Raw genomic sequence first — 56,941 nt, forward strand, 5'->3', positions numbered from 1 at the left:
TCGCAGGCGATCGAGAAGTTGCGGTGGTCGAAACCGATGGCCGAGACGCAGCTGCGGCTGTAGCCCTGTGCAGTGATTTCACCGGCCGAGGTGCAACCGACCAGGCGCACGCCGCCGAAATACTGTTCCAGCGCATCGCCCAGCGCCTCGAGGTCGTATTCGGCCGAACAGAAGAACAGCACGAAGCCCAGGTGCGGATGCATGAGCTGACGCGCCAGATCCTGCGCCACGGTTTCGGCCGAGCGCGACTCGGACATGGCAGTACGGACCACCTCGTTCTGCTGTTCTGCCACTTCCGCGCTCCCGCACAGCTCTGAATGTCCACATTCTTGGGCAGGGTTTGCAAGGCGCAAATGCTACTTGAGTACCGGTACAGGCCTGCGTAGGTAGCAGCGCGACGCTTTGCCTCGTCAGCTATGCCGCTAATAGCGGCGGGCAGAAATGCGAAAGGCCGGCCCTTGCGGGTCGGCCTTTGGCTGGAGGTCGGGGCGTGGCACGTCGCTTCGCGGCCGGCCACTGCAGGCAACGGAGGGAGCGGCCTACGGCTCGTTGTCCCTCCGCGCCCCGCCGCCGTGGCGGATCAGAAGCTCAGCGCAGCACCGACGGCGAAGGTGCGGGTGTCTTCGTCGAGGGTCGAATCGTCACGACCGGCGATCTCGAACTGGTTCAGTTCGGCGACCAGCTTCAGGTTGTCGTTGACGTCGTGGAACAGCGCGATGCCACGGGTTTCGTAGTCGGCTGCCGAACCCAGACCGTTGCCGTCATCCTTGGTCTTGCCGTAGGACAGCGCCACGCGGTTCTTGCCGAAACGATAGGAGCCCTGCAGCAGGTAGCCGTCGCTGTCGATTTCGCGCAGCAGCGCTTCGCCAGCGTTGTTGGTGAAGAACGGGTTGATGCCTTCGGCCTGGAAGCCCGAGGCGGTCAGGGACAGATTGCCCATCTTGGCCTGCACGCCGTAGCCTATGCCCTTGGAGTCGACTTCTTCGATGCTGCTGTCGGTGTTGTCCGAACTCTGCTGCATGCCGTTGATCCAGGTGTAGAACTGGGTGCCGCCGACATCGAACTGGTAGGTGACTTCGGTTTCGAAGCGCGGCGCTTCCTGGTACGCCTTGTCCAGCGTCGAGCTGGTGTCTTCGGTGGTATCGACCGGGTCCATGATACCGACCGCGATGCGCAGGCCATCCATTACCGGCGAGCGGTAGGTGATCTGCGAGGTCGGGAACGGGTACGGGTAGCCGGTGCCGATGTTGCCGAAGGACACGCCGCCACCGTCGACCAGCCCGAGGGTGTCGCTGACCTGGCCGTAGCCGGTGAGCATTTCGTCGAGCAGGATGTTGGAGCGGGCGAACAGGCCGAAGTCCTTACCGAACAGCACTTCACCCCACTGCTCGTTCGACGCGGTGCCGTAGAACTGACGAACGTCGATGTCGGTCGCAGTGCCGTTGGTTTCGCTGTCGTTGATGGTCACCCAGAAGGAGGAACGACCGCCCAGCTTGATGTCGTCGACCTGCTTGCTGAAATTGAAACCGATGTAGTTAGGCAGGAAGCCCATCTTCACCCGCGACTGCTTGCGATCGAACTGCTCGCCATCGCGGTCCACATCACTGTTGACGTAGAAGGTGTTGAAGTAGCCGTCGGTCGAAAAGGTCATGTCGTTCTTTTCGTACAGCACGATCTCGGCCAGGGCAGTCTGGCTGATCGACATGGCGACGGCACTGGCCAGGGCCAGCGGCAGCAGTGTTCTAGTGGTTTTTTTGTTGTTGTGCATGGCGCTCTCCGCTTATGGACGACGTAGGGGTCGTGTCGGAGGCGATTATCGAAACGGTCTGGGCGTCCCCATACGCTGCGATGGCGGCGAATGGCTAGTACTTTGGATGGGGAGCCCGGAGCGCGCGAAAAGCACCGCGCCGGTTCGTTCCGCTGACGCGGGCCGGTATTACACCCAAGGGCCTAGTACTCCGCTGCAGAGGCCGCAGGCAGCGGCTTGCCGCCGCTCACCCGAAGATGACGGCGACGCTGCCGAGAGGTGGATTTGGCGCGTCAGCCAGGGTTCAGAACAGCGAAGCGGCGTTGCTGACGACCTGCCAGCGAGCCTGGCTGGTACGTAGAAGCTGCAGCTGCCTGGCGAGTTCGGCCCGGTCGACTCGGGCCATCGCCTCGATCACCTGCTGCGGGTGGTCCGGGTCCAGCCCCGCCAGACAGGCCTGCCAGGTTTGCTCGGCGCGGCGGCGCAGGAGTATCGACGACACCGCCCCGCCCTCAACGGGCGATCTCGTGCGAGCCAGGCCAGGCAGCTCCGCCGCAAACTGCGCCAGGAACGCCTCGATGTGCCCGAGAATTTCCGCTGCCGAAGCTTTTGGCGACTGCACCACGAACAACATGCCGGCCTGCGTGCCGAACTGCCGGAAGCCGCAGAGTACCGCGTACCCCAGCTGAAGCTCGCTGCGCAGGCGGCGAAAGAACGGCGCTTCCATCGTCTGCGCCAGCGTCCGCCAGGCTGCCTCGGTGGCCACGTCACGGGTTGGAAGCGGACAGAACAGCACAACGGCAGCTTCTTCGCCCGGCTGGCCGAACGACCACCAGTGGCGGGCGCGCAGTACTGGCACAGGCGCGTTTGGCCGCTCGGCCGAGCGACCGGGCGCCGCGGCGAGCGCCGTGGCCAGCGCCGCCTGTTGCCCGCTGCCCAGCCCGAACGCCAGGGCCTGCCAGCGCGCCTCGTTCCAGGCGGCGTCGAGGCTGCCGGGGTCACATGCGCCCGGCTGGGTCGCCAGATCGGCGATTCCGAGCAGGCGCGGCAGCCGATTCCACAGCTGACGTACCAGCAGTTCCTGACCATTCAGCTCACAGGCTCGCGCCGCTCTTGCCTGTGCCTCCGACAGCGATGCCGGTCCCAGCGATTCGAGCCGCGGCAGTAGGTCGGCGGCGATCAGGGGTAGCGCCGGAGCGAAGCCGACCAGGCCCAGGCTCCAGGCCGTGCCGAGGTCCTCGAACAGTATTTCGACACCCGCCTGGCGCGCGGCCCAGCGGCACTCGCGCAAGGCAGCCTCCACCGCCAGTGCCAGACCGATCGACGGCGCCGTGGCGAACTGCCACGAAAGGTAGAGCGCGCCTTGTCCGTAGGCATCGCTGCCATCGCGTCCAAGCCAGCGCAGTGCCGTCGGTAGCGGCGGCTGGGCGGTGTTCGGTGCCGGGTCGCGCAGCCAGGGGTTGGCCTTCGGCAGTTGCCAGTCCACCACAGGCAGAGTCGTCGCGGCTGGCAGCGGTTCGTCCGCCAGGCGCAGCACGAAGCCCTCTCCACCGGCTGCCGGGCACGGCCGCTCGTCACAGGTCAGCAGTGTCGGCCCGGTGCCGACCATGCGCGCCAATAGCTCACCGAGCGCGGGCTGCAGCTGTTCCGGCGACCGCATGCGCGAACCCGCTTCGATCCAGTAACGCAGGCGCAGCAGTGGCTCCATTCCAACCAGGCTGCGCTGGCGCACGCGCTGGTACTCGTCCCAGGCCGCCGCGGCTGCCCCGTGGCGCGCAAAGAACGCCAACCAGCTCGAGACCAGGGCAACCACGCCCGGCCGCTGGGCGTGACCTTGTTCGGTCAGACGCAGATCGAGCACCACCACCGATTGGCCTCTGTGCAGGTACGGCACGCGCATGGCCAGCCCTTCGCACCACCGGCGTGCGCGCAATGCGGCGATCAGGCTGCCGTCCGCCTCGCTGGTCAACGCGCAGGCCAGGTAATCCAATGCGCCATCGAGGCTGCTTCTGACCTCGTCGAGCGCGTAGGCCAGCAGCAGCCTGGAGGGCTCATGCGCGACCTGCAGGCGGCGGCTCCAGTCGGACCGAAAGGCGAGCCTCGGCAGGCGTGGCGCCGTGCTCTCGGCGGAGGCGGAAGGCACGTGGCACTGCGGTGCCTGCAGCAACTGCTCGAGGTCGCGGCGCGGCAAGGCGGTCGCCACCAGCAACTCGAGCGCGCCGCTGTTGTAGAACCGGCGATGGTAGTCGGTGAGCGCTGCCTGGAAATCAGCCGACTCCACCGGCAGGGTTTCGCGGTTGCCGGCATGGAAGCCGCCAAACGGATGCGGATCGGCGAGTGCCGTACCGAGCGCTGCATCGCAGAGTGTCTCGGTGTCGCGCCCGCGGGCCAGGAACTCGGCCTGTAGGACCTCCCGTTCCCGTGCTTGTGCCGCGCGATCGAGCAGTGGCCGCGCCAGCATGTCGAGCAGGCGTCTGAGTGCCTGCTCGAAATCATCCTGGCGAACCTGGAAAAAGAAGTCGGTGTGGCGGTCGCGCGTCGAAGCGTTGAGCTGGCCGCCGCAGCCCTGGACAAAGGCCATCAGACTGTCGTCGACGGCATAGGCCTCGCTGCCGAGAAACAGCAGGTGCTCGAGAAAATGTGCCAGGCCCGGATAACGCGTCGGCGCATCGTGCGCACCACCGGCCACCCGTACCAGGGCCGCCGCCTGACTGCCGGGCGGCAGCGCGAGCAGGCCGACCTTGAGCCCGCTGGCGGTGACGAATGATTCGGGGGCGGCGCTGGGATCGAAAGCGTTCATGCAACAGGCTCGAGTGGTCGGTCGGCGAGCATCGCCCGGCAGCCGGCGCGGGGCAACCCTGCTTCGGAACGAGGCCAGCTCAGGTGTCGAGCTGGCCCGCCAGGAATTGCATCAGCCGCCGCTGCATCAGCGACGCGGTGCTGCCAAGACAGGCGATCGAGGTCCCGCGCAGCGCATCGCGGCCGTGCTCGGCTGCTTCGCCGGCCAGCGCCACCGGGCAATTGACCGCGAGCGCGACCTTGCCGAACTGCCGTACCTGCGGCTCGCCAGGCGGCAAGTTGGAGAACAGCACCAGCGCCTGCGGCTGTACCTTGTCGCAGACCAGCGCCAGCTCGTCCATCGGCTGGCCGAATGGCAACACGCTGACGGCCAGGCTGTCGTTACCGAGCAAGAGCCCGGCAATCAGCAGTTCCAGCTCGCGACACTGGCCTGCCACCGCGGCCACCAGCACCCGCTCGCGCCCCGGAAGCCGCCCCAGTTGCAAGCGCTGCAGGACGCGAGCGCGAAGAAAGGCATCCAGGAACAGCCATTCGCTGGTACGGCCGAACTCGTCCTGACGCAGCATCAACTCCTGCCATACCGGCAGAAGTACGTCCTGATAGACGATGGCCAACGGGTAGGTCGAAAAGATCTGGCCGTAGAGCTGGTCGAGGCGAGCCTCGTCGAACTCGGCGACGGCGTTGCGCAGCTGCAGCTGCCATTCGGCCCAGTCGCCGCTGCAGACCTCGGCAGGTGTGGGGGCTTCGGAAGCCGGCCCCGCATTGCTGCGCGCGAGCAGGCTGCCGACCTTGCTCACCGCCACACCGCGCTCGGTCCACGCCAGGATGCTGCGCACCGCTTCGACATCCGCCATGGAATAGAGGCGGTGCCCGCTTTCGGTGCGGGTCGGCTGGATCAGCCCGTAGCGCCGCTCCCAGGCCCGCAGGGTGACGGGGTTGACGCCGGTCAGCCGGGCCACCTCACGGATGGGGAACAGCTCGGCTGGTGCCGAAGGGTTGGCTGCTGCGGTGGTCCCGCCGGTGGTCTCGGTCATGGGCGGCTCGTGCGCTGAAAAGTGCCGGCATTGTAGCGCAGCCATTCCGGCAAGTCGGAACTACGCGCATCCACCGCCGGCATGGCCCGCCCGCTCAGTCGTTCAAGGGCACGCGCAGCCCCTCGTCGGCGCCGAGCGGTGTGGGCCGGCCGATGATCTCGTCATGGCTGACCGGTTGCCGCCAATAGACCTCCTGCACGCCACAGCCACGCAGCGCCCGCTTCAGGCTTGCCTGATCGCGCCAGAGCGTCTGGCCTCGGTCGTCGGCGAATGCCGAACGAGTCCCGCGATGCTCGATGACCCAGGCGTTGTAGCCGCAGCATTGCAGGCTCCGCAGCTCGACCTCTAGTACCCGCCCCTGACGCATCGCGCGGCGCAGATCATTGCGTGTCATCGTCGAAATAGCCACTTCGATACCTGTACAGAAATCATGGATTTGTACACGCCTAGAGCCCTAGCGGTGCCGTCTCGGGAGCTCTGCGCGCCGGGAAAACTGTACAACAAACCGAGAGATACTCAAATAACTTGTACATTCATATTTTGTCGTATAGGTTTTCAAGCGTACCGACCACACCTGGACCGCATCATGGACACGCTCTCTTCTCAATACCGCGACATCCTCCAAGGGCTGGGCGAAGACCCCGAGCGTGAGGGCCTGCGCGACACGCCGCTGCGTGCCGCGAAAGCCATGCGCTACCTGTGCAACGGCTATACGAAAAGCCTGGAGGAAGTCGTCAACGGAGCGCTGTTCGCCTCCGACAACGACGAGATGGTGATCGTCAAGGACATCGAGCTCTATTCGCTCTGCGAACATCACCTGCTGCCCTTCATCGGCCGCGCGCACGTCGCCTACATTCCGACCGGGCGGGTGCTGGGCCTATCAAAGGTCGCGCGCATCGTCGACATGTACGCGCGCCGCCTGCAGATCCAGGAAAATCTCACGCGGCAGATCGCCGAGGCGATTCAGGAAGTCACCAGTGCGGCCGGCGTGGCGGTGGTCATCGAGGCGCGACACATGTGCATGATGATGCGCGGGGTCGAGAAGCAGAACTCGGTGATGAACACTTCGGTGATGCTGGGCGCCTTCCGCAGCTCCTGCAACACCCGCATGGAGTTCATGCAGCTGATCGGGCGGGACCGGGCATGAGCCGTCTGGAAAACGGCCTCGCGCGGATCCGCGTGAAGGACCTGCGGCTGCGGACGTATATCGGCATCAACGAGGACGAGATTCGCAACCGCCAGGACGTCATCGTCAACCTGACGCTGCACTACCCGGCCGCGACCGCGGTGCGCGAGAACGACATCGACCAGGCGTTGAACTACCGGACCATCACCAAGGCGGTCATTCGGCATGTGGAGGACAATCGCTTCGCCTTGCTCGAGCGCCTGACCCAGGAGCTGCTCGACCTGGTGATGGACCACCCGGCGGTTCGCTATGCCGAGGTCGAGGTCGACAAACCGCACGCCTTGCGTTTTGCCGACTCGGTGTCGGTGACGCTCGCCGCACAGCGCTGAGCCCGCCATGCGCGCCCTGATCCTGTTCGCCGCCCTGCTCTGCCTGCTCTGCCTGCTCAGCGGCACGGTGCAGGCCAGCTGGCGCCAGGATCTGCCGCAGGCTCGCCTGCAGGGGCAAGGCGAACTGCGCTTCTTCGGACTACGCATCTATAGCGCCAGACTGTGGAGCGCCGCACCGCTAGGTCAGGCGCCGGCGCCCTTCGCCCTCGAGCTGACCTACCATCGGCGCATCAGCCGCGACTCACTGGTGCAGACCAGTCTCGAGGAAATCACCCGCCTGGCGGGCACCGACCTCGCACAGGATCGCCTGGCACGCTGGGCGCGTGAGATGCGCCAGGCATTCGTCGATGTGCTGCCGGGCCAGCGCATCACCGGTGTCTTTCTGCCTGGCGTGGGTTGCCGCTTCTACGTTGGCGACCAGCTGCAGCACGAGATCCGCGACCCCGAGTTCGCCGAAGCCTTCTTCGCCATCTGGCTCGACCCGCGCACACGCGACCCGGAGCTGCGCCAACAATTGTTGGGCCTTCAATGAAACGCATGCCGCTGGCCTGCTACGCCAGCCTCGGCTTGCCCCTGGCCATGGCGATGCTGCCGATCTACGTATTGGTGCCCAACTTCTATGCAGCCGAGCTCGGCCTGGGCCTGGGCATCACCGGCCTGGTGCTGTTCCTGGCCCGGTTGGTCGATACGTTTCAGGACCCCTGGCTGGGTCGGCTGATCGACCGCAGCAGCGAGCGTGGCTGGCCGCGCATCCTCGCACTCGCCGCACCGCTGCTGGCGTTGGCGATGCTCGGGCTGCTCGCGCCGCCGACCTGGAGAGATACAGACCTCGCGCTCTGGCTCGCAGCGATGCTGGTGCTGACCTACAGCCTGCACAGCCTGGTGAACATCACCTATCTGGCGTGGGGCGCGAGGATTACCGATCACCCCGTGAGCCGTACCCGCGTGGCCGCCTGGCGCGAGGGCGCCGGGCTGGTCGGCGTGGTGTTCGCCAGCCTGCTGCCCACGCTGCTCGCGCAGCGGCTGGGCATGCCGACGGCCCTGCTGGTCTTCGCAGTGGCCTTTGCCGCACTCCTATTGCCCGCGACGGCGTTGACGCTGCGCGGCGCGCCCGTCGCACACCGGGAGCCGCGGCGGGAACAGGACGACTGGCGCCAGCCCTTGCGCAACCGGCCGTTCCGCCAGCTGGCGGCGGTTTTCCTGACCAACGCGGTGGCCGTCGCGATACCTGCGACGCTGGCGCTGTTCTTCATTGCCGACTTCCTCCAGCTGCAGGCCCAGGCCGGCTGGTTTCTGGCGCTCTACTTCGTCTCCGGGGCGCTCGGCCTGCCACTCTGGACGGCGCTGGCCAACCATTTCGGCAAGGTCCGCTGCTGGCGACTGGGCATGTTCACCGCCTGCGCCGCGTTCATCTGGGCGATCTTTCTCGAGCCGGGTGCGGCAATCGCCTATGCGCTGATCTGCCTGCTCAGCGGCCTCGCCCTCGGGGCGGATCTGGCATTGCCGCCCGCGCTGCTTGCCGACCTCATCCCGCCCGAGGAACGCGGCGCGACGGCCGCCTACTTCGGCATCTGGAGCCTGCTCGCCAAGCTCGCGCTCGCCTTCGCCGGGCTCGGCCTGCCGCTACTGGCCCTGCTGGGCTACACCCCGGGCGAGCCCGCCGACTGGCGGCTCGCCTTTGTCTACGCCGGCGTGCCCTGTGCATTGAAGTTGCTGGCGGCCACGGCGCTTTCGCGCCTCGCTCGTGGAGGAAGCTTCGCATGAAGAAACTGATGATTCTGCTCTGCGCCTTGTTGGCCAGCTGCACCAATGTCGAGGTCGGCGATTACCGCAACGAGGAACCGCGCCTGGACCTGCGCGAGTATTTCGCCGGGCGCGTCGATGCCTGGGGCATGTTCCAGAAGCGCTCCGGCGAAGTGGTCAAGCGCTTCCATGTGCGCATCGACGGCTCGCTCGAGGGTGACCGGCTGATTCTCGACGAGCACTTCAGCTACAGCGACGGCACTACCCAGCGGCGCGTCTGGACGCTGCGCCCCGACGGCCCGAATCGCTGGCGCGGCACTGCGGGGGACGTGGTCGGCGAAGCCGTTGGCGAAGTCGCCGGTAACGCACTGCGCTGGCGTTACGTGCTCGAACTGCCGGTCGATGGCTCGGTGTACCGGGTGAACTTCGACGACTGGATGTACCTGATCGATGCCAAAACCATGGCCAACCGATCGTTCATGACCAAGTTCGGCGTCGAGCTTGGCCAGGTCACACTGTTCTTCCGCAAGGCCGAGTGAGCGCGCTCCGTTACAAATCGGTGTCCGGCACGCCGGGCTGGACCGCTACAGCCCGGCGACAATCGACTAGAATGCCGCGACAAGAATGCCAACCGGACTTGCCTGACATGATCAACGCCAAGCTGCTGCAACTGGTAGTGGAAGCCTCCAACGACGGCATCGTGGTTGCCGAGCAGGAAGGCGAAGACAACATCCTGATCTATGCCAACCCGGCCTTCGAGCGCCTGACCGGGTACACGGTGGACGAGATCCTTTACCAGGACTGCCGCTTCCTGCAGGGGGACGACCGCAATCAGCCGGGGCTCAACGCCATCCGCGAAGCGGTACGCAACCACCGCCCGTGCCGGGAGGTGATCCGCAACTACCGGCGCGATGGCACCCCGTTCTGGAACGAGCTCTCGATCACCCCGGTGTTCAACGAGGCCGACCAGCTCACCTACTTCATCGGTATCCAGAAAAACGTCAGTGCCGAAGTCGAGGCGCTGCAGCGCGTGCGCGAGCTGGAGGCCGAAAACGCCCGGCTGCGCGCCGAGCTGCAAGCGCTGAGGAACTGACGCCTCGGTACCCCCGTTTCAGCGCGACAGGGCCTATTTTCCGCTGGCTATACCGCCGCCGGTATGCTGCTATTAATAGGCTACTATCGCGTACGACAATCGAGGCATGAGCGATGCTGCAATCGCTGGTAGTCAATGCCCTGCTCCTGCTGGCCATTTGCTGGTTATTCACCTTCAGCCTGCGACACTTGGCGCATCGCCAGCCTCGGTTGCTTCAGCTGGTCATGGGGCTGTGCTTCGGGGCCGCGTGCATCATCGGCATGCTTGTGCCCTTCACCCTGCAATCGGGCCTGATCTTCGATGCACGCAGCGTCGTGCTCGGCATCGCTGCGCTGTTCGGCGGGCCGCTGACGGCTGCGATCGCCGGCGTGCTGGCGGCCAGCTACCGGGTCTGGCTCGGTGGTGTGGGTACCTATGTCGGTCTACTGAGCATCTTCATCCCGATACTCCTGGGCCTGGTGCTGCGTCTGGCTCACGAACGCGGACATCTGCCGCTGCGTTTTCTGCCCTTGCTGGCAGCCGGGTTCATCATTCATCTGCCGGTGGTTGCCGTGCAGGCGTTGCTGCCCTCGGGGCTCGGCCTGATCGCGGTGAAGACCGTTGCGCTACCCATTCTGCTGACCCTGCCGCTGGCTACCGCGGTGCTCGGGCTGCTGCTCAACGACCTTGCCGAGCGCGCCCGCACCGAGCAGGCGCTGCAACGCAGCGAAGCGCGGCTGAGGGCGATCACGCGGGCGATGCCCGACCTGCTGATGGTGCTCGACGAGGACGGGCGCTATCTGGAAGTCCTGACGGCCGACAGCCTGTTGCTCTATCAGGAGCCCCACCGGCTCGTCGGGCGCCTGCTGCACGAAGTCTTCGATCCCGAGGATGCCGATCGCTTTCTTGCCTTCATTCGCCTGACCCTCGAGCGCAACACCCCGCAGCGCATCCGTTACTCGCTGCAGACGCTCGACGGCCTGCGCACCTTCGAGGGCCGCGCACAGCGTCTGGAAACCACCGAGGACGAACGGCGTGCGGTGGTCTGGTGCAGCCGCGACATCACCGAACGCGACCTTGCCGAACAGGAGCGGCGCATCGCCGCCATCGCCTTCGAATCGCAGCAAGGCATGTTCATCACCGACCCGCAGGCCTACATCATCCGCGTCAATCGGGCCTTCACATTCATCACGGGCTATAGCGCCGAGGAACTGATCGGCCAGCCGGCGAAGATGCTTTCCTCCGGTAGCCATGACGAAGCCTTCTATGCCGCGCTCTGGCACCAGATCAAGACCACTGGCTCCTGGGAAGGCGAAATCTGGAACCGCCGCCGCAACGGCGAGGTGTTTCCCGAGTGGCAAACCATTACCGCGGTGCGCGACGACAACGGCAAGGTCACGCACTACATCGCCACGGTCATGGACATCACCCAGCGCAAGCTGGCCGAGGAGCGCATCCATCAACTGGCGTTCTATGACCCGCTCACCAACCTGCCGAACCGCAGGCTATTCCTCGACCGGCTGCAGCATGCCCTGGATGCCAGCGAACGCAGCCGGCATTGCGGTGCGGTGATGTTCATCGACCTGGACAACTTCAAGATGATCAACGACGCCTGTGGCCACAAGGCCGGCGATCAGTTCCTGCGCCTGGTCGCCGAGCGGTTGCAGAAGGCCGTGCGCCAGAGCGATACCGTCGCCCGCTTGGGTGGCGACGAGTTCGTGGTGATCCTCGAGGATCTCGGCCAGGAGCCGGAGGAAGCCATCGGCCAGGCCAGCCGCATCGGGGAAAAGCTGCTGGAAAGCCTGGCCGCGCCCTACTGCATCGGCGAACGCGAGCTGAGCAGCAGCGCCAGCATCGGCGTCGCGCTGTTCCGGGGCGACGAACCGGGCGTGGATGAGCTCATCAGCCGCGCCGACCACTGCATGTACAACGCCAAGATGAATGGCAAGAACGCCCTGAGCCTGGCCTGCCTGGACGACCCGGTCGCGAGCCGCTCGGGCTAGCCGGAACCGCGCCGCATGTGCGGGGCGCCAGGCCGAGGCGCCCCGTGCGGGTTCAGAGCGCTTGCGGCGCGCGCCGGCACAGCGTGGCGAGCGCCTGCACCCAGGCCTCATGGGTGTTCAGGCAGGGCACCAGAACCAGTTCCTGGCCGCCGGCTTCGATGAACTGTTCGCGGGCGCGATCGCCGATCTCCTCGAGCGTCTCGATGCAGTCGGCGACAAACGCCGGGCACATCACCAGCAGCTTCTTGACGCCCTGCGCGGCCAGCTCGTCGATGCGCGCCTCGGTATAGGGCTCGATCCACTTCGCACGACCGAGCCGCGACTGGAACGAGACCGACCAGCGATCGGCAGCCAGGCCCGCACCGGCGGCGAAGGCCTCGGCGGTACGCAGGCACTGCGCGCGATAACAGTGTGCGAGCACCTCGCCCTCGGCACGCTGGCAGCAGTCGGCGCCCTTGAGGCAATGGCTGCCGGAGGGGTCGCTCTTGTGCAAGTGGCGCTCGGGCAGCCCGTGAAAGCTCAGCAGCAGGTGATCGAAGCCGCCGTCCAGGTACTCGCGTGCGCTGGCAACCAGGGCATCGAGGTATTCGGGCTGATCGTAGAACGGTTGCAGGATCGACAGCTGCAGCTTCAGGCCATGCTGGCGAATGACTCGCCGCGCTTCCTCGATGGCGGTTGTCGTGGTGCTGTCGGCGTACTGCGGGTAAAGCGGTGCGAAGGTGACCTGGCTGATGCTCTGGCCGGCCAGGCGGACCAGCGTCTTTTCGATCGAGGGCTCACCGTAGCGCATGGCCAGTTCGACCGGCCCCTGTGGCCAGTACGGGCGGATCGCCTCCTGCAGGCGCCGGCTCAATACCACCAGCGGAGAACCCTCCGGCCACCAGATCGAGGCGTAGGCGTGTGCCGACTGCTCCGGGCGCTTGACCAGGATCAGCGAAACCAGCAGGCGCCGTAGCGGCCACGGCAGGTCCACCACGTAAGGGTCCATGAGGAACTGGTTGAGATAACGGCGCACATCCGCCACCTGCGTCGACGCGGGCGAACCCAGGTTGACCAACAACAACGCCTGCTCTGTCATACGAATTTCCTGACTGCCAATCGAGTGCGCCGCCTCCGCGCGGCGCGCCATTTTCACACATGCCGCAGTTTCTGCCCGCCTGGGCGGGCCAGAAGATCGGTCAACGCCGAATCAAGCTCGCGGAAACGGAAGCGATAACCCTCCGCCTCCAATCGCCTGGGCTGCGCGTGCTGCCCACCGAGCAGGAGATCGGCCATCTCGCCCAGCGCCAGCTTCAACGCGAAGCCCGGCACCGGCAGCAGCGCCGGCCGGTGCAGCGTGCGGCCGAGCGCGCGGGCGAACTCGGCGTTGCGCACCGGCTGCGGCGCGCACGCATTGTACGGGCCACTGGCCTGCGGCTGGCAGAGAAGAAAATCAATCAGGCCGATCTGGTCCTGCAGGTGGATCCATGGCATCCACTGCCGACCATTGCCGGTCGGCCCGCCGAGGCCCAGGCGGAACAGCGGCAGCAGGCGCTTGAGAAAACCGCCGTCTTCGGCCAGTACCAGCCCGGTTCGCACGCGTACGACGCGGATGCCAAGCTGCTCGGCCTCGCAGGCCGCCTCCTCCCAGGCGCCGCACAGCTGGCTGGCGAAGTCGCCCGTCACCGGCCTGCTGTCCTCGTCGAGCAGGTGTTCGCCACCATTGCCATACCAGCCGACGGCCGAGCCGGAGATGAGCACCGCCGGGCGCTCGTCGCGTTCGGCCAGCCAGTCCACCAGACGCTCGGTGAGGTGAATGCGACTGTCCCAGAGCAGGCGTCGACGGGCCTTGGTCCATGGGCGGTCGGCAATAGGTGCACCGGCGAGGTTGATCACCGCATCCAGCGGCTCGTGAGTGATTTCATCGAGCTTGCCGATGCCGCGAACCTGCCGGCCGCAGAGACCTGTCACCTGGCCCGGTCTGCGACTCCAGACGGTGAGCTGATGCCCCTGTTCGAGCCAGTGGCGGCACAGCGCCCGGCCGATCAGCCCGGTACCACCGGTCAGCAGAATATGCATGGTCCCGCCTCCTCTGTTGGTGCCTGCTCGCTCTGTACTCAGCAAGCATAGGCCTGTACAACTATTTGGGTCTGTATAGCCGGTACTGCCCCGTGAATCGCTTCAATCCCGCCAAGCTACGCCTATCGAAATGGACCGCCCGCCAGGCCGTGCGGCGCGAAAAGCACTTTCTCATGACCGATCTCGAGCACGATGAAGCCGGAACACTACAGCGCGTAGAGCTGCAGGCCGTTTACAGCCAGCGCAGTGAGTGGATCGACTGGCGCGAGCTGCGCGACGAGCAGCGCTGGAGAATCGGCTGGCACTGACCTCTCACACAATCTTGTACATCCCTGTTGACTTGTACAACTGCAGGCTTATGATGGCCCCATGTTGTACAAGAAGCAACAGCTGTACAAGTAAAGTTGGAGGTCGCCATGTCTCACCCCGCCATCAAGATCGGTATCAGCGCCTGCCTGGTCGGCCAGCCGGTACGCTTCAACGGCGGCCACAAAGAGTCGCGGCTGTGCAGCGAAACGCTTGCACAACATTTCCAGCTCGTCCCGGTCTGCCCGGAAATGGCCATCGGACTGGGTGTACCGCGCGAAGCGATCCGCCTGGTCGGCGACCCGCAGGCACCGCGCGCGGTCGGCAGCCGTCGTCCCGAACTGGACGTGACCGACGCCCTGGCCCGCTACGCGCGGCAGGTCGCGTCGGAGCTCACCGACATCAGTGGCTTCATCCTCATGCAGAAGTCGCCCTCCTGCGGCATGGAGCGCGTCAAGGTCTATGGTGCCAATGGCTACAGCCTGCCCGGCGGCGGTAGCGGCATCTTTGCCTCGCACCTCATGCAGGCACGCCCCGATCTGCCAGTGGAAGAAGATGGCCGCCTGAACGACCCGGTTCTGCGCGAAAACTTCCTCACCCGCGTCTGCGCCTATGCCGAATGGCAGGCGCTGCTGGCCGAAGGCATCAGTGCCCGTGCCATCGTCGACTTTCACGCCCGCTACAAGTACCAGCTGATGGCCAACAACCCGCTGCAATACAAGGTGTTGGGGCGGCTGGTTTCCGAAGCCGGTCGGCAGCCGATCGAGGCCTTCGCCGCGGACTACTTCAGCCGCCTGATGCAGGCGCTGAAGAAGACCGCCACGCGCGGTACGCACAGCAACGTGCTGCAGCACCTGAGCGGCTACCTCAAGCACGTCCTCAACGCCGAGGACCGGCGGGAAATGCGCCGGCTGATCGACCAGTACCGCGACGGGATCGTCCCGCTGGTGGTGCCGTTGACCCTGCTCAAGCACCACTTCCGCCGCCACCCGCACCGCTACATCGCCCGGCAGGCCTATCTGCAGCCACATCCGGAAACCCTCAGCCTGCGTAACGGAATCTGACCATGAACGACCTCCATCCAGAGCCGCAGGCGTCACAGCCAGGCTGGTTGCCGATTCGTGAGGTGGCGCGGCTGACCGGCGTCAACCCGGTGACCCTGCGTGCCTGGGAACGGCGCTACGGGCTCATCGTGCCCCTGCGTACCGGCAAGGGGCATCGGCTCTACAACGACGAGCACGTGGCACGTATCCGCGAGATTCTTGCCTGGCTCAACCGCGGTGTGGCCGTCGGCCAGATCAAGCACCTGCTGGACGCGCGCCAGCCGGTCGAGCATGCGCAACACAATCCCTGGAGCGAGCTGCGTGAGCAGATGCTCGCCGCCCTCGAGCGCCTGAACGAGCGCCAGCTCGACGACACCTTCAACCGCGCGCTGACCATCTACCCGCCGCGCACGCTTTGCCAGCACCTGCTGCTGCCCCTGCTCGACGAGCTGACGCAACGCTGGCAGGGCCAATTCGGCGCCGCACTCGAGCGCGTGATGTTCGAGAGCTGGTTGCGCAACAAGATCGCCATGCGCCTGTATCACAGCAATCGCCAGCAGTCCGGGCCGGCCATGTTGATCGCCAGCCTGGCCGAGCGCCCGGTCGACCCCGGTCTCTGGTTGACCGCCTGGCTGGTGTCGGCAGTGGCGCCGGTCGAACTGATCGAGCGTGCGGTGCCCTTCGCCGAGCTGGCCCTCGCACTCGAACGGCTGAACCCCACCGCCCTGCTCCTGCATACCGACCAGAGCCTGGACAAGGCCTGTCTGCAGCGCCAGTTGCCGCGGCTGGCCCGCGAGGGCGCCGCGCCGCTGGTGCTCGTCGGCCCGGCCAGCCTCATTCACCGCGCTGCGCTGGAAGAGGCGCCCGTGCGGCTGGCCGAGGGGCCGCTGCAGGTACTGGCGCAGCTGGCCGAGGCCGACCTGCTGGACCCGTCAGAGGAGGATCGGGCATGACCCAACTGATCTGGTTGCGCAGCGATCTGCGTGCGCACGACAACACCGCCCTGGCCGCCGCGATGGAGGCCGGCCCGACGTTGGCGCTGTACGTCATCACGCCCGCGCAGTGGCAGGCCCATGACGACGCGCCCTGCAAGGTGGATTTCTGGCTGCGCAACCTCGCCGAGCTTTCCGCCGAGCTCGGCCGGCTCAACGTGCCGCTGCTGATTCGCCAGGCGGCCGACTGGCAAGCCCTGCCGGCGGTGTTGACCGGCTTCTGCCGTGAACACCACATCGACTGCGTGCGGGTCAACGACGAGTACGGGGTCAACGAGCGGCGCCGCGACGAGGCCGTGGCCCAGGCGCTGCAGGGTATCGGCGTGACCTGGCGTCATCACCTCGACCAGCTCCTGTTCACGCCCGGGACGCTGCTGACCCAGTCCGGTGGCTACTTCAAGGTCTTCAGCCAGTTCCGCAAGGCGGCGCTGGCGCGCCTGGCCCCGGCGTTGCCGCCCTGCGTACCGTTGCCGGCTGCGCAGGCGCCGCTCGGCGTCGCGGCCGATCCGGTGCCGACGAGCGTGAGCGGTTTCGACACGCCGAGTGAGGCGTTGCGCGCGCTCTGGCCGGCCGGCGAGCACCACGCGCGCAAGCGCCTGGACGACTTCGCCGACGAACGTCTGCGCTACTACGACTGGCTACGCGATCTGCCGGCCCGGGACGGTACCAGCCAGTTGTCGGCCTATTTGGCAGCCGGCGTGATCTCGGTTCGCCAGTGCCTGCATGCGGTGCTGAGCCGCAATCACGGCGAGCTCGACAGCGGCAACCCGGGCGCCGTGGTGTGGATCAACGAGCTGCTCTGGCGCGAGTTCTACAAGCACATCCTGGTGGGCTTTCCGCGCGTCAGCATGGGCCGTGCGTTTCGCCGCGACACCGAGGCGCTGCCCTGGCGCCATGCCCCGGACGAGCTGGCGGCCTGGCAGCAGGGCCGTACCGGCTACCCGATCGTCGATGCCGCGATGCGCCAGCTGCTGGCTACCGGCTGGATGCACAACCGCCTGCGCATGGTCGCCGCGATGTTTCTCAGCAAGAACCTGCTGATCGACTGGCGCGAAGGCGAGCGCTGGTTCATGCGCCACCTCATCGACGGCGACCTGGCGGCCAACAATGGCGGCTGGCAGTGGAGCGCCTCGACCGGCACCGATTCGGTGCCCTACTTCCGCCTGTTCAATCCGCACAGCCAGTCGCGCCGCTTCGACCCCGAAGGCCGCTTCCTGCGCCAGTGGCTGCCGGAGCTCGACGCCTTGAGCGACCGCCAGATCCACGACCCGAGCAGCGCCGGCGCGCTGTTCCTGCCCGCTGGCTACCCGCCGCCGATCGTCGATCTGGGCATGAGCCGGGCCCGGGCGCTGGACGCCTTTCGCAACCTGGAGGTGACCACATGAGCGCCTTTCTCGAACGCTTCGCCGAGGGTTTCTCCGGCCTCGATGCCAGCAATCTTCACCGCCTCGGCGAGCTGTACAGCGACAGCGTGCACTTCAGTGACCCGCTGCACGAGGTCTGGGGGCTGGATGAACTCGAGCGCTACTTCACGCAGCTGTACGCCAACGTCCAGGCGCTGGAATTCGAGTTCTTTGCCTTCGATCAGGTGCGCGACGGTCAGGGCTACCTGCGCTGGCTGATGACCTACGAACACCCGCGGCTCAAGGGCGGCAAGCCGATCAGCCTGGAAGGTTGCAGCCTGCTGCGCTGGAACCTCGACGGCAAGGTCGAGCGGCACCGCGACTACTTCGATGCCGGCGCCCTGCTCTACCAGCACGTCCCGCTGATGGGCGGTGCCATTCGCTGGCTGCGCCGGAGGCTGGCGTGAGCGCGCCCAGGCGCATCTGGCTGACCGGCGCCAGCAGTGGCATCGGCCAGGCACTGGCTGCGCGCCTGCTGGCCGCCGGGCACCGCGTCGCGCTGAGTGCGCGGCGCGCGGAGCCGCTGCAGGCACTGGCCGAGCGCTATCCGTTGCAGGCGCTGGTGTTGCCCGGCGACCTGACCGACGCCGCTGCGGTGGCGGGCATGGCCGAGGTCATCGGCGTGCAATGGGGCGCGCTCGACCAGGCCATCCTCAATGCCGGGACTTGCGAGTACATCGAGGCGGGCCGCTTCGATGCCGCCCTGGTCGAACGGGTGGTGCGCAGCAACCTGATCGCCCCGGCCTACTGCATCGAGGCGGCATTGCCTCTGCTGCTGCGCGGCGACCGGCCTCATCTGGTGGGTGTCGGCAGCTCGGTGACCTGGCTGCCGTTGCCGCGCGCCGAGGCCTACGGCGCCTCCAAGGCAGGCTTGCGCTACCTCCTGCAGGCGCTGCGGCTGGATCTGGCGGCGCAGGGCGTCGCCGTCACGCTGGTCAGCCCCGGCTTTGTCGACACCCCGCTGACCCGTCGCAACGACTTTCCCATGCCCATGCGCTGGCCGGTCGAACGCGCCGCGCAACACATTCTCGAGCGGCTCGAACAGCGGCCGTTGGAGATCGCGTTTCCGGCGCCCTTCATCGCCGGTTTGCGCCTGCTTTCCTGGCTGCCCGCCAGGCTGCAGTTCGCCATTGGCCGCCGGCTGGCGCGGCCTGACTCTCACGGATAGACAGACCATGAAAATCGCCATCATCGGCAGCGGTATTTCCGGCCTGGCCTGCGCCTACCTGCTCGCCCGTCGGCACGACGTGACCGTGTTCGAGGCCGAGAGCTGGATCGGCGGGCATACCCACACCGTTCCGGTCGAGTTCGACGGCCGCCACTACCGGATCGATACCGGTTTCATCGTGTTCAACGACTGGACCTACCCGAACTTCATCCGCCTGCTCGACCAGCTCGGCGTGGCCTACAAGCCGACCGAGATGAGCTTTTCGGTATGCGACCCGGCGAGCGGCACGGAATACAACGGGCACAACCTCAACACGCTGTTCGCACAGCGGCGCAACCTGTTCTCGCCGGCCTTCTGGGGCATGCTGCAGGACCTGCTGCGCTTCAACCGCGAAGCCCAGGACAACCTGGCCAATGGCCGGATCGGCCCGCACGTGACGCTGGGCGAGTACCTGGCCATCGGGCGCTACGGGCAGCGCTTCATCGACCACTACATCGTGCCGATGGGCGCGGCGATCTGGTCCATGTCGCTCAAGGACATGCTGGGCTTTCCGCTGGAGTTCTTCGTCCGTTTCTTCCGCAACCACGGCCTGCTGTCGGTGAACCACCGGCCGCAATGGTATGTGGTCGAGGGCGGCTCCAGCGCCTATGTCGAACCGCTGACCCGCGGCTTCGCCGAGCGCATCCGCCGCAGTTGCCCGGTCTACGAGGTACGCCGCGACGCCGAAGGTGTCACGCTGCACAGCGCCCTTGGCGTGGAGCGCTTCGACAAGGTGGTGTTCGCCTGCCACAGCGATCAGGCACTGCGCCTGCTGGAGCGCCCGAGCGAAGCGGAACAGACGGTGCTCGGCGCCATCGGCTACGCCGATAACGATGTCGTCCTGCATACCGACACCCGTCTGTTGCCCAGCCGCCGGCTCGCCTGGGCCAGTTGGAACTACCGCCTGGGCGGCCCGCCGCAGCAGCCGGCGGCGGTGACTTACAACATGAACATCCTGCAGGGCATCGAGGCGCCGGAGACCTTCTGCGTCAGCCTCAACCAGACCCAGGCGATCGACCCGCGACGCATCCTCGCCCGTTTCACTTATGCCCACCCGCAATACAGCCTGGCCGCGATTGCCGCGCAGGAGCGTGTGGAGGAACTGCAAGGCCAGCAACACAGCTACTTCTGCGGTGCCTACTGGGCCAACGGCTTCCATGAAGATGGCGTGGTCAGCGCGCTGCGCGTCGCCGAAGCCTTCGGAGAGCAGCTGTGAGCACTGCGCTGGCGCACAGCGCGCTCTATTCCGGCTGGGTCCGGCATCGGCGCTTCGCTCCCCGGGCCCATGCGTTTCGCTATCGCATCGGCCTGCTCTACCTGGACCTGGCCGAACAACAGGCGCTGACCGAGCTGTCGCCCCTGGCCGGGCGGCTGGCGGCGTTCTGCTTCCGCGAGGCCGACTACCTGCCCGAGTTCACCCGCAACGGCACCGGCCTGGCCGATGCGGTGCGCCAGCGCGTGGCCGAGGCGCTCGGCAAGCGGATCGACGGGCCCATACGTGTGCTGACACAGCCGCGCAGCTTGGGGCTTTCGTTCAACCCGGTGAGCTTCTTCTATTGCTTCGATGCCGACGAGCAACTGCGCGCCGTGCTCTGCGAAGTGAGCAACACCCCCTGGCGCGAGCGGTATCACTACGTTCTGCCGGCCAATCAGGTCGGCAAGCTGCGCTGCAGCGTGGCCAAGACCTTCCACGTCTCGCCATTCCTGCCGCGCGAGCTGGAATACCGCATGCGTTTCACCATTCCCGGCCCGCAGCTGGCCGTGCACATGGAGGATTGGCAGGGCGAGACCCGCTTGTTCGACGCCACGCTCACCCTCGAACGCCAGGTGCTCGACCGCACCGCCCTGCACCGCCACCTGCTGGCCTTCCCCTGGATGACTGGCAAGACCCTGCTCGGCATCTACTGGCAGGCCCTGCGCCTGCTCGTCAAACGTGTCCCGCTGTTCGACCACACCGCCGCCATTGGCCACTACGGCGTCGCCACCTCGCAACCCAGGGAGCCCCGCGATGAAAAGCTCTAGCCTGTCTGTCAAAGCCAAACCGATGGCCGCCAGCGGCCTGGCCAGCAGCCTGCTGCGGCGTATCGTCATCGGCCACCTGAAGCGCCTGCGCCACGGCGGGCTGACCCTGGTCGACGGCGGCCAGCGACTGCACTTCGGCGAGCGCGGGCACGCCCTGCAGGCCGAGATCCGCGTGCAGGACGCCAACCTCTGGGGGCTGGTCGCCAGCAACGGCTCGATCGGCGCTGGCGAAGCCTATGTGCTGGGTTACTGGACCAGCCACGACGTGACGGCCGTGGTGCGCCTGTTCGTCGCCAACCTCGAGGTGCTGGACGGCATCGAGCGTGGCCTGGCGTTGTTCGGCCAGCCGGTGGTGCGCGCGCTGCACTGGTTCAACCGCAACACCCGCAGCGGCTCACGGCGCAACATCGCTGCGCACTACGACCTGGGCAACGACCTGTTCGAGCGCATGCTCGACCGCACCATGATGTATTCGGCGGCGATGTTCGAAAGCGTCGAAGACAGCCTCGAGCAGGCTCAGCTGAACAAGCTCGAGCGCATCTGCCGCAAGCTGGAGCTCGGGCCCGAGGACCATCTGCTGGAGATCGGCACCGGCTGGGGCAGCATGGCGCTCTACGCCGCGGTGCATTACGGCTGCCGGGTCACCACCACCACGCTGTCGCGCGAGCAGTACGCCTACACCCAGCGGCGCATCGAGGAGCAGGGCCTGCAGGATCGCATCACCCTCCTGCTCGAGGACTATCGCGACCTCGAAGGCCAGTTCGACAAGCTGGTGTCCATCGAGATGATCGAGGCAGTCGGGCACCGCTTCCTGCCGCAGTACTTCCGCCAGTGCGCGTGCCTGCTCAAACCCGATGGGCTGATGCTGCTGCAGGCGATCACCATCCGCGACCAGCGCTACGAACGCGCTCGGCGCAGCGTCGATTTCATCCAGCGTTACATCTTCCCCGGCGGCGCCCTGCCCTCCGTGCAGAAGATGGTCGACCTCGCCACGCGCGAAACCGACATGAACCTGGTGCACATGGAGGATTTCGGCGAGCACTATGCGCGCACCCTGCGCCTGTGGCACGACAACCTTCGCCAGGCGCGACAGGAGCTTGAGCAGCTGGGCTACGACGAGCAGTTCTATCGGCTCTGGGAGTTCTACCTGTGCTACTGCGAGGGCGGCTTCCTCGAGCGGGCCATCGGCACCGCCCAGCTGCTGCTGGCCAAGCCCGCGGCGCACCCGGACGTGCTGGGATTGCGCGCCGGCGGCGCGCACCCGGCCCAGCGTGGCCGCATCAAGCACCCGGAGCCGGCATGAAAGCGAACGACCTGCATGCCCATTTCCGCCAGGCCGACCGCATCATGCTCGGCGTACTCTGGCTGCTGTTCGCCTATGCCCTGGGGCTGGCAGCGTTCAATGGTGGCTGGGCCCAGGCGCTGCTCATTGGTGGGCTCACCGCGGTCAGCGTCAGCGCCCTGCAGGCATTGATTCCCGGCGGGCGCCTGCTGCGCTGCACCGTCGCGGCCGCGTTCATGGTGATGTCGGCGCTGCACATCAACCTGGCGCACGGCCTGCTTGAAATGCACTTCGGCATCTTCGTGCTGCTGGCCTTTCTCGTTTATTACCGGGACTGGCTGCCCATCGTCGTCGCGGCGACCACCATCGCCGTGCATCATCTGGCGTTCTTCGCCCTGCAGCAGCAGGGCACGCCGGTTTATCTGGTACCAGCCGGCAGCTGGGGCGTGATCGCTCTGCACGCGGTGTATGTCGTGGTCGAGAGCGCCATTCTCGTCTACCTGGCACTGCGCGCCGCACGTGATGCCGCCGAGGGCGATGCCCTGATGGCGACTGTCGCCGGCATCACACGCGATGCGCAGCGCTTCGATCTGAGCGTGCGTCACCGCGGGCGCGGCCTGATCGCCGAACGCTTCAATGGTCTGCTCGTCCAGCTTGGGCAGTTGCTGCATTCGGCGCTTGCCGACGCGGGCCAGGTAGGCGCCTCTGCCGGACAGTTGCGCGAGGCCACCGCCACCCTGCGCAGCGGCGCGACCGGCCAGCTGGCCGAGGCCGCGCAGATGACCGAGGCCATGCAGCAGATGAGCCTGGCCATCGATGACGTTGCCGAGCATGCCGATCACGCCGCCAAGGCGGCCGCGGATGCCACCCGCCGCGCCACTGAAAGCCGTGCGTCGGTAGGCACGGCGCTGAGCGAGATCGGCCGGCTCGCCGAGCACATCGAAGGGACCGATCAGCGGGTGCAAAGCCTGGTCGCCGAAGTTGCGGAGATCGGTCGCGTGCTCGACGTCATCAGTGCCATCGCTGCGCAAACCAACCTGCTGGCGCTCAACGCCGCTATCGAAGCGGCGCGCGCCGGCGACCAAGGGCGAGGCTTCGCGGTGGTGGCCGACGAGGTGCGCAGCCTCGCACGTCGGACTGCCGAGTCGACCGACGAAATCCAGGGCGTCATCGGCCGCCTGCAACTGCAGAGCCAGCAGGCCAGCCAGGCGATGCAGGAAAGCCGGCAGAGCGTGCAACGCTGCGTCGACGGCAGCCAGACCACGCGCGCGTTGCTGGAGGCCATCGGTGGCGAGATCGAGGCCATCTCGCGGATGAACGAGCTGATCGCTGCGGCCACGCATGAGCAGAGCGCAGTTTGTGCGGACGTCGCCAGCCACCTGCGCAACGTCCAGCATGTCGCCGAGCGCAACGCCGACGATGCCGGTCGGCTGGATGAACAGGCCGGCCAGCTGCACATCCTTTCCAGCCGCCTGGGGGCGATCGGCTCGCGGTTCCAACTGAGCTGATCGCGCCCCCGAATGGGGAGTCGCACGGCCGTGGCGCACTCTCGTGGTTCATGCGCACAGGCCGTGTCGGCCCGGCCGGGGCTGTAGCGACAGCGCTCAGGTGACCCGGCAACGGCTCTGTGCCGCGCCTTTCCAGCCTTCGCCAGCGCTTTTCGGAATCTGGCACGCAACCTGCTAATCCCTAGGCACAGGCCGCTCCCGATGCGAGTGGCAGTCCCGGGTGGTCAGCGTCGACCACCGCGCCCCTAGGCGACGGGACAGTGCGATCCGGGCAACGGGGCTCGGGCGAATCGACACAAGAAACCTACGAATACCAGGCAAAGGCGCCTGGGGCCGGCAACGGCTCCAGGCGCCTTTTTGCTTTGCGGCCCGGCAAGGCCAGGCGGAGGAAAAGGCTGTGAATTCGATCGTCACCCCGATCAAGCGAGAAACCCTGATCATCGTCGGCAACGGCATGGTCGGCCACCACTGCGTCGAGCAACTGGTCGAGCGCGGCGCGCTGGGACGCTACCAGGTGCATGTCTACGGCGAGGAGCGCCAGCGCGCCTACGACCGCGTGCACCTGTCCGAATACTTCGGCGGCCGCGATGCCGAGTCGCTGGCCATGTGCGAGGCCGACTACTACACCAGCCACGGCGTGCAGGCGCACCTCGGCGTGCAGGTGCTGGAGATCGATCGCGAGCGCCGCGAAGTGCTTACCAGCGTCGGCCGCCAGCCTTACGACAAGCTGATTCTCGCCACCGGCTCCTACCCCTTCGTACCGCCTATTACCGGCGCCGAAGGCAATGCCCGGCTGGTCTACCGCACGCTCGAAGACCTCGATGCAATTCGTGCCGCCGCAGCCAGCGCCCGCCGCGGCGTGGTGGTCGGCGGCGGCCTGCTCGGCCTGGAAGCGGCCAATGCGCTCAAGTCCCTCGGCCTGGAAGCGCACGTGGTCGAGTTCGCCCCGCGGCTGATGCCGGTGCAGCTCGACGATGCCGGCGGCGCCGCGCTCAAGGCACGCATCGAGGCGCTGGGCGTGGGCGTGCACCTGTCGCGCGCCACCCAGGACATCATCGTCGGCGAGGAATACGCCTACCGCATGAACTTCCAGGACGGCGACTTCCTCGAGACCGACCTGATCATCTTTTCCGCCGGCATCCGCCCGCAGGACGCGCTTGGTCGCGCCTGCGGGCTGGAAGTCGGGGCCCGCGGCGGCGTGGTGGTGGACAACGACTGCCGCACCTCGGACCGGGCCATCTTCGCCATCGGTGAATGCGCCGCCTGGAACGGCAGCGTGTTCGGCCTGGTCGCGCCCGGCTACACCATGGCCCGCACCGTCGCCGCACAGCTGGCCGGCGAGGCGCATACGCCCTTCACCGGCGCCGACATGTCGACCAAGCTGAAGCTGCTCGGTGTCGACGTCGGCTCCATCGGCGATGCCCACGGCGCCACGCCCGGCAGCAAGAGCTACCGCTTCATCGACGAGGCCAGCGCCAGCTACCGCCGGCTGGTGGTCTCACCGGACGGCAAGACGGTGATCGGCGCCGTGCTGGTCGGCGACAACAGCTACTACGACACCCTGCTGCAATACGCGCAGAACGGCATCAAGCTGCCGGCCGAACCGTCGAGCCTGATCCTTCCGGCAGGCGAAGGCGCACCGGCGCTCGGTGCCGACGCCCTGCCGGACAGCGCCACCATCTGTTCGTGCCACAACGTCAGCAAGGGCGCGGTGTGCTGCCAGGTCGACGCCGGGGTCACCGACCTCGGCGAGCTGAAGGCCGCGACCAAGGCCGGTACCGGCTGCGGCGGCTGCTCGGCGCTGCTCAAGCAGGTGTTCGAGCATGAGCTGGCGGCGCGGGGCGTCGAGGTCGACAAGAGCCTGTGCGAGCACTTCGCCTACACCCGCCAGGAGCTGTACGGGATCGTCCGCGTCGAGGGCATCCGGCGTTTCGAGGAACTGCTGGCCAAGCACGGCCGCGGGCATGTCGGCTGCGACATCTGCAAGCCGGCGGTGGGCTCGATCCTCGCCTCCTGCTGGAACCAGCCGATCACCGATCCGGCGCTGATCCCGCTGCAGGACACCAACGACACCTTCATGGCGAACATGCAGAAGAACGGCACCTACTCGGTGGTGCCGCGCATTCCGGGCGGCGAGATCACGCCCGAGGGGCTGATCGCCATCGGCCAGGTCGCGAAGAAATACGACCTCTACACCAAGATCACCGGCGGCCAGCGGATCGACCTGTTCGGCGCCCAGCTGCACCAGCTGCCGGACATCTGGGGCGAGCTGATCGCCGCCGGTTTCGAGACCGGCCACGCCTACGGCAAGAGCCTGCGCACGGTGAAATCCTGCGTCGGCAGCACCTGGTGCCGCTATGGCGTGCAGGACAGCGTCGGCATGGCCCTGCACCTGGAGAACCGCTACAAGGGCCTGCGCTCGCCGCACAAGATCAAGTTCGCCGTCTCCGGCTGCACCCGCGAATGCGCCGAGGCGCAGAGCAAGGACGTCGGCGTGATCGCCACCGACAAGGGCTGGAACCTCTACGTGGCCGGCAATGGCGGCATGCGCCCGCGGCATGCCGAGCTGTTCGCCACCGACCTCGATGACGCCACCCTGATCAAGTACATCGACCGCTTCCTGATGTTCTACGTGCGCACCGCCGACAAGCTGCAGCGCACCTCGGTCTGGCGCGAGTCGCTCGAGGGCGGGCTGGACTACCTCAAGGCCGTGATCATCGACGACAGCCTGGGCCTCGCCGCCGAGCTGGAAAGCCAGATGCAGCACGTCGTCGACACCTACGAATGCGAGTGGGCCAACGCCATCAGCGACCCGGAAAAGCTCAAGCGCTTCCGCACCTTCGTCAACGACGCGCGCCCAGACCCGGACATCCACTTCGTCAAGGAGCGTGGCCAGCGTCGCCCGGCCCGCGCCGCCGAACTTCACCTGATTCCCGTCGCCGAGGAGGTTTGACATGACCCCGACCAATGCAGCCCGTTCCCAGACCGCACGTTCCGCCGCTCCTGCGCAGTGGCAAAACCTGTGCGCCCGCCAGGACCTGGTGGCCAACTCCGGCGTGGTCGCCTGGGTCGACGGCCAGCAGGTGGCGCTGTTCCACCTGCCCGACGGCGAGGCCGGCGAGCAGCTCTTCGCCATCGCCAACAAGGACCCCAAGTCCGGCGCCAACGTCATCGGCCGCGGCCTGCTCGGGCAGATCCGCGGTGAGCTGGTGATCGCCTCGCCGCTCTACAAGCAGCACTTCCGCCTGGCCGATGGCCGCTGCCTGGAATACCCCGAGCAGCAGCTCAAGGTCTGGCCGGTGCGGCTGGCCGGCGACACCGTGCAGATCGCCGTGAACTGACCGCCGCACCCGAACAAGAGACCGCCAGCCAAGCCATCACCGCCCACACAGAGAGAGCGCCATGTCCTACATCATCCCCTCCGAGTTCGCCACCAAGATGGTGGACGCCGGTGAATCGAAAGTCTTCATGTCCACCCGCGACACCCTGATCCGCGGCTTCATGGCCGGCGCCATCCTGGCCCTCGCCGCGGTGTTCGCCGTGACCATCACCGTGCAGACCGGCCAGCCGCTGGTCGGCGCGATGCTCTTCCCGGTGGGCTTCGTCATGCTCTATCTGATGGGCTTCGACCTGCTTACCGGCGTGTTCATGCTGACCCCGCTGGCCCTGCTCGACCGCCGCCCGGGCGTCACGGTGCAGGGCATCCTGCGCAACTGGGGACTGGTGTTCGTCGGCAACTTCGCCGGCGCGCTTACCGTGGCCTTCATGATGGCGTTCGTCTTCACCATGGGCTTTTCCACCGAGCCGGGGCCGATCGGCGAGAAAATCTCGCACATCGGCGAGGCGCGCACCCTGGGCTATGCCGAGTACGGGCTGGCCGGCTGGCTGACCATTTTCCTGCGTGGGATGCTGTGCAACTGGATGGTCTCGATGGGCGTGGTCGGCGCGATGATTTCCACCAACGTCAGCGGCAAGGTCATCGCCATGTGGATGCCGATCATGCTGTTCTTCTACATGGGCTTCGAGCACTCGGTGGTGAACATGTTCCTGTTCCCCTCGGCGATGATCATGGGCGGCGACTTTTCGGTCATGGACTACATGATCTGGAACGAGATCCCCACGGCGCTCGGTAACCTCGTCGGCGGCCTGGCCTTCACCGGGCTGACCCTCTACGCCACCCACGTGCGCACCGCCGCCAAGCGCTCGTTCGGTTGAGCATCCAACAGACGGCCCGGCAGGCGTCGCGCTGCCGGGCCGTCTGGCGAACGCCATGAACCCACGACTCTCCATCAGCCTCGGCCAGCATTCGGACCGGGGTCGCAAGCCAACCAACCAGGATTTCCACGGTGCCCTGATACCGGACGAGCCGCAGCGTTCGACCAAGGGCATTGCGCTCGCCATCGCCGATGGCATCAGCAGCAGCGCGGTGAGCCACGTCGCCGCGGAAACCAGCGTCGCCAGTTTTCTCGCCGACTACTACTGCACGTCCGACGCCTGGTCGGTGAAGAAGTCAGCCGGCCGGGTGCTGGTCGCCATCAATTCCTGGCTGCACGCGCAAACCCGGCAAAGCATCCATCGTTACGAGCGCGACCGTGGCTACGTGTGCACCTTCAGCGCGGTGGTGCTCAAGTCCACCACCGCGCATCTGTTCCACGTCGGCGATGCGCGGATCTACCGCCTGCGCGGCGGCACGCTGGAACAACTGACCCGCGATCATCGCGTGCAGCTCAGCGCACAGACCTGCTACCTCGGCCGCGCCCTGGGCATCGAGGCACATCTGGAAATCGACTACCAGGCCGTGCCGCTGGCCGAAGGCGACCTGTTCCTGCTGACCACCGATGGCGTTCACGAGCACTTGAGCGACGCGGCGATGGTGGGCTTCATCACCGCGCACGCCGAGGACCTGCAGCGCGCCGCAGCGGTGCTCGTGGAGCAGGCGCTGGCCGCCGGCAGCGACGACAACCTCACCGCTCAACTGGTGCGCATCGAGCGCCTGCCCGCGTACGGTGCCGAAGAACTGCCGTTGCAGCTTGCCGATCTCGTTCTGCCGCCGATGCTGGAAGCCGGCATGTCGCTCGACGGCTACCGCATCGTCCGCGCGCTGCATACCAGCAGTCGCAGCCATGTCTTCCTTGCGCAGGACGAAGCCTCTGGCGAACAGGTCGCGCTGAAGATCCCGTCGCTCGAAAAGCGCCAGGACAGCGCCTATCTGGAGCGCTTCATGGCCGAGGAATGGATCGCCAGGCGCATCGATAACCCGCATGTGGCGCGCGGCCGCCTGCCTGCGCACCCGCGTCGGCACCTGTTCACCGTGACCGACTTCATCGAAGGCTGCACGCTCTGGCAATGGATGATCGATCATCCGCAGCCGGATCTGGAGGCGGTGCGCAGCATCGTCGAGCAGATCGCCCGCGGTCTGCAGGCCTTCCACCGCCTGGACATGCTGCACCAGGACGTGCGCCCGCAAAACCTGATGATCGACCGTAACGGCACGGTAAAGATCATCGACTTTGGCTCGACGCACGTCGCCGGGCTCGAGGAGATCAATGGCACTCATGCTGAGCAGGTGCCTGGCACCGCCGCCTATACCGCTCCGGAATACCTGCTCGGCGAGCCGGGGTCGCCGCGTTCGGATCAGTTTTCGCTGGCGGTGATCGCCTACCAGCTGCTCAGCGGGCGGTTGCCCTATGGCAGCGAGGTCGCCAGAGCCCGCAGTCGCGCGGCCCAGCTCAAGCTCCGCTATCGCTCGGTGCGCGATGCGCACAGCGAGCTGCCGGCCTGGCTGGATGAGGTGCTGGCCAAGGCCTTGCACCCGGAGCCCGCGCGCCGTTTCGAGGCGCTGTCGGAATTTGTCACCCAGCTACGCGAACCGGGCCCGGCACTACTGGCGCGCAGCCGCCCGCCGTTGCTCGAGCGCAATCCGCTGCGATTCTGGCAGGGCCTCTCGTTGATCCTGGCAACCGCCCTGGGCTGGGTGCTGGTACGCTGAACCTCGCCTCGGGCATCACGAAATTCAATCAAGGAAGTTGCTATCAACCTGGCGAGCTATTCATTGGAATTGAGCTGAAGCCTGATAGAGAATGTCCCATGATTTTGCAGTCGTCAGACTGACGAATCGGTCGTCTCATCGCGGCCCTGGTCGTGGCGGGACCTAACAAGAAGCAAGGAAAACACCATGAAGAAAACCGTGATTTCGCTGTTGGCCCTTGGCGGCGCGCTTGCCCTGCAACCGGCGCTGGCCCAGGACGGAGAGAGCCTGTACAAGAGCAAGGCATGCGTGGCCTGCCACGCGATCGACAGCAAGCTGGTCGGCCCTGCTTACAAAGAGGTCGCTGCCAAGTACGCTGGCCAGGACGGCGCCGTCGAGATGCTCGCCGGCAAGATCAAGAACGGCAGCCAGGGTGTCTGGGGTCCTGTTCCCATGCCGCCGAACGCTGTAACCGAAGAAGAAGCCAAGATCCTCGCCGAGTGGGTACTGAGCCACAAGTGAGGTCTTGCAGGGGGGCAGGCTCCGCTGCCCTCCTTTCCCAACCGCGTCACACTCCTCTCTTCCATGACCGCAGGCTTGTCGCCGGTCAACACCGCTTCGCCCAATCCGTGTACAGATAGCAGCACCCCCTAAGCGCCGTCCGGAGGCTCCCATGCTTGGCCGTGCCAGGTGGAACGACAGCTTGATGCAGCGATACGGGCAGACGCGCCAGGCGACCTGCTGGTATCCCGGCCCCGGCGATCTGCGCGACCGCCTCTCCCCACTGGATCTGTTCCGCGCGCTGCGTGACAGTCGTCGTGCTCAGCGCCCGCTGGCGCTGTCGATCGAGGTCGATGACCTCGCCGGCGTCGTGCAGCAAACCCGGCAGATCGCCTGCCATCTTGGCCCGCGGCAACCCGTGGTGCAGCTCAGGTTGCGCCCCGGGCGCCTTGGCCTCGGTGCGCTGCCCGAACTGCTTGCGCATCTGCGCGACTGTTTCCACTTCTCCGAGCACGCCGTCTGCCTGGCCGAGGTGGAACTGGCGCATGCCGACTGGCCGCTGGTGGGCATGCTGCGCTCGCTTGGCTTCAGCCAGCTGAGCGTCGGTGTGCCTGACATGCATGCCGGTGACGGCGGCTCGGTCGAGTATTTCCGCAGCGCCGCGCGCATCCGCGGCCTGCTCGAAGCCGCACGCGCCCTGCAGTTCGAGGCAATCAACGTCGACCTGGGCTACGGCCGCTCCTGGCAGACCGGCACCAGCTTCGCGCGTAAGCTGGCCTCGATCATCGAACTCCAGCCCGATCGCGTCAGCCTGTTCGACTACCGCTCACTGAGCATCGCCGGGCGCCTGCCCTCGCCCCGCCTGGGCCTGGCTTCACGCAGCGCCGCCCGGGACATGCATCGCCACGGCGTGGAGCAGCTGACCGCGGCCGGCTATCGCCTGCTCGGGCTGGGCTGCTTCGTGCTGCCGCATGACGAGCTCGCGCTGGCGCAGGAGAACGAGAGCCTGCGCCACGACGTGGCGGGCTACAGCACGACACCGGAAGGTACCGACCATCTGTCCCTCGGCGTCGGCGCCATCAGCCGCCTGGGCGACTGCTACGTGCAGTGCCTGCAGCAGCCGGCACGCTACCGCGAGGCGCTGCAGCAGGATCTGCTGCCGGTCTGGCGCGGCCTGCACGCCGCCCATATCGACGGCTTGCGCCGGGCGATCTGCCAGGGCCTGATCTGCCAGGGGCGGCTCGATCTGCAGGCGCTGGACGCACGCTTCGGCGCCCAGGCGCAGCGATGGTTCGCAGCCACATGGCCGTTGCTGCGGCAGTTGCAGCGCGAGACCGTGCTCGAACTTTCGTCGCATGGCCTGATGCTGGCACCGGAGCACCAGCTGCTGCTACCGGGCCTCTGCGAAGCCCTCGTGCAGCCCCTGATTCCTGGCCTGGCCGCGCAGCCGAAACCGGACCAGCCGCGTCGTTGCGGTACCCACCGATAGGCGGCGGTCATCGGTCGCAGCCTTTAGTCGACTAGGCTGCTTTTTTTTGCTCGGTAAGCTCTGGCACAGGCGTTAGGACAACGCACAGGAGTTCACCTTGATCCCGTCTGCACAACTCACCGCGCTGCGCAATGCGCGCCATCTGGTGGTCTTCACCGGGGCGGGCGTTTCCGCCGAAAGCGGTATTCCTACTTTCCGAGATTCGCTGACCGGCCTCTGGCAGCGTTTCGATGCCGCCACACTGGCCACCCCCGAAGCCTACGAGCAGGATCCTGCCCTGGTCTGGGGCTGGTACGAATGGCGACGCATGCAGGTGCTGAAGGCACAGCCCAACGCTGCGCACCGCACGATTGCCGCGCTGGTCCAGCAGGTGCCGCGCCTGACCCTGGTTACCCAGAACGTCGACGACCTGCACGAGCGCGCCGGCAGCAGCGATGTCATTCACCTGCACGGCAGCCTGCATCATCCGCGCTGCGTGGTCTGCAGCCGGCAGCCGAGCAAGCCCTTGCCGCCGCCGGACGAGCCGCAGGAAGGCCGTCGCCTTCCGCCGCCGCGCTGCGAATACTGCGATGGCAAGCTGCGCCCGGGCGTGGTCTGGTTTGGCGAGAGCATGCCGGGCGGCGCGCTGGACGATGCCTTTGCCGCTGCGCGGCATTGCGACGTGCTGATCTCCGTCGGCACCTCCGGCGTGGTCTACCCCGCGGCGGAAATGCCCGAGCGCGCCTGGCGCGCCGGCGCCACCGTGATCCACGTCAACCCGCAACCGAACGTCACCCACAGCGAGCGCGAGTACGCGCTCGGCGGTTCGGCGGGCGAAGTTCTGCCGCAGTTGTTCGAGGAGGCGTTCGGTCGCTGAAGGCGCTTTACGTACGAACCTGGCGCTGCTGCAAGATGCGCGTGGCGCCCTGCACGCGGCCGGTGTACCAGAGCACCCGGCTGACGCCGCGAGTCACGGCGACATAGGCCAGGCGCAGGCCCTCGTCGGCCATCGCCTCGTCATAACTGTTGCCGAAGAATCCGCTGGCGGCGTACAGCGCATTGCGCAGTGGGTGCGGTTCGCTCGGTAGGCAATCGTCGACGATGATGGCGACCTCGGCCTGCAGCCCCTTGGCCCGGTGGATGGTCATGGCCTTGACCGGGAGGCCCGCCTGCAGCTGCCCCTGGATCGCCTGCAACGGCTCGTTGCGCCGGCTGAGCAACAACACCGCGGTGCGGTCGGCGCCGGTGCGCGATGCCACATGCGTGCATTGCCGCCGGATCTCCTCGATCAGCGCGGGCAACTGCCGACGACTGTCGAAGCCGATCACCAGCTTCACCCCGTGGTCGCCCGGCTGCATCGAACGGCCGGCGCGGCTGCGTTTGGCCTGCTTGAGCCGCACCTCGTCAAGCAGCGCCTCGGCGTCGCGTATCACCGGTTCGATGGAGCGATAGTTGGTTTCCAGCTTGAGCACCGTGCTCTTGGCCGAGCCCTTGCGCGGGAAGTGGCGATCGAAGTCGATGAACAGCTCCGGCGAACTGCCGCGCCAGCCATAGATTGACTGCCAGTCATCGCCGATCGCCATCAGGCTGACCGCCTCGCTGCCCGCCAAAGCCCGATGCAAGGCCTGCAGCCAGCGCACGATCTGCGGCGAAATATCCTGGAACTCGTCGATCAACAGGTGCTGAAAGCGCTGCAGCGGCGCCGCCGCGACCGTGCCTTGCGCCAGGCGCTCGGTCAGTGCCGCGAAGGCCCGGTTGAAGGTCGTCAGGCCCTTGCTCTCGAGCGTGGCGTAGAAGGCCTCGCGAAAGCGCGCCAGTGCCGCTACGAAGTCCTGCTCACGGGGTGTGCCTGGCAAGCGCTGCGTATCGAGGGTGGCGAAATCCAGCGCGATGCTCTCGCAGAACTCCAGCTGGGCGTGCAAGGCCTCGAACAACGGCTTGGCCTGGTACTCCCCGGCCAGGCGCAAAGTGTCCATCGGCGCCTTGGCATCCACGGGTGCCTGCCCGAGCAAGCGCCCTACCTGCTCGCGAAAGGTCGCGTCATCCCGGTAGAGCCGCTGGTAGACCTGCTTCAGCAAGCGCTGCTGCGCGCTGCGCAGGCGCGCCGAGGCCAGCGGGTTGTCCGGCTCGCCCGGTGCGCGCTCATCCATCTGCTCGAACCAGCTCGGCTCGCCCAGTACCTCGCGGGCGAGCTGCGCCATGGCCGAATGAAAGGTCCGCACGCACTGGCGCGCCTGCGCCTCATCAAAGGGCACCCCCCAGAACGCCAACACGCGGATCAGCTGCTCGCGCAGTTGCGCGCAGGAGGCATTGGTAAAGGAAATCACCGTGAGGCGCTCGACGGGCACCTGCAGGTGGCTGAGCATGAACACCACCCGCAGCACCAGCGTGGTCGACTTGCCCGAGCCGGCGCCGGCGAAGATCCGCGTCAGCGGGCTGTCGCAGAGAATCATGCGCCACTGCTCATCCGACGGCGCGCAGATGACCCCGGCCTGCACCGCCTGCGCGGCACGTTCGCGCATCGCCGCTACCTGGCCAGGCGCGACCTCCAGCGCCCGGCTCGGGTAGATGCCTGCGCTACGGCGTGCGCCGCGTCCACCGCCAGGTTTGTCGGCTGCGGCCTTTTTCTCGGCTGTCGCCTTCTTGCCTTTGCGGCGCGGCGCGCCCGGCTTGGCGGTGGCCTCGCGCTTGCCCGCCCCCGTTTCGGCAGCCTTGGGCCAGCGGCGGAACAGCGCATCGTCCTCGCTTTTCAGGTAAGCCGTGGTGCGGGGAAAACAGCGGGAAAGCGCACCGGAAACCAGTGCCTTGTAGCGTCTGACGGTCGACAACATGAACACACAAACAAGCCGAGACGAAGGGGCCGGCTATGGTACGGCTTTTCCTTTCGGCTGGGCGGCGCTCCGTCGCCCAGCCGGTCGATTCGCCCGCCATGTCGGCCGGCGCAACGTTGCTCAGTTGCCCGCGACCTTGTCGCGGTCGTCCACTTGCAGCTGCGAGGCCAGAGCCAGCGAGAACTGCTGGGCGGCGCTCCAGCGCAGGTGGATCGCATCGACGAAGCCATCTTCTGGTGCCGACCATTCACGGTCGGCGTTCCAGTAGCGCCCGTCGGTACCCGCCAGTGCCTGCTCCAGGCGCCTGTCGAAGCCACGAACGAAGCTGCCGTCCGGGTCATAGGTGGATTTCCAGTCCGGGTGCAGCGGAGTGGAGACGACCAGCAGCTTGCGCCCTTCGCTCTCTAGCCGCCCGGCCAGCCCGGCGAGCGCCTTGAAGCAGCCCGCATCCAGCGCCTCGGGCTTGCCGTAGAACAGCCCGCGGTCACCCTGCGGCTCGAGCGGCCCATCGCCGAAACGACTGAACACCAGCGGGTCCCACTCGATCAGGTTGGCGCGCTGGTCCTTGACCGTCAGCGAATTGCGCAGCAGCGAGCGCGGGTCGAAGTAACGCAGGTAATAGGCCCAAGGCGAGACTTGGCCGTAGACGTAGGCATCGGCGTCCTGCCGATTGAAGACCGCATCCGGTACGCGCCAGCAGCCTGCGAAATCGATCGGATCGACCACCATCACGACCTGGCGAATGGTCGGCTCGCGGTCGAGCAGCCAGTTGGCGACGTATGCGCTCTGGTTCGCGTGCAGGCCGCAGAAACCCGCATTCAGCGGCTGTGTTGCCAGCGACTGGGCCTTGAACACGCTGCTGTCGACGTGGCGCCAGGCGACCGACGAACCGACTACCAGCAGATCGGGTGCATAAACCGGGCGCTCACGCAGAAAGCTCAACTTCTCGTCCACGCACAGGCTGTTGGAAAACGCCGGTGGCGGCAGGTTGCCGGTGTTGTTCAGCAGCGCCAGCAGCAGCGCAAAACCGCCCAGCGCGCCAAGCGCGCCGGCAATCAGCGCTCCCAGGTAGCTGGCCGGTATGCCCGATGCGGCGCCCTGCGCCGGTTGTGCGACCCCCTTTCCCTTGGGAACCTCGGCGGCGCTTGCCATGATTTACCCCCTGTCGAGCTTGGCGCGGATCAGTTCGGCGAAGTGGCCCACGTTTTTCAGTGACTCGAGCTCGGCGGTGCGGAACTTGACGCCGAAGCGCTGCTCGGCGGCTACGATCAGCAGCACATGCGTCTGGCTGTCCCAGCCGTCGATGTCGTTTGCCGTGGTGTCGGGTGTGAGCACGATGTCGTCGTCATCGAACACGTCGCGAAACACCTCGGTAAGCGCGTTGAGAATGTCCTTTTCGTTCATGCCTGCACCTCGATGAAATGGCGGGGTTGAATCGACTCGGCCAGCGAAAGGCGCCAGAAGGTGGCGTCATCGCCGGTACCGAGTGGGTGGGGATGCGACTCGAAGCCGAGCCGCGGGTAGTGTTCGGCGACCATGCCGTTGCGTTCGGTGGGCAGGTATTCACCGACCAGCGCCGCGTAGCCACGCGCGCGCGCGGCCTCGGCGAGCACCTGCAGCACGGCCTCCTCGACCTGCCGGCCGAGTACCCGGCAGCTCATCAGCCAGCTGTCGATCAACAGCTCGTCAGCGGCCAGCGCCTCGTGCGGAGCGGCCAGCACGACGCTGATCAGGCCGTTGTCGCCGAACTTGTCGCGCAGGCGGATCGCCAGCGTTACCGCCGCCGGATCTTCGGCCAGGCGCTGCACTTCGGCTTCGCCGTAGCGCCGGGTGGTGAGGTTGAACTGGTTGGTCTTGTTCACCAGCTGAGTCGCGCGCGCCAGCTCGGCCGAACCGATGGGTGTGGCGGTGAGGACCATTTCCAGGCCGCGCAGGTAACCCTGCATGTCGGTGGCCTGGTTCAGCGCCTGCTTGCGTTCGGCGTTGGCGGCGTAACTCTGCGCCCGCGCCGAATCGTCCGCGGTGAACGACACCGCCTCGAAATAGCCGGCCGCGGCAATCCGCGCCGGGTAGTCGGCGACATCGTCGGGCAGCTCCGGCACCGCCACTTCGGGCAACTCGCGGCGCACGATGTCGCGCTCGGCGGGGTTGTCGTCGACGAAGACCAGGCTGTCCAGACCGATGTCGAGCATTGCGGCGATGCGTCTGAGGTTGCCGGCCTTGTCTTCCCAGTTGGCGACGAAGGCCGCGATGTCGCGGCGTCGGAGCGCCATTTCCACGTGCTCGAAGGCGGCTTCGGCGACGTGCGCATCGTTCTTGCTGCACACGGCAAGAATCACCCCGCGCTGGGCGAGCAACGCCGCGTAGCGCTGAAACGCGACATAGGCTTCGCCGCTCGGGCTGCCGGCGCCGAGCTTGATGCCCTCCAGGCCGTCATCGCCGATCACGCCGCCCCACAAGGTGTTGTCCAGGTCGAGCACCAGGCATTTGCGCGAAAGCCCGACGCTGGCCGCAGCCACCCGCGCCAGATGGTCGCCATACAGCGGCGCCATTTCCGGGCTGACCAGCTGCTTGGCCTGATGCCAGCGCGCCGGGTCGGCCAGGCCGTTGCCGTAGCTGCCGTCGGCCGCGTGCCAGGCCAGATCGAGCAGCAGCACGCCCTCTTCCCGCGCGGCCATGCGAATCGCCTCGTTCAGCCGCTGCACCAGGGCAAAGGGCGCGGCGGGGACCTGCGCCTCGAACGAGCCGAACAGCGGCGGATCGACCGGTACCAGCGTCTGCTGCACCACCTGCGCGGCGAAGCGTTCACGCGCCCGGCGCCACAGGCCGCGCAGCTCGTCAACCCGCGCGGCGATCGCCGCGTCGACCTCCTCGCGGCCGCTGGTCAGCGGCAGTTGCAGCGGCGCATCGCGCGCATCCAGCGCCAGCACCACCAGCTGGGGCGCGAATTCGGCCAGTTGCGGGTCGTCGAGCAGCAGCGCCTGCCGGTAGAGGCCATAGGGTGTGACGAACAGGGAAAGCGCCAGCCGCCGCTGCAGCCCGGCCACGCGAATCGCCGGCAGCAGGTGATCGACGGTGTGCGACGACAGCAAGGCGATGCGCAGCGGCGTGAAGCCCTGTGGCGCCGGCCCCTGCAGGCCCGCGGCGGCGAGCCGGTCGAGCTTGGCCGTCTGGGTGAAATCGCGGCGGTAGCCGGCCAGCCGCGCGGCCTGCTGCAACCGCGCGAGGGGGTCGGTTTCCTGTTTGGCTTGGCTGATCGCAGCGCCCATATCGGCGTGCGGCGGTAACCAGAGCAGCTGTTCCATGCGAGCTCCTGTAGGGGTGGCTGAAGCCAGTCGTCAGAACTGGAAGTAGAGAAACTCGGTCGGCGCAACCGAAAAGGCGATCGCCAGGCCGAAGAAGCCGAGCACCCCGACCGCTACGCCAATGGCCGGTGCCGGGCGCCACCAGGCAGCCGGCACCAGGCGTTCGAGCCAGTGGCCCTCGGCGCGGAAGTTCAGCGCCGTGCGGAAGTGGCCCATCCACTGCTCGACGTTCGGCATGCTCCAGACGAACAGCAGCAGCGCGCCGATCATGGCGAAGTCCGAGCGGTCCATTCGGGTGGTTTCCGGGCTGAGCCCGAGCATGCCGCTGAGCACGGCGAGCGCGGCCGGCACATCTGCCGAGCGGAAGAACACCATGGCGACCACCACGCAGCCAAAGGTCAACAGCACCGCAACGACCTGATGCAGCGGGTTGTCGCTATCGACCTTCCAGCCCTGGCGCACCTTGTAGGCGCGCCAGCCATGCGCGACCACCAGGTAAAAGCCGTGCAGCAGGCCGAACACCACGAATTGCCAGCCTGCGCCATGCCAGACGCCGGAGACGAACATGGTGAACACCGTCGGGTAGGCGACCAGTGCGAGAAAGGTGCCGAGGGTCATCTTGCCCCGCCGCGGCTGTGGCTTGCCGGCGGCCATGCGCGCGCGCGTCACTCGCAGCACGATGGGGTTGTAGATATAGGCGGTCAGGAAGCGCGTCAGCGTCATGTGCCAGCGCGACCAGTATTCGATGACGTTGCGTGCCTTGAACGGGCTGTTGAAATTCATCGGCAGGCGCACGCCGAACAGCATCGCCAGGCCGATGGCCATGTCGCTGTAGCCGGAAAAGTCGAAGTAGATCTGCAGCGTGTAGGTCAGCGCCCCGGTCCAGGCATCGTAGAACGATGGAATCGCGCCGCTGGCCGCCACCTCGAAGATAGGAGTCGCCTTTTGCCCGAGCGTATCGGCGATCGCCACCTTCTTGAACAGCCCGAGCAGAAACACCGTGGCGCCCAGCGCGATGAAATCGACCCGCGGGCGGAAGGTGGTGCGATTGTTGAACTGCTCGAGCATCTCGCCGTGGTGGGTGATGGGGCCGGCGATCAGTTGCGGGAAGAAGGTGATGAACAGGCAGTAGTTGACGAAGTCATGCTCCTGCACCTCGCCATCGTGTGCGTCGACCAGGTAGGCGATCTGCTGGAAGGTGAAGAAGGAAATGGCCAGCGGCAGGAGGATGTCCTCGATCTGCCAGCTAAATTCGAACACCGAATCCAGCGTGCCGAAGAGAAAGCCGGTGTACTTGAAATAGCCGAGCAGCAGTACGTTGGCCGCCACACCGAACACCAGCACCGCACGCGACGGCCGGCGTACCAGAAAGCCGCCGAGCAGGTAGTTGAAGACCAGGCTTGCGCCCAGCAAGGGCACGTACAGCGGGTTCCACCAGCCGTAGAACACCAGCGAGGCGAGCACCAGCCACACCGCCGCCGCACGCTGCCGTCCGCTGCCGGCCAGGAGAATGAAGCCGAGAAGCACGATCGGCAGGAACACGCCGATGAACACTGCAGAATTGAAGAGCATCTTCCTGACTCCCCCGGGTTTCCATGTGACCGACACCAGCTCCAAGGGAGCCTGGACCAATTCCGCAACGGGGCTCAGCCCGTATCGGGGCCTGAACCGTGCAGTCACCACCGACCCAGAAAGTGACAGGGAAGTGTGAGAGAAAGTTTCAGGCCCTCGACGAGCGCTTGATATTTGTCAGTGACGTCGTTCCGCCACCCGACGAGAGGGCCGAAACGGCCTCTGGACTTGAGCGTGATCAAGTCTGTCCGGGGGCGTGACGCGTAGCCTGAAGCTCCCCCTCGGATCCCGCCGGAGGCCGCCCGTCATGGCCAAGAAGTTCCCGCTCAACCCACCGCACCCGGAGCGCATCTGCTGGGGCTGTGACCGTTACTGCCCGGCCGATTCGCTGGGCTGCGGCAATGGCGCGAGCCGCACGATGCACCCAGCCGAAATGCTGGGCGAGGACTGGTACGAGATCGGCGACTGGAACATCGAAGTCCCGGAAGACAAGTCGACCCGGCCTGCCGCTGCCGAGCTGATCGCCCGCTCGCACTGAGTCACCAAGCGCCTCTGCCCTGCTCCGCTGGCCAATCGCCTGCGCCGTTCCGTTCGTCTAGCGGTACAAACGCCGCGCCGCCGAACGGCTAGGCTTGTCGTTAGATTCACAGACAGCCAGGCACGGTGAAATGGGCGCAGTATGGCGGTCCTCCACTTCGGCGGAAGGGCGTTCGACACGCGCTCCTGAGCCCTCTTCAGATTCGGACAAACGGCGCAGGCGCCGCCGGCGGACTGCACGGCGGCTCGGCTGGTCGCTCGGGCTGTTTCTGCTCGTGGCGTTTGCTTACGCCGGTTGGCACGAGATGCAGACCTCGAAGATCCAGGCCCGCTGGCTCAGCCGTTACGCCGCGACGCTGACCTATGCCCTCGAGCCGGGGCCGAGCGACGCCATTCGATTCCCCGAAGAAGGACCGTTCGACCGCCGCCTCGGCTACGTCGCCCTGCCCGATCACATCTCCCGGCTGACCGAGCGCGGCTACGAGGTCCAGGCCCAGGCGCGCTTTTCGCCCGCCCTGCTGAGCTACGCCGACCATGGCTTCTTCGTGCCCTATGCCGAGCGATCGCAGGTTGGCCTGACGATCCACGACTGTCGCGGCGAGCCCTTGTACGCCAACCGCTACCCGCACCAGTTCTACGCCCGCTTCGAAGACATTCCCCCGCTTGTCTCGCTCAGCCTGCTGTTCATCGAAGACCGCGGTCTGCTCGATCTGCAGCGGCCACATGCCAACCCCGCCGTCGATTGGCCGCGTTTCGCCAAGGCCGCGCTGAGCCAGCTGGAGAGCCGCCTCGGCCTGCCCGGACAGGCCGCCGGCGGTTCCACCCTCGCCACCCAGGTCGAGAAATATCGCCATTCGCCCGAGGGCCGCACCGGCGACCCGCAGGAAAAGCTGCGGCAGATGGTCTCGGCCAGCGTGCGCGCCTACCTGGACGGCCCGCTGACACTGGCGGCGCGCCAGCGCATCCTGCGTGACTACCTCAACAGTGTGCCGCTGTCGGCGGCACCGGGGCATGGCGAAATCCATGGCATTGCCGATGGCCTGCGTGTCTGGTTCGGCGCCGATTTCGACGAGGTCAATCGTCTGCTCGCCTCGAGCCAGGCGGAGGATGACGCGGCGCGCGGGCTCGCGCTGCGCCAGGTACTCTCGCTGCTGATCGCCCAGCGCCGGCCTTCCTACTATCTCGGCGCCGGCCGGGAGGAGCTGGCTGCCCTGACCGACAGCCATCTGCGCCTGCTCGCCGGGGGCGGCGTGATCGATACCGCCTTGCGCGACACGGCGCTGCGCCAGCAGGTGAGCTTTCGTGATCTGGACCGTGAACCGGCGATCCGCCCGGTGGAAGCCAGCAAGGGCATCAGCGTGGCGCGCACGCGCCTGGCCGGTCTGCTGAACCTGCCGCTCTATGACCTGGATCGGCTCGACCTCACGGCGACCACGCCGTTGCAGGGGGCGCTGCAGGAGCAGATCAGCGACTACCTGCTGAAACTGGCCGATCCGGCCTTCGCCGAGCAGGTCGGGTTGTTTGGCGATCGCATGCTCTCGCCGGAGAAAACCGCCGACGTCCGCTACAGCTTCACCTTGTTCGAGCGTGCCGGAGGGGGCTTCCGCGTGCGCGTGCAGACCGACAACACCAATCAGCCGTTCGACATCAACGAGGGCAGCAAGCTGGAGCTGGGCTCCACTGCCAAGCTGCGCGTGCTGACCACCTATCTCGAGGTGATCGCCGAGCTGCACGCGCGTTACGCCAGCCTGAGCAGCGCCGAACTGCGCGCGACGCAGGCTCGCACCACGCTCGGTCGTTGGGCCGTCGCCTACCTGGCGCAGACCAGCGACCGTAGCCTGGCGAGGATGCTCGATGCGGCGATGGAGCGGCGCTATTCGGCGAGCCCGGCCGAGCGCTTCTTTACCGGCGCCGGTCTGCACCACTTCAACAACTTCCGTCGGGAAGACGACCACCGCATCCCGACGGTACGCGAGGCCCTGCGCGAATCGATCAACCTGCCCTTCGTGCGGCTGATGCGCGACCTGGTGAATTTCAGCACCTACGAAGAGATCAACAGCGCCGAACTGCTGAAGAACGACAAGGACCCGCGCCGGCTGGAATACCTGACGCGCTTCGCCGACCGCGAAGGCTCGGTGTTCCTCCAGCGGTTCTGGCGCAAGTACCGCGGGCAGAGCGAGCGCGAGCGCATCGAGACCTTTCTGCAGGGCATGCGACCCACGCCGGTACGCCTCGCGGCGGTGCACCGCTACCTCATGCCCGACGCCGACCGCACGACCTTTTCGGCCTTCCTGGCCAACCGGCTGCCGGAGGCCAGGCTCAGCGAGAAGAAGCTCGACGAGCTCTATACCCGCTATGGCCCCGGCCAGTTCAGCCTGCCGGACCAGGCCTACATCGCCCGCACGCACCCGCTCGATCTCTGGCTGCTCGGCTACCTGACGGCACACCCGGAGGCGAGCCTGTCCGAGGTGGTTGCCGCCAGCCGCGCCGAACGCCAGGAGGTCTACGGTTGGCTGTTCCGCAGCCGGCACAAGAGCGCTCGCGACAGCCGCATCCGCATCATGCTCGAAGTCGAAGCCTTCACCGACATCCATCGCCGCTGGCAGCGTCTGGGCTACCCCTTCGGCAGCCTGGTGCCCTCCCTGGCCACCGCGCTGGGCAGCTCGGGTGACCGTCCGGCTGCACTGGCCGAGCTGATGGGTATCATCCTCAACGATGGCGTGCGGCTGCCGAGCGTGCGGATCGACAGCCTGGACTTCGCTGCGCAGACGCCCTACGAAACCCGCCTGCGCCTGGCCGGTGGCGCCGGCGAGCGCGTGCTGCCCAGCGAAGTCGCCGCTACCCTGCGCGAAGCCCTGGCGCTGGTGGTCGAGGGAGGAACGGCGCGGCGCCTGCAGGGCACCTTTGTGCGCGAGGATGGCAGCACGCTGCCGGTCGGCGGCAAGACCGGTACCGGCGACAACCGCATCGACACGGTCGGCGCCGGTGGCCGGCTGATCAGCTCGCTGGCGATGAACCGCACCGCGACCTTCGTGTTCTACCTGGGCCCCGATCACTTCGGCACCCTCACGGCCTACGTGCCTGGCCGGGCAGCAGACAGCTTCCGCTTCACCTCGGCGCTGCCGGTGCAGGTGCTCAAGGGCATGGCGCCGATCCTGGCGCCCTACCTCGCCAATGGCGCACACACCCGGTGCACGCCGCGCCTGCAGATGGCGGAGGCCGCGACCGCTCGCTAGCACCGGACATGCGCCGCCTGAACGTATCGACGGCAGCGACTTCAAAGGAAGACATTCATCGATTCGGCCCACGCCCGCGTGGTGGGCCGACGCATTCGAGCCATGTCTGCAACCTTACTCGCCAACTTTCTTGCCGCATTGATGCTTGCCTCGGTTCATCTGCTCGGCGTCAGGCTGCGCTTCCTTGACCGTACGCCGCGCAGCCGCTGGCTGTCGTTCGCCGGTGGCGTCGCGGTGTCGTACGTGTTCCTTCATCTGCTGCCGGAGATCGCCAAGGGGCAGCGCCTGATGGATGAGCGCACCCGCGGCGTGCTCGCCTTCTTCGAGGGCCACGCGTACCTGCTGGCACTCGCCGGGCTGGTCGGTTTCTACGGCGTCGAACGCCTGGCCAAGGAGCACCGTCGCCGGATGGCCACCGGCGGCCCGCCGAGTGCCGGTGTGTTCTGGATACATATCAGCAGTTTTGCCGCCTACAACATGCTCACCGGCTACCTGCTGCTGCACCGCGAGGAGCCCGGCCTCGGCAGCCTGGCCTGGTTCACGCTGGCGATGGCGATGCATTTCGTGGTCAACGACTTCGGCCTGCAGGCCGACCATCGGCAACGCTACGACCGCAAGGGCCGCTGGCTGCTGGCCGGGGCGCTGCTGCTGGGCTGGGCGCTGGGCTTGGTGATCGAGATATCCGATCTGGCGATTTCCGCCTGGATCGCGCTGCTCGCCGGCGGCGTCATCCTCAACGTGCTCAAGGAGGAACTGCCGGCCGAGCGGGAGAGCCGCTTCAGCGCCTTCGTGCTTGGCGTGGCGGGCTACGCGCTGGTGCTGCTCGGGTTGTAGGCGCCGGCGGCCTGGCCGAGCAGACGGGCCTGGTGCGTCTGCGCCATCTCCTTGAGGAAGTCCCAGGTGGTGCGCATGCGGGCCACGTCCTTGAATTCGATCGGCATTAGCATCCAGAAGGTTCGGGTGAAGCTGACCTGCTCGGGCAGCAGCACCTGCAGGCGCGGGTCGGCGTCAGCGGTGAAGGCCGGCAGGATGGCGATACCGGCGCCGGCGGCAACCGCCTCTTGCTGCGCCAGGACGCTGGTACTGCGCAGCGCTACGGTGCGGCTGTCGACCAACCCGTCGAGAAACAGCAACTCGCGGGAAAACAGCAGGTCATCGACATAGCTGACGAAGCGGTGGCGCTGCAGGTCGTCGCGCGCGGTGATCGGCGCGTGCTCGTCGAGGTAGCTCGGTGCCGCGTACAGGCGCAGCAGGTAATCGGTCAGCCGGGTGATGATGAATGGCCCGCGCTCGGGGCGTTCAAGCGTGATGACGATATCCGCCTCGTGGCGTGACAGCTGCACCGCGCGCGGTAGCGCCAGCAGGTCGATGTTCAGATGCGGGTGGCGCCGGCCCAGCCCGGCCAGCTGCCCGGCAAGCATCACCGAGCCATAACCCTCGGTCGCGCCGATACGCACCTGGCCGGAGAGGCCGTGATCCAGATCAGGTAGCGACTGCTGGATGGCGACGCTGGCACTTTCCATCGCCTCGACCCGTGGCAGCAGGTTGCGCCCTGCCTCGGTGAGCCGATAGCCGCCGGGCTCGCGCACGAACAGTTGCATGCCCATGCTTTTTTCCAGCGCCTGCAGCCTGCGCGATACCGTGGTGTGGTCCACGTTCAAGCGCCGCGCCGCGGATGTCAGCCGCCCGGCGCGCGCGACCTCGAGGAAGTAACGCAGGTTGTCCCAGTCCATCCGGCCCTCCGGCTGTGCATTTTTGCAGAGCGACTCTGCAACCAGCCGCATTGTAATGAGAATTTTCGCAGCTAGGATCAAGTCAGCACCCTCGCCGCGGTTCGGCGGGCAACAAGAACAACAACAGACCACGCGGAGGTCCCATGACCGGCAGCATCCCCACCGTCAAACTGCTCATCGACGGTCAGCTCATCGAGTCCAACAGCAAGCAGTGGCGCGACGTGATCAACCCGGCCACGCAGGAAATCCTCGCGCAGGTTCCCTTCGCCACCGCCGAGGAAGTCGATCGCGCCGTGGCCAGCGCCAAGACGGCCTTCAAGACCTGGCGCAAGACACCGATCGGTGCCCGTGCGCGCATCTTCCTCAAGTACCAGCAGCTGATCCGCGAGCACATGAAAGAGCTGGCGGCAATGCTCACCGCCGAGCAGGGCAAGACCCTGGCCGACGCCGAAGGCGACGTGTTCCGAGGCCTGGAAGTGGTCGAGCATGCCGCCGGAATCGGTAACCTGCAGCTCGGCGAGCTGGCCAACAACGTCGCCAGCGGGGTGGATACCTACACCCTGCTGCAGCCGCTGGGCGTCTGTGCCGGCATCACCCCGTTCAACTTCCCGGCAATGATTCCGCTGTGGATGTTCCCCATGGCCATCGCCACCGGTAACACCTTCGTGCTCAAGCCCTCCGAACAGGACCCGATGGTCACCATGCGGCTGTGCGAACTGGCGCTGGAAGCCGGCGTGCCGCCGGGCGTGCTCAACGTGGTGCACGGTGGGCCGGAGGTGGTGAATGCGATTTGCGACCATCCGGACATCAAGGCCGTCTCCTTCGTCGGCTCGACCCGGGTCGGCACCCACGTCTACAACCGCGCCTCCCAGGCGGGCAAGCGCGTGCAATGCATGATGGGCGCGAAGAACCACGCCATCGTGCTGCCCGATGCGCACAAGGAGCAGAGCCTCAACGCCATCGCCGGAGCGGCCTTCGGCGCGGCCGGCCAGCGCTGCATGGCGCTGTCGGTGGTGGTGCTGGTCGGCGAGGCGCAGCAGTGGATTCCCGACCTGGTAGCCAAGGCCAAGTCGCTGAAACTCAGCGCCGGCACCGAGCCGGGTGCCGACCTCGGCCCGCTGGTGTCCTGCGCGGCGCTGGATCGTGTCAGCGGGCTGATCGAACGTGGCGTTGCCGAAGGCGCAACCCTTGAGCTCGACGGTCGCAACCCGCAGGTGAGCGGCTACGAGAAAGGCAACTTCGTCGCGCCAACGATCTTCTCCGGCGTGAAGGCCGAGATGAGCATCTACCGCGAGGAAATCTTCGGCCCGGTGCTCTGCGTGATGGGCGCGGCGACCATGGACGAAGCCATCGAGCTGATCAATGCCAACCCCAACGGCAACGGCACCGCCATCTTCACCCGTTCGGGCGCCGCGGCGCGGCACTTCCAGGAAGAGATCGACGTCGGTCAGGTGGGCATCAACGTACCGATTCCGGTGCCGGTGCCGATGTTCTCCTTTACCGGCTCGCGTGCGTCGAAGCTCGGCGACCTCGGCCCCTACGGCAAGCAGGTGGTGCAGTTCTACACCCAGACCAAGACCGTCACCGAACGCTGGTTCGACGAAGAGGCGGTCGGCTCCACGGTCAACACCACCATCAACCTCAAGTAACCCACACGGGGCCGGCCAGCGGGCCGGCCCGAAGGAAGCCCCATGACATTCGAAACCCTGCTCGTCGACATCCAGGACCGCGTTGCGCTGATCACCCTGAACCGCCCGCAGGCACTCAATGCCCTGAACAGCCAGCTGATCAGAGAGCTGAACAGCGCGCTCGGCCAGCTCGAAGCCAATCCTGAGGTCGGCTGCATCGTGCTGACCGGCTCGGCCAAGGCCTTCGCCGCCGGTGCCGACATCAAGGAAATGGCCGAGCTCAGCTACCCGCAGATCTACCTCGACGATTTCTTCGCCGAAGCCGATCGCATCGCCAACCGGCGCAAACCGCTGATCGCCGCGGTGGCCGGCTATGCACTGGGTGGCGGCTGCGAGCTGGCGCTCTTGTGCGACATGATCTTCGCCGCCGACAACGCCCGCTTCGGCCAGCCGGAGATCAACCTCGGCGTGCTGCCGGGCATCGGCGGCACTCAACGACTGACCCGCGCCGTGGGCAAGGCCAAGGCCATGGACCTGTGCCTGACCGGGCGTCAGATGGACGCCGAAGAAGCCGAGCGCGCCGGCCTGGTGGCGCGGATCTTCCCGCAGGACAGCCTGCTGGAGGAAACCCTGAAGGCCGCCCGGGTGATCGCCGAGAAATCGCTGCCGGCCACCATGATGGTCAAGGAAAGCGTCAACCGCGCCTTCGAGACCACGCTGGCCGAAGGTATTCGCTTCGAGCGTCGCGTATTCCATGCGGTGTTCGCCACGGCCGACCAGAAGGAAGGCATGGCGGCGTTCGCCGAAAAGCGCAAGCCGGACTTCAAGAACCGCTGAGCCACATTCAACCGGCCGTTCGAAAGCGTCGCGAGCGACGGCTATGCCAGGCGAAATCGCCCGAGGAAGCGGAGTTTACAAGTCGTGAATGAGCTTTCGAGGGGATTTCAACGTCGCAGCGCCTGGCGCGGTAGCTTTCGGATGGGCTGCAAAAGGAACGAGCCATGCATATCGGATTCATTGGATTAGGCAACATGGGCGCGCCAATGGCGCGCAACCTGCTCAAGGCTGGCTACACGCTCAGCGTGTTCGATCTGAATACCCAGGTGATGGAGGCGCTGGTGCAAGCCGGCGCACTGCCGGCCGAGTCGCCGACCGCCATCGCGCGCGGCAACGCCGATGTCATCATCACCATGCTGCCCGCCGCGCCCCATGTGCGCAGCGTCTATTTGGGCGACGACGGGCTGATCCAGAACGTGCGCCCCGGCGTATTGCTGATCGACAGCTCGACCATCGACCCGCACAGCGCGCGTGACGTCGCCGCCGTGGCCGCACAGCACGGCAACCCGATGCTCGATGCACCGGTCTCCGGTGGCACGGGCGGCGCCGCAGCAGGCACCCTGACGTTCATGGTCGGTGGCAGCCGTGAGCACTTCGAGCGCGCACGGCCGATCCTCGAGGCGATGGGCAAGAACATCATCCATTGCGGCGATACCGGCAACGGCCAGGTGGCCAAGGTCGCCAACAACATGCTGTTGGGCATCTCCATGATCGGCGTCGCCGAGGCGATGGCACTGGGCGTCGCGCTGGGCATGGACGCCAAGACCCTGGCCGGCGTCATCAATACCTCCAGCGGCCGCTGCTGGAGTTCGGACACCTACAACCCCTTTCCCGGCGTGCTGGACAACGCGCCCGCTTCGCGCGGCTACAGCGGCGGCTTCGGCACCGACCTGATGCTCAAGGACCTGGGCCTGGCCACCGAGGCCGCACGCCTGGCGCGCCAGCCGGTCGTGCTCGGCGCGGTCGCGCAGCAGCTGTACCAGGCCTTCAGCGCCGGGGGGCACGGCGCGCTGGATTTTTCCGCGATCATCAATCAGTACCGCAAGGATTCTCCCCATGAGTGAAGCCGAACGCCCCGTGCTGGCAGCCGTACGCAACCACGTCGGCCACCTCACGCTGAACCGCCCCGCCGGGCTCAACGCCGTCAATCTGGAGATGGTGCGCCTGCTCGATGAGCAGTTGCGCGCCTGGGCCGCCGACCCGTCGATTCACGCCGTCGTGCTGCGCGCCAACGGCGAGAAGGCGTTCTGCGCCGGCGGTGACATCCGCTCGCTGTACGACAGCTTCAAGCGTGGCGATACCGAGCACGAGACCTTTTTCGAGGAGGAATATGCGCTCGATCAGTACATCCATGCCTATCCCAAGCCCCTGCTGGCGCTGATGGACGGCTTCGTTCTCGGTGGCGGCATGGGCCTGGTCCAGGGTGCGGCGCTGCGGGTGATCAGCGAGCGTGCGCGCATGGGCATGCCCGAGGTCGGCATCGGCTACTTCCCTGACGTCGGCGGCAGCTATTTCCTCTCGCGTCTGCCCGGCGAGCTGGGCACCTACATGGGTGTGACCGGCCTGCCGATTCGCGCGGCCGATGCGCTCTACACGGGGCTGGCCGACTGGTGCATCAGCCATGAGCAGATCGCCGAACTCGACCGCTGCCTGGACCGCATGAGCTGGTCAGTGCATCCCCGCGAAGCGCTCCAGACCCTGGTCGGGTCGCTGGCCACCCGAGATCTGCCGGGCTCCGAGCTCAAGGCGGTGCGCCAGGCGATCGACGAGCACTTCGCGCACGCCGACGTTCAGGCGATTCGCGCATCGCTGGCCGCCGAGCGGCGGCCCGAGTTCGAGGACTGGGCACGGGAGACCGTCAAGGTGCTCGACAGCCGCTCGCCGCTGGCCATGAGCGTCACCCTCGCCATGCTCAGGCGCGGCCGCGAACTGGCGCTGGCCGACTGCTTTGCGCTGGAGCTGCATCTGGATCGGCAATGGTTCGCCCGCGGCGACATCATGGAAGGCGTGCGCGCGCTGATCATCGACAAGGACAAGAGCCCACGCTGGAACCCGCCGCAACTGTCCGAAGTCACCGCCGAGCAGGTTCAGAGCTTCTTCGCCGACTTCAAGCCGGCCACCCGCTCGCGGCGAACCGCCACGGCCTGACGCCGGCGGGCGGCGGTTATCGACCGCCCGCCCCGGCCTGAACAACGATAAAGAGAACCATGCGATGAACGACCTCGAACTCACCGAAGACCAGCGCATGATCCGCGACATGGCCCGCGACTTCGCCCGTCGCGAGATCGCTCCCCACGCCCAGGCGTGGGAAAAGGCCGGCTGGATCGACGACGCACTGGTCGCCCAGATGGGCGAGCTCGGCCTGTTGGGCATGGTCGTCCCGGAACAATGGGGCGGCAGCTACGTCGACTACGTCGCCTATGCGCTGGCGGTGGAGGAAATCTCCGCCGGCGATGGTGCCGTGGGCGCGTTGATGAGCATCCACAATTCCGTGGGTTGCGGCCCGGTACTCAAGTACGGTTCCCAGGCGCAAAAGGACGAGTGGCTCGCCGAGCTGGCCAGCGGGCGCGCTATCGGCTGCTTTGCCCTGACCGAACCCCAGGCCGGCTCCGAAGCGCACAACCTGCGCACCCGCGCCGAACGGGTGGACAGCCACTGGGTGCTCAACGGCGCCAAGCAGTTCTGCAGCAACGCCAAGCGCGCGAAGCTGGCGATCGTGTTCGCGGTGACCGATCCGGACCTTGGCAAGAAGGGCCTTTCGGCCTTCCTGGTGCCGACCGACACGCCCGGCTTCGTGGTCGAACGCAGCGAGCACAAGATGGGTATTCGTGCCTCCGACACCTGTGCCCTGGCGCTGACCGACTGCCGGGTGCCCGAAGCGAACCTGCTGGGCGAGCGCGGCAAGGGCCTGGCCATCGCCCTGTCGAACCTCGAGGGCGGGCGTATCGGCATCGGCGCGCAGGCACTGGGTATCGCCCGCGCGGCGTTCGAAGCAGCCCTGCGCTATGCCCGTGACCGGGTACAGTTCGGCAAGCCGATCGCCGAGCACCAGAGCATCGCCAATCTGCTCGCCGACATGCAGACACAGCTCAACGCCGCGCGCCTGCTCATTCTGCATGCAGCGCGGCTCAAGTCGGCGGGGCTGCCCTGCCTCTCCGAAGCCTCACAGGCCAAGCTGTTTGCTTCGGAGATGGCCGAGAAGGTCTGCTCGCAGGCGATCCAGATCCATGGCGGCTACGGCTACCTGGAGGACTACCCGGTCGAGCGCTACTACCGCGACGCCCGCATCACGCAGATCTACGAGGGCTCCAGCGAGATCCAGCGCCTGCTGATCGCCCGCGAGCTGGCCAGCTATTCGCTGTAGTTACACCGCCGGGCCGCGGCGCGACTCGTGGCCCATCGGCGTAGCGTCGGGGATTTGCACGTCGGGGTCCTGGAAATCCGGGCTGTGCACTTCCGAATCCAGCGGCATGTGGGCGTAGCGCTCCGGCGGAAAATGGCCCTTGTGGTCATGCCGAGCGCCACAGGCCTCATGCTCGGTCAACATGCGCTTGGCCTCGCAACGCCCGGTTACGCCGCGAGCCAGCGCCATGCCACCCAGGGCCAGCTCCACCAGGCCGAACAGGCCGCCGCGGCGCAGGCCCTTGGCCAGCAGCATCACACCGCCGGCTACCGAAGCGGTACGCTCCCAGCCGTGGACGTTTTGCGGTGCGTTCTTGTCGTACAGGCGGTTCATGGTGGTCACCTCGTGTGTTTTCGGTCCTTATAGCTGACTGCGTGAACCCCAAGCCGTTCCGGTCCAGCCGACGACGCGACTTCTGCGCCCCAGGCTTTCGTCGGCGGGTAACGGCCCCTGCAAAAGCTGTATATCCATACATAAAAACATTGCCTGATCACGACGGGCCCGCCATGCTGTGCCAGTCATCCCTGCGGCCCGCCAAGCATGCGTCTGTTTCTCTGCGAAAAGCCCTCCCAGGCCAAGGACATCGCCCAGGTGCTCGGCGCGCGGCGCCGCGGTGAGGGCTGTTGGATCGGTAGTGACGTCACCGTGACCTGGTGCATCGGCCACTTGCTCGAAACGGCGCCGCCGGACGCCTATGACGGCCGCTACAAACGCTGGGCACTGGCCGACCTGCCAATCGTGCCGCAGCGCTGGAAGCTGCAGATCAAGGGCAAGACGGCAAGCCAGTACAAGGCGGTGAAGCGCCTGCTCGGCGAATGTGCCGAACTGGTGATCGCCACCGATGCCGACCGCGAAGGCGAAATGATTGCCCGTGAGCTGGTCGAGCACTGCCGCTACCGCGGGCCGATTCAGCGTCTGTGGCTGTCGGCGCTCGATGAAGCCTCGATCCGCAAGGCATTGGCCGCACTGAAGCCCGGCGCCGAAACCTTCAACCTGTATCAGGCCGCGTTGGGACGCTCGCGCGCCGACTGGCTGATCGGCATGAACATGAGCCGGCTGTTCACCCTGCTCGGCCGCCGCAGCGGCTACCAGGGCGTGCTCACGGTTGGCCGTGTGCAAACGCCCACGCTGCGCCTGGTGGTCGATCGTGACCGCGCCATCGCCGCGTTCGTGCCGATGCCGTTCTGGGGAATCGAGGCGACGCTGCAAGCCGACGGCGAAACCTTCAAGGCCGACTGGATCGCACCCGAAGCAGACTGCGACGATCAGGGCCGCTGTCTGAACCAGGCGCTCGCCGCAGAGGCTGCCGAAGCCATGCGCTTGGCGGCTCTGGCACAGGTCAGGGAGATCAAGACCGAACGCCAGCGCGAGGCCGCACCGCTGCCCTTCGACCTGGGCACGCTGCAATCGGTTTGTTCGAAGAAGCTCGGGCTGGGCGCGCAGGAAACCCTCGATATCGCCCAGGCGCTTTACGAAACGTACAAGCTCATTACCTATCCACGCAGCGACTGTGGCTATCTGCCACTCAGCCAGCATGGCGAAGCGCCCACCATCCTTGCCGCACTGGAACAGGCGGACCCGGTGCTCGCCGCCTTGCGCCCGCACCTGCTGCCCAGCCGCAAGTCGCGCGCCTGGAACGATACCAAGGTAGGCGCGCACCACGGCATCATTCCCACCGCAGCGGCCGGGGCCCTGGCCCGCCTGAGCGGCAAGCAGCGTGCCGTCTATACGTTGATCCGCGCACGCTACCTGGCGCAGTTCCTGCCGCCGCACGAGTACGACCGGACCCAGGCCGAGCTGGACTGCGCCGGCCACGCGCTGCGGGCGGTAGGCAAGCAGGTGATCGAGCCGGGCTGGAAACGCGCGCTGCCTGAGGCGTTGGCCGCGTCCGGCCCGCGCCCGGCGCCTACTGCCCAGGTGCTGCCGAGGCTCGTCCGCGGGCAGACCTGCAACGTGCCCGCGGTAGCCCTCAAGGATCAGTTCACCCAGCCGCCCAAGCCTTACACCGAGGGCGACCTGATCCAGGCGATGAAGAACGTCGCCCGCCTGGTCGAAGATCCGCGCCTCAAGCAGAAACTCAAGGACACGACCGGCATCGGCACCGAAGCGACGCGCGCCGGGATCATTCAGGGCCTGCTCGAGCGCGGCTATCTGACCCGCCAAGGCAAGGCTCTGGCGGCTACACCTGCCGCGTTCAGCCTGATCGACGCCGTGCCCCGGCCGATCGCCGATCCCGGCACCACAGCGATCTGGGAGCAGGCACTGGACATGGTCCAGGCCGGTGAAATGCCGCTGGACGAATTCGTTGCAAAGCAGTCCGCCTGGATGAGCAAGCTGGTGGAACGCTGCGCAGGGCTGCAGCTGAGCATCAGCGGCCCCGCCATCGGCACGCCCGCCAGGCGCAAGGGCGGCAAGCGCCCGCGCTACGGCAAGCCGGGTACCTCCACGAAGGCAACGGGTGCCAAGGGCAGGAAGCGCGCCGCACCGAAGTGAGGGGTGCGCATAACGCGCCTGCTACTCGAGCGCGTGGGCGGTAGGGGAACGGAACAATGGTTTGGCCGGCAGGGCCTGCGGTGGGCAAGGCTGCACCGCTGCCCACCCTACGGATCGGCGCCGGCTGGCGCTACGGGATCCTTTTCCACCATCGCCCCCTGTTGCACCCCGCGCTGAACTCGTGAGAGTGGCCATCCCTATCGCTGCCGGATCCCGCTCCGCGCCGTAGGGTGGAAAGCGACCACGGGGCTTTTTCCACGCGCGTACACGCGTGCGCGAGATGCGGCGCAACGCCACTGCTCCGCCAATCCCGAGCCAAGCGATGACGCCGACAAGACTGCTCCGTGCCCACGGGCCGCGCAGCCGGGAGCGTGGCCGGCCTTGTCGGCAACCCGGTGCGCGCACACCAAAATGGCAGACCGCAGAAAAGCAAAAGGGGAAGCCGTGAGGCTTCCCCTTGAAGGGATCGTGCTTTGTTCTTCTTCTGCTGACGGGCTTGTTGTTCTTGTTTGCAGCCCGGCCGGGCCTCAGGGCCCATGGTTCCAAATGGAACCGAGGAACAAACGGATTATTTTGGTCGCTGATGCTGCCTGCCCTCGCGGGCCAACCGGTTCTGGTGCTGCCTTGCATGGCAGTTTTGTTGTTCTCGCTCCGGTCGAGAGAAACCTCTGGGCAACTCCTCTCCAAAAGAATCAGTTTGCTACGTCCCCATCCTGTTGTTCTTGTTATTCAGGAGCCGCTTCGTTTTGTTCTTGTTATGGGTGCTTCTGGTTTTTTGTTTTTGTTGTGCCAGTAATAGAGCATCAGTCGTGCCAACTTTACGAAAGCCTTTTATATCAATGACTTATGAAACGGATGAAATTTTCAAAGGCCGCCGGAACGGGAATTTCGTTACCGCCCTGCCCAGCAGGCGTTACGCCCGGCCGGCCGCGGTAACACTCGGCAAGCCTACCGCGAGGTGGTTACCCGCGGGTGCCAGTCGATCTCGCTCGCCGACAGCTCGACCGAAACCCGGGCTTGACCAGGCGTGCGTGAGAAGCGTGGTGCCGGCGCCACCTGCAGGCCACCCTCCTGGTTGCGATAGACGCCGCGTGCCTTGAGGTGCGGGTGCTCCGGCGCCTCGTGCAATTCGAGCACCGGTGCAAAGCAGGCATCGGTCCCCTCCAGCAGCGCACACCACTGATCACGGCTGCGGCTGGCGAACAGCGCCTGAAGTTCGGCGCCCTGCTCGGCCCACGCGGCGGGATCGCGGCCGACACGGCGCAGCGATTCCGGCGCATCGATACGCTCGCACAATAGATCCCAGAATTTGGGCTCCAGCGCGCCGATGGCGATTTCGCGGCCGTCGGCGCAGCGATAGCAGCGGTAGTTGGGTGCCGCGCCGGCCAGCGGGTTGGCCGCACGCTCCATCGACAGCCGGCCAGTGGCCAGAAGGCCCGAGAAGAAACTCATCAACGACGAGACGCCATCGACGATGGCCGCATCGACGACCTGGCCCTTGCCTGATCGCTCACGCTCGAACAGCGCGGCGAGGATACCGACGGCCAGGAACATCGAGCCTCCGCCAAAATCACCGACCAGATTCAGCGGCGGGATCGCGGTTCCCTCGGCGCCGCGAATCGCCGCCAGCGCGCCGGTCAGCGCGATGTAATTGATGTCGTGGCCCGCCGCACCGGCCAGTGGCCCGCTTTGCCCCCAGCCGGTCATGCGTCCGTAGATCAGCCTGGCGTTACGCTGCAGGAGCGGTTCGGGCCCGAGCCCCAGGCGTTCCATCACCCCGGGACGAAAGCCCTCGATCAGTAAATCCGCCTGGTCAGCGAGGTTCAGGCAGCGCTCGCGCCCGGCTGCACTGCGGATATCGAGCGTTACGACGCGCCGGCCGCGGTCCACCACCGGGTTCGACCAGCCCGTTCCGCCCTCACGCTGAACGCGAATGACATCGGCCCCCAGATCGGCCAGCAGCATGGCGCAGTGCGGCCCCGGGCCGATGCCGGCGAACTCCAGCACGCGCAGCCCGGCAAGCGGGCCAGGGCCTGATTCCTGCGTGTCGCTCACACGACCTCCAGAGCTAGGCTCTTCATGGCGGAACGCCGCCGCCCGACCAGCAGCCAGGCGGCGGGCGGCTCAGAAGCTCGCCGCGTTGCGCTGATTCTCGACGAGGTGGTTGCGGTAGCGCTCGCGTAGCACCTTCTTGTCGATCTTGCCGGTGGCCGTGAGCGGCACCCGGTCGAACACCACCGCATCAGGTATCCACCACTTGACGAGGTTCGGCTCCAGATGGGCCAGCACCTGGTCGGCGCTGACCTCGGCGTCGGCGTGCGGCTCGATCACCAGCAGCGGGCGCTCCTCCCACTTGGGGTGGAACACGCCGACGACGGCGGCCACCTTTACACCGGGACAGGCGGCCGCGACGTTCTCGATGTCGATGGAGCTGACCCATTCCCCGCCGGACTTGATCACGTCCTTGCTGCGGTCGGTGATGCGCAGGAAACCATCGGCGTCGAGGGTGGCGATGTCGCCGGTGTCGAACCAGCCCTCGGCATCCAGTGCACTTCTATCGCTGCGGTAGTAGCGCTCGACCGTCCAGGGCCCGCGCACCAACAGCTTGCCCGAGCTCTGCCCGTCGCGTGGCAGCTCGCGGCCCTGGTCGTCGACGATTCTCAGCTCGATGCCGAACTGCAGCCGGCCCTGACGGCTCCAGATGGTGTCGTTGGTCGCCGCATGGCCACGCTCCATGAGCTTCGGCGTTGGCGTTGCCACCACGCCCAGCGGGCTGGTCTCGGTCATGCCCCAGAGTTGGCAGACGGCGACGCGGTACTTGCGCTGGAAGGTCTCGGCCATCATGCGCGGCACGGCCGAGCCGCCGATGACCAGGCGCGCCAGGCTGCCGGCATCCTCGCCGGTGCGTTCCAGGTGGTCGAGGTACATGGTCCAGATCGTCGGTACGCCGCCGGAAAGGGTTACCCCCTCGCCCTTGATCAACGCCTGCAGGCTCGCGCCGTCCATCTTGTCGCACGGCAGGACGAATTTGCAGCCGTTGATCGCCGCAGCAAACGGCAGCCCCCAGGCGGTGCCGTGGTAGAGCGAGGAACAGGGCATCACGCAATCGAAGGCGGAAAGCCCGAACGCGCCGGACAACCCCGCCGCCATCGCGTGCAAGACGACCGAGCGATGGCTGTAGAGCACGCCCTTGGGGTCGCCGGTAGTACCGGAGGTGTAACAGAGAATGGCGCCGGCATTCTCATCGAACTGCGGCCAGACGACCGGCGCCTCGTTGGCGATCAGCGCCTCGTAGGCCTGCACCCCGGCGCCGGCTTCGGCCAGGGCGGCCTCCTCGGCGAGCATGACGAAATGGCGAATGTTCGGCAGCCGATCGCGCAAACGTTCGACGCAGGGAATGAAGCTCTGGTCGAACAGCAACACCTGGCTGCCGGCATGGTTGATGGTGTAGACGATCTGGTCGTCGGACAGCCGCGGGTTGGCGGTATGCAGTACGGCGCCGATGCCCGGCACGGCGAAGAACAGTTCGTAATGGCGATGAGTGTTCCAGGCCAGCGACGAGACCGCGTCCCCCGGCGCGATGCCAAGGCTGCGCAGCATGCTGGCGGCTCGCGCGGCACGCTCGGCAAGGCCGGCATAGTCGTAGCGCCACAGTGGGCCGTCGAGCTGACGCGAGACGATCTCGCGGTCGCCGT

At 66.7% G+C, this 56,941-nt stretch carries 49 protein-coding genes (2 of these 49 cut by a window edge); 33 read left to right on the forward strand and 16 right to left on the reverse strand.

Features of this window, described 5'->3' with window-relative positions; all coding sequences use genetic code 11:
* The 5 genes from nosP to AC0KXH_RS09665 form a co-directional block, all read right to left on the reverse strand.
* A protein-coding gene (gene nosP, locus AC0KXH_RS09645) for a nitric oxide-sensing protein NosP (RefSeq protein ID WP_041105495.1) crosses the window boundary here: on the reverse strand, positions 1–293 show its 5' portion. Its footprint begins 871 nt before the window's first position; 293 of the gene's 1,164 nt are visible here — the first part of the coding sequence; it begins with the start codon at positions 291–293; its stop codon lies beyond the left edge, outside the window.
* Positions 294–580: 287 nt separating this feature from the next.
* Positions 581–1,768 carry a porin gene (locus AC0KXH_RS09650; protein ID WP_041105496.1) on the reverse strand — a complete coding sequence of 396 codons (1,188 nt, stop codon included), beginning with the start codon at positions 1,766–1,768 and terminating at the stop codon, positions 581–583.
* Positions 1,769–2,051: 283 nt separating this feature from the next.
* Positions 2,052–4,547, reverse strand: coding sequence for a pyrroloquinoline quinone biosynthesis protein PqqF (gene pqqF / locus AC0KXH_RS09655; protein ID WP_488223310.1), 2,496 nt, complete (start codon positions 4,545–4,547; stop codon positions 2,052–2,054).
* 79 nt (positions 4,548–4,626) lie between these two features.
* Entirely contained in the window at positions 4,627–5,580 is a 954-nt protein-coding gene (locus tag AC0KXH_RS09660) for a MerR family transcriptional regulator (RefSeq protein ID WP_043220209.1), read from the reverse strand.
* Positions 5,581–5,674: 94 nt separating this feature from the next.
* Entirely contained in the window at positions 5,675–5,974 is a 300-nt protein-coding gene (locus AC0KXH_RS09665; protein WP_213150557.1) for a DUF6482 family protein, read from the reverse strand.
* A 192-nt stretch (positions 5,975–6,166) separates the two neighbouring features.
* On the opposite strand from AC0KXH_RS09665, the gene folE reads away from it, so the two are divergent.
* From folE to AC0KXH_RS09700, 7 genes are all read left to right on the forward strand, one after another.
* Complete coding sequence (gene folE / locus AC0KXH_RS09670; protein ID WP_041105499.1) at positions 6,167–6,727, forward strand: GTP cyclohydrolase I FolE; 561 nt, start codon at positions 6,167–6,169, stop codon at positions 6,725–6,727.
* Positions 6,724–7,095 carry a dihydroneopterin triphosphate 2'-epimerase gene (folX, locus tag AC0KXH_RS09675; protein ID WP_041105500.1) on the forward strand — a complete coding sequence of 124 codons (372 nt, stop codon included), beginning with the start codon at positions 6,724–6,726 and terminating at the stop codon, positions 7,093–7,095. The genes folE and folX overlap by 4 nt, the downstream gene beginning before the upstream one ends.
* A 7-nt stretch (positions 7,096–7,102) precedes the next feature.
* A complete protein-coding gene (locus AC0KXH_RS09680) occupies positions 7,103–7,627 on the forward strand; it encodes a chalcone isomerase family protein (RefSeq protein ID WP_269262558.1) in 525 nt (174 codons plus the stop codon).
* Positions 7,624–8,859 carry an MFS transporter gene (locus tag AC0KXH_RS09685; protein ID WP_061337219.1) on the forward strand — a complete coding sequence of 412 codons (1,236 nt, stop codon included), beginning with the start codon at positions 7,624–7,626 and terminating at the stop codon, positions 8,857–8,859. Before AC0KXH_RS09680 ends, AC0KXH_RS09685 begins: the two co-directional genes overlap by 4 nt.
* The gene (locus AC0KXH_RS09690; protein WP_041105503.1) at positions 8,856–9,377 is read left to right on the forward strand and encodes a DUF3833 domain-containing protein; all 522 of its coding nucleotides are present in this window, start codon (positions 8,856–8,858) and stop codon (positions 9,375–9,377) included. The genes AC0KXH_RS09685 and AC0KXH_RS09690 overlap by 4 nt, the downstream gene beginning before the upstream one ends.
* Positions 9,378–9,484: 107 nt before the next feature.
* Positions 9,485–9,931, forward strand: a complete 447-nt coding sequence (locus AC0KXH_RS09695) for a PAS sensor domain-containing protein (protein WP_041105504.1) — start codon at positions 9,485–9,487, stop codon at positions 9,929–9,931.
* Positions 9,932–10,044: 113 nt separating this feature from the next.
* Complete coding sequence (locus AC0KXH_RS09700; protein ID WP_488223311.1) at positions 10,045–11,913, forward strand: diguanylate cyclase domain-containing protein; 1,869 nt, start codon at positions 10,045–10,047, stop codon at positions 11,911–11,913.
* A 52-nt stretch (positions 11,914–11,965) separates the two neighbouring features.
* On the opposite strand, the gene hemH is transcribed toward AC0KXH_RS09700, so the two are convergent.
* Both hemH and AC0KXH_RS09710 read right to left on the reverse strand, forming a co-directional pair.
* Positions 11,966–12,991: a ferrochelatase gene (gene hemH / locus AC0KXH_RS09705; RefSeq protein WP_488223312.1), complete on the reverse strand. Its 1,026-nt coding sequence runs from the start codon at positions 12,989–12,991 to the stop codon at positions 11,966–11,968.
* A gap of 53 nt (positions 12,992–13,044) precedes the next feature.
* Positions 13,045–13,971, reverse strand: coding sequence for a TIGR01777 family oxidoreductase (locus tag AC0KXH_RS09710; RefSeq protein WP_488223313.1), 927 nt, complete (start codon positions 13,969–13,971; stop codon positions 13,045–13,047).
* Between the two features lie 92 nt (positions 13,972–14,063).
* Between AC0KXH_RS09710 and AC0KXH_RS09715 the strand changes: the two genes are divergently transcribed.
* The 17 genes from AC0KXH_RS09715 to AC0KXH_RS09795 all read left to right on the forward strand — a co-directional run bounded on the left by AC0KXH_RS09715 (position 14,064) and on the right by AC0KXH_RS09795 (position 32,548).
* On the forward strand, positions 14,064–14,279 hold the full coding sequence (locus AC0KXH_RS09715) for a TIGR02450 family Trp-rich protein (protein WP_488223314.1): 216 nt from the start codon (positions 14,064–14,066) through the stop codon (positions 14,277–14,279).
* A 108-nt stretch (positions 14,280–14,387) separates the two neighbouring features.
* Positions 14,388–15,341: a YbgA family protein gene (locus AC0KXH_RS09720; RefSeq protein ID WP_488223315.1), complete on the forward strand. Its 954-nt coding sequence runs from the start codon at positions 14,388–14,390 to the stop codon at positions 15,339–15,341.
* A 2-nt stretch (positions 15,342–15,343) separates the two neighbouring features.
* The gene (locus AC0KXH_RS09725) at positions 15,344–16,273 is read left to right on the forward strand and encodes a MerR family transcriptional regulator (protein ID WP_061339504.1); all 930 of its coding nucleotides are present in this window, start codon (positions 15,344–15,346) and stop codon (positions 16,271–16,273) included.
* The gene (gene phrB / locus AC0KXH_RS09730) at positions 16,270–17,697 is read left to right on the forward strand and encodes a deoxyribodipyrimidine photo-lyase (RefSeq protein WP_488223316.1); all 1,428 of its coding nucleotides are present in this window, start codon (positions 16,270–16,272) and stop codon (positions 17,695–17,697) included. The genes AC0KXH_RS09725 and phrB overlap by 4 nt, the downstream gene beginning before the upstream one ends.
* Positions 17,694–18,122, forward strand: a complete 429-nt coding sequence (locus tag AC0KXH_RS09735; protein WP_237146285.1) for a nuclear transport factor 2 family protein — start codon at positions 17,694–17,696, stop codon at positions 18,120–18,122. The genes phrB and AC0KXH_RS09735 overlap by 4 nt, the downstream gene beginning before the upstream one ends.
* Complete coding sequence (locus tag AC0KXH_RS09740) at positions 18,119–18,883, forward strand: SDR family NAD(P)-dependent oxidoreductase (RefSeq protein WP_348692880.1); 765 nt, start codon at positions 18,119–18,121, stop codon at positions 18,881–18,883. Before AC0KXH_RS09735 ends, AC0KXH_RS09740 begins: the two co-directional genes overlap by 4 nt.
* Before the next feature lie 7 nt (positions 18,884–18,890).
* A complete protein-coding gene (locus AC0KXH_RS09745; RefSeq protein WP_395764811.1) occupies positions 18,891–20,138 on the forward strand; it encodes an NAD(P)/FAD-dependent oxidoreductase in 1,248 nt (415 codons plus the stop codon).
* Positions 20,135–20,944, forward strand: a complete 810-nt coding sequence (locus AC0KXH_RS09750; protein WP_488223317.1) for a DUF1365 domain-containing protein — start codon at positions 20,135–20,137, stop codon at positions 20,942–20,944. The genes AC0KXH_RS09745 and AC0KXH_RS09750 overlap by 4 nt, the downstream gene beginning before the upstream one ends.
* Positions 20,931–22,247: a class I SAM-dependent methyltransferase gene (locus AC0KXH_RS09755; RefSeq protein WP_395763506.1), complete on the forward strand. Its 1,317-nt coding sequence runs from the start codon at positions 20,931–20,933 to the stop codon at positions 22,245–22,247. Before AC0KXH_RS09750 ends, AC0KXH_RS09755 begins: the two co-directional genes overlap by 14 nt.
* Positions 22,244–23,734, forward strand: coding sequence for a methyl-accepting chemotaxis protein (locus AC0KXH_RS09760; RefSeq protein ID WP_395763507.1), 1,491 nt, complete (start codon positions 22,244–22,246; stop codon positions 23,732–23,734). The genes AC0KXH_RS09755 and AC0KXH_RS09760 overlap by 4 nt, the downstream gene beginning before the upstream one ends.
* A 397-nt stretch (positions 23,735–24,131) precedes the next feature.
* Positions 24,132–26,687 carry a nitrite reductase large subunit NirB gene (gene nirB, locus AC0KXH_RS09765; RefSeq protein ID WP_488223318.1) on the forward strand — a complete coding sequence of 852 codons (2,556 nt, stop codon included), beginning with the start codon at positions 24,132–24,134 and terminating at the stop codon, positions 26,685–26,687.
* A gap of 1 nt (position 26,688) precedes the next feature.
* The gene (gene nirD / locus AC0KXH_RS09770; protein ID WP_061337205.1) at positions 26,689–27,075 is read left to right on the forward strand and encodes a nitrite reductase small subunit NirD; all 387 of its coding nucleotides are present in this window, start codon (positions 26,689–26,691) and stop codon (positions 27,073–27,075) included.
* 61 nt (positions 27,076–27,136) lie between these two features.
* A complete protein-coding gene (locus tag AC0KXH_RS09775; protein WP_043220241.1) occupies positions 27,137–27,949 on the forward strand; it encodes a formate/nitrite transporter family protein in 813 nt (270 codons plus the stop codon).
* A 55-nt stretch (positions 27,950–28,004) separates the two neighbouring features.
* Positions 28,005–29,723, forward strand: a complete 1,719-nt coding sequence (locus AC0KXH_RS09780) for a bifunctional protein-serine/threonine kinase/phosphatase (protein ID WP_395763508.1) — start codon at positions 28,005–28,007, stop codon at positions 29,721–29,723.
* Positions 29,724–29,909: 186 nt separating this feature from the next.
* Positions 29,910–30,224, forward strand: coding sequence for a c-type cytochrome (locus AC0KXH_RS09785; protein WP_041105521.1), 315 nt, complete (start codon positions 29,910–29,912; stop codon positions 30,222–30,224).
* A 184-nt stretch (positions 30,225–30,408) separates the two neighbouring features.
* Positions 30,409–31,692, forward strand: a complete 1,284-nt coding sequence (locus tag AC0KXH_RS09790; protein WP_488223319.1) for an oxygen-independent coproporphyrinogen III oxidase — start codon at positions 30,409–30,411, stop codon at positions 31,690–31,692.
* Between the two features lie 97 nt (positions 31,693–31,789).
* Positions 31,790–32,548 (forward strand): SIR2 family NAD-dependent protein deacylase, encoded by a 759-nt coding sequence (locus AC0KXH_RS09795; RefSeq protein WP_488223320.1) that lies wholly within the window; start codon positions 31,790–31,792, stop codon positions 32,546–32,548.
* A gap of 7 nt (positions 32,549–32,555) precedes the next feature.
* Here the strand turns inward: AC0KXH_RS09795 and AC0KXH_RS09800 are convergent, their stop codons facing one another.
* From AC0KXH_RS09800 to AC0KXH_RS09820, 5 genes are all read right to left on the reverse strand, one after another.
* Positions 32,556–34,502 carry a UvrD-helicase domain-containing protein gene (locus AC0KXH_RS09800; protein WP_488223321.1) on the reverse strand — a complete coding sequence of 649 codons (1,947 nt, stop codon included), beginning with the start codon at positions 34,500–34,502 and terminating at the stop codon, positions 32,556–32,558.
* 120 nt (positions 34,503–34,622) lie between these two features.
* On the reverse strand, positions 34,623–35,654 hold the full coding sequence (locus tag AC0KXH_RS09805) for a hypothetical protein (RefSeq protein WP_234458513.1): 1,032 nt from the start codon (positions 35,652–35,654) through the stop codon (positions 34,623–34,625).
* A 3-nt stretch (positions 35,655–35,657) separates the two neighbouring features.
* A complete protein-coding gene (locus tag AC0KXH_RS09810) occupies positions 35,658–35,906 on the reverse strand; it encodes an acyl carrier protein (protein WP_041105524.1) in 249 nt (82 codons plus the stop codon).
* On the reverse strand, positions 35,903–37,807 hold the full coding sequence (locus AC0KXH_RS09815) for an HAD-IIIC family phosphatase (RefSeq protein WP_488223322.1): 1,905 nt from the start codon (positions 37,805–37,807) through the stop codon (positions 35,903–35,905). The genes AC0KXH_RS09810 and AC0KXH_RS09815 overlap by 4 nt, the downstream gene beginning before the upstream one ends.
* 33 nt (positions 37,808–37,840) lie before the next feature.
* Positions 37,841–39,379, reverse strand: a complete 1,539-nt coding sequence (locus AC0KXH_RS09820; protein WP_395763514.1) for an MBOAT family O-acyltransferase — start codon at positions 39,377–39,379, stop codon at positions 37,841–37,843.
* A 307-nt stretch (positions 39,380–39,686) separates the two neighbouring features.
* Between AC0KXH_RS09820 and AC0KXH_RS09825 the strand changes: the two genes are divergently transcribed.
* From AC0KXH_RS09825 to AC0KXH_RS09835, 3 genes are all read left to right on the forward strand, one after another.
* Complete coding sequence (locus AC0KXH_RS09825; protein ID WP_224109916.1) at positions 39,687–39,917, forward strand: DUF3079 domain-containing protein; 231 nt, start codon at positions 39,687–39,689, stop codon at positions 39,915–39,917.
* A gap of 130 nt (positions 39,918–40,047) precedes the next feature.
* Positions 40,048–43,152, forward strand: a complete 3,105-nt coding sequence (locus AC0KXH_RS09830; protein ID WP_488223323.1) for a transglycosylase domain-containing protein — start codon at positions 40,048–40,050, stop codon at positions 43,150–43,152.
* A gap of 102 nt (positions 43,153–43,254) precedes the next feature.
* Complete coding sequence (locus AC0KXH_RS09835) at positions 43,255–43,986, forward strand: hypothetical protein (RefSeq protein ID WP_488223324.1); 732 nt, start codon at positions 43,255–43,257, stop codon at positions 43,984–43,986.
* Here the strand turns inward: AC0KXH_RS09835 and AC0KXH_RS09840 are convergent.
* A complete protein-coding gene (locus tag AC0KXH_RS09840; protein ID WP_041105528.1) occupies positions 43,959–44,885 on the reverse strand; it encodes a LysR family transcriptional regulator in 927 nt (308 codons plus the stop codon). The genes AC0KXH_RS09835 and AC0KXH_RS09840 overlap by 28 nt on opposite strands.
* 143 nt (positions 44,886–45,028) lie before the next feature.
* Between AC0KXH_RS09840 and AC0KXH_RS09845 the strand changes: the two genes are divergently transcribed.
* The 5 genes from AC0KXH_RS09845 (at position 45,029) to AC0KXH_RS09865 (ending at position 50,714) form a co-directional block, all read left to right on the forward strand.
* On the forward strand, positions 45,029–46,534 hold the full coding sequence (locus tag AC0KXH_RS09845) for a CoA-acylating methylmalonate-semialdehyde dehydrogenase (RefSeq protein WP_061339491.1): 1,506 nt from the start codon (positions 45,029–45,031) through the stop codon (positions 46,532–46,534).
* Between the two features lie 42 nt (positions 46,535–46,576).
* On the forward strand, positions 46,577–47,350 hold the full coding sequence (locus AC0KXH_RS09850; protein WP_269262577.1) for an enoyl-CoA hydratase: 774 nt from the start codon (positions 46,577–46,579) through the stop codon (positions 47,348–47,350).
* 164 nt (positions 47,351–47,514) lie between these two features.
* Positions 47,515–48,414: a 3-hydroxyisobutyrate dehydrogenase gene (gene mmsB, locus AC0KXH_RS09855; RefSeq protein WP_224109920.1), complete on the forward strand. Its 900-nt coding sequence runs from the start codon at positions 47,515–47,517 to the stop codon at positions 48,412–48,414.
* Positions 48,407–49,498: an enoyl-CoA hydratase/isomerase family protein gene (locus tag AC0KXH_RS09860; RefSeq protein ID WP_061337194.1), complete on the forward strand. Its 1,092-nt coding sequence runs from the start codon at positions 48,407–48,409 to the stop codon at positions 49,496–49,498. Before mmsB ends, AC0KXH_RS09860 begins: the two co-directional genes overlap by 8 nt.
* Before the next feature lie 64 nt (positions 49,499–49,562).
* The gene (locus tag AC0KXH_RS09865; protein ID WP_061339489.1) at positions 49,563–50,714 is read left to right on the forward strand and encodes an acyl-CoA dehydrogenase family protein; all 1,152 of its coding nucleotides are present in this window, start codon (positions 49,563–49,565) and stop codon (positions 50,712–50,714) included.
* On the opposite strand, the gene AC0KXH_RS09870 is transcribed toward AC0KXH_RS09865, so the two are convergent.
* Positions 50,715–51,086 (reverse strand): YgaP family membrane protein, encoded by a 372-nt coding sequence (locus AC0KXH_RS09870; RefSeq protein ID WP_488223325.1) that lies wholly within the window; start codon positions 51,084–51,086, stop codon positions 50,715–50,717.
* 207 nt (positions 51,087–51,293) lie between these two features.
* On the opposite strand from AC0KXH_RS09870, the gene AC0KXH_RS09875 reads away from it, so the two are divergent.
* Positions 51,294–53,246, forward strand: a complete 1,953-nt coding sequence (locus tag AC0KXH_RS09875) for a DNA topoisomerase III (protein WP_488223326.1) — start codon at positions 51,294–51,296, stop codon at positions 53,244–53,246.
* Between the two features lie 948 nt (positions 53,247–54,194).
* Here the strand turns inward: AC0KXH_RS09875 and AC0KXH_RS09880 are convergent.
* Complete coding sequence (locus AC0KXH_RS09880; protein ID WP_488223327.1) at positions 54,195–55,301, reverse strand: CaiB/BaiF CoA transferase family protein; 1,107 nt, start codon at positions 55,299–55,301, stop codon at positions 54,195–54,197.
* Between the two features lie 69 nt (positions 55,302–55,370).
* A protein-coding gene (locus tag AC0KXH_RS09885; RefSeq protein WP_041105537.1) for a long-chain fatty acid--CoA ligase crosses the window boundary here: on the reverse strand, positions 55,371–56,941 show its 3' portion. The gene runs 55 nt beyond the window's last position; the window shows 1,571 of its 1,626 coding nt (coding positions 56–1,626); its start codon lies beyond the right edge, outside the window; the stop codon is at positions 55,371–55,373.

Source organism: Stutzerimonas sp. CXK-1 (assembly GCF_057738225.1).

Excerpts from the sequence above, each read along its gene's own strand:
- AC0KXH_RS09840 (WP_041105528.1), bottom strand. The coding sequence starts at position 44,885 with ATGGACTGGGACAACCTGCGTTACTTCCTCGAGGTCGCGCGCGCCGGG.
- AC0KXH_RS09680 (WP_269262558.1), top strand. The coding sequence starts at position 7,103 with ATGCGCGCCCTGATCCTGTTCGCCGCCCTGCTCTGCCTGCTCTGCCTG.
- AC0KXH_RS09860 (WP_061337194.1), top strand. The coding sequence starts at position 48,407 with ATGAGTGAAGCCGAACGCCCCGTGCTGGCAGCCGTACGCAACCACGTC.
- AC0KXH_RS09780 (WP_395763508.1), top strand. The coding sequence starts at position 28,005 with ATGAACCCACGACTCTCCATCAGCCTCGGCCAGCATTCGGACCGGGGT.
- AC0KXH_RS09810 (WP_041105524.1), bottom strand. The coding sequence starts at position 35,906 with ATGAACGAAAAGGACATTCTCAACGCGCTTACCGAGGTGTTTCGCGAC.
- AC0KXH_RS09710 (WP_488223313.1), bottom strand. The coding sequence starts at position 13,971 with ATGCATATTCTGCTGACCGGTGGTACCGGGCTGATCGGCCGGGCGCTG.
- folE (WP_041105499.1), top strand. The coding sequence starts at position 6,167 with ATGGACACGCTCTCTTCTCAATACCGCGACATCCTCCAAGGGCTGGGC.
- AC0KXH_RS09700 (WP_488223311.1), top strand. The coding sequence starts at position 10,045 with ATGCTGCAATCGCTGGTAGTCAATGCCCTGCTCCTGCTGGCCATTTGC.
- AC0KXH_RS09870 (WP_488223325.1), bottom strand. The coding sequence starts at position 51,086 with ATGAACCGCCTGTACGACAAGAACGCACCGCAAAACGTCCACGGCTGG.
- AC0KXH_RS09685 (WP_061337219.1), top strand. The coding sequence starts at position 7,624 with ATGAAACGCATGCCGCTGGCCTGCTACGCCAGCCTCGGCTTGCCCCTG.
- AC0KXH_RS09775 (WP_043220241.1), top strand. The coding sequence starts at position 27,137 with ATGTCCTACATCATCCCCTCCGAGTTCGCCACCAAGATGGTGGACGCC.
- AC0KXH_RS09725 (WP_061339504.1), top strand. The coding sequence starts at position 15,344 with ATGAACGACCTCCATCCAGAGCCGCAGGCGTCACAGCCAGGCTGGTTG.
- AC0KXH_RS09875 (WP_488223326.1), top strand. The coding sequence starts at position 51,294 with ATGCGTCTGTTTCTCTGCGAAAAGCCCTCCCAGGCCAAGGACATCGCC.
- phrB (WP_488223316.1), top strand. The coding sequence starts at position 16,270 with ATGACCCAACTGATCTGGTTGCGCAGCGATCTGCGTGCGCACGACAAC.
- AC0KXH_RS09845 (WP_061339491.1), top strand. The coding sequence starts at position 45,029 with ATGACCGGCAGCATCCCCACCGTCAAACTGCTCATCGACGGTCAGCTC.
- folX (WP_041105500.1), top strand. The coding sequence starts at position 6,724 with ATGAGCCGTCTGGAAAACGGCCTCGCGCGGATCCGCGTGAAGGACCTG.
- AC0KXH_RS09830 (WP_488223323.1), top strand. The coding sequence starts at position 40,048 with ATGGGCGCAGTATGGCGGTCCTCCACTTCGGCGGAAGGGCGTTCGACA.
- AC0KXH_RS09790 (WP_488223319.1), top strand. The coding sequence starts at position 30,409 with ATGCAGCGATACGGGCAGACGCGCCAGGCGACCTGCTGGTATCCCGGC.
- AC0KXH_RS09800 (WP_488223321.1), bottom strand. The coding sequence starts at position 34,502 with ATGTTGTCGACCGTCAGACGCTACAAGGCACTGGTTTCCGGTGCGCTT.
- AC0KXH_RS09850 (WP_269262577.1), top strand. The coding sequence starts at position 46,577 with ATGACATTCGAAACCCTGCTCGTCGACATCCAGGACCGCGTTGCGCTG.
- AC0KXH_RS09720 (WP_488223315.1), top strand. The coding sequence starts at position 14,388 with ATGTCTCACCCCGCCATCAAGATCGGTATCAGCGCCTGCCTGGTCGGC.
- AC0KXH_RS09690 (WP_041105503.1), top strand. The coding sequence starts at position 8,856 with ATGAAGAAACTGATGATTCTGCTCTGCGCCTTGTTGGCCAGCTGCACC.
- AC0KXH_RS09665 (WP_213150557.1), bottom strand. The coding sequence starts at position 5,974 with ATGACACGCAATGATCTGCGCCGCGCGATGCGTCAGGGGCGGGTACTA.
- AC0KXH_RS09835 (WP_488223324.1), top strand. The coding sequence starts at position 43,255 with ATGTCTGCAACCTTACTCGCCAACTTTCTTGCCGCATTGATGCTTGCC.
- AC0KXH_RS09805 (WP_234458513.1), bottom strand. The coding sequence starts at position 35,654 with ATGGCAAGCGCCGCCGAGGTTCCCAAGGGAAAGGGGGTCGCACAACCG.
- hemH (WP_488223312.1), bottom strand. The coding sequence starts at position 12,991 with ATGACAGAGCAGGCGTTGTTGTTGGTCAACCTGGGTTCGCCCGCGTCG.
- AC0KXH_RS09865 (WP_061339489.1), top strand. The coding sequence starts at position 49,563 with ATGAACGACCTCGAACTCACCGAAGACCAGCGCATGATCCGCGACATG.
- AC0KXH_RS09760 (WP_395763507.1), top strand. The coding sequence starts at position 22,244 with ATGAAAGCGAACGACCTGCATGCCCATTTCCGCCAGGCCGACCGCATC.
- AC0KXH_RS09745 (WP_395764811.1), top strand. The coding sequence starts at position 18,891 with ATGAAAATCGCCATCATCGGCAGCGGTATTTCCGGCCTGGCCTGCGCC.
- AC0KXH_RS09785 (WP_041105521.1), top strand. The coding sequence starts at position 29,910 with ATGAAGAAAACCGTGATTTCGCTGTTGGCCCTTGGCGGCGCGCTTGCC.
- mmsB (WP_224109920.1), top strand. The coding sequence starts at position 47,515 with ATGCATATCGGATTCATTGGATTAGGCAACATGGGCGCGCCAATGGCG.
- AC0KXH_RS09735 (WP_237146285.1), top strand. The coding sequence starts at position 17,694 with ATGAGCGCCTTTCTCGAACGCTTCGCCGAGGGTTTCTCCGGCCTCGAT.
- AC0KXH_RS09695 (WP_041105504.1), top strand. The coding sequence starts at position 9,485 with ATGATCAACGCCAAGCTGCTGCAACTGGTAGTGGAAGCCTCCAACGAC.
- pqqF (WP_488223310.1), bottom strand. The coding sequence starts at position 4,547 with ATGAACGCTTTCGATCCCAGCGCCGCCCCCGAATCATTCGTCACCGCC.
- nirD (WP_061337205.1), top strand. The coding sequence starts at position 26,689 with ATGACCCCGACCAATGCAGCCCGTTCCCAGACCGCACGTTCCGCCGCT.
- AC0KXH_RS09825 (WP_224109916.1), top strand. The coding sequence starts at position 39,687 with ATGGCCAAGAAGTTCCCGCTCAACCCACCGCACCCGGAGCGCATCTGC.
- AC0KXH_RS09815 (WP_488223322.1), bottom strand. The coding sequence starts at position 37,807 with ATGGAACAGCTGCTCTGGTTACCGCCGCACGCCGATATGGGCGCTGCG.
- AC0KXH_RS09820 (WP_395763514.1), bottom strand. The coding sequence starts at position 39,379 with ATGCTCTTCAATTCTGCAGTGTTCATCGGCGTGTTCCTGCCGATCGTG.
- AC0KXH_RS09660 (WP_043220209.1), bottom strand. The coding sequence starts at position 5,580 with ATGACCGAGACCACCGGCGGGACCACCGCAGCAGCCAACCCTTCGGCA.
- AC0KXH_RS09755 (WP_395763506.1), top strand. The coding sequence starts at position 20,931 with ATGAAAAGCTCTAGCCTGTCTGTCAAAGCCAAACCGATGGCCGCCAGC.
- AC0KXH_RS09650 (WP_041105496.1), bottom strand. The coding sequence starts at position 1,768 with ATGCACAACAACAAAAAAACCACTAGAACACTGCTGCCGCTGGCCCTG.